The 54,122-nt window shown below is 62.5% G+C and carries 62 protein-coding genes (1 of these 62 cut by a window edge); 20 read left to right on the top strand and 42 right to left on the bottom strand.

Annotated elements, in window-relative coordinates:
• The first annotated feature begins 80 nt into the window (after window positions 1–80).
• Complete coding sequence (locus C5J26_RS25620) at window positions 81–581, top strand: MarR family winged helix-turn-helix transcriptional regulator (protein WP_105404338.1); 501 nt, start codon at window positions 81–83, stop codon at window positions 579–581.
• Window positions 582–669: 88 nt separating this feature from the next.
• On the opposite strand, the gene C5J26_RS25615 is transcribed toward C5J26_RS25620, so the two are convergent.
• Both C5J26_RS25615 and C5J26_RS25610 read right to left on the bottom strand, forming a co-directional pair.
• Window positions 670–1,485, bottom strand: coding sequence for a xanthine dehydrogenase family protein subunit M (locus C5J26_RS25615; protein WP_105404337.1), 816 nt, complete (start codon window positions 1,483–1,485; stop codon window positions 670–672).
• Window positions 1,486–1,502: 17 nt separating this feature from the next.
• Window positions 1,503–1,994 (bottom strand): (2Fe-2S)-binding protein, encoded by a 492-nt coding sequence (locus tag C5J26_RS25610; protein WP_041363791.1) that lies wholly within the window; start codon window positions 1,992–1,994, stop codon window positions 1,503–1,505.
• A 233-nt stretch (window positions 1,995–2,227) separates the two neighbouring features.
• Between C5J26_RS25610 and C5J26_RS32870 the strand changes: the two genes are divergently transcribed.
• Both C5J26_RS32870 and C5J26_RS25605 read left to right on the top strand, forming a co-directional pair.
• Window positions 2,228–2,377, top strand: a complete 150-nt coding sequence (locus tag C5J26_RS32870; RefSeq protein ID WP_172746066.1) for a hypothetical protein — start codon at window positions 2,228–2,230, stop codon at window positions 2,375–2,377.
• 33 nt (window positions 2,378–2,410) lie between these two features.
• A complete protein-coding gene (locus tag C5J26_RS25605; RefSeq protein ID WP_105404336.1) occupies window positions 2,411–2,995 on the top strand; it encodes a UbiX family flavin prenyltransferase in 585 nt (194 codons plus the stop codon).
• 22 nt (window positions 2,996–3,017) lie between these two features.
• Here the strand turns inward: C5J26_RS25605 and C5J26_RS25600 are convergent, their stop codons facing one another.
• Window positions 3,018–3,524, bottom strand: coding sequence for a TIGR02444 family protein (locus C5J26_RS25600; protein WP_105404335.1), 507 nt, complete (start codon window positions 3,522–3,524; stop codon window positions 3,018–3,020).
• A gap of 105 nt (window positions 3,525–3,629) precedes the next feature.
• On the bottom strand, window positions 3,630–5,441 hold the full coding sequence (locus tag C5J26_RS25595) for a methyl-accepting chemotaxis protein (RefSeq protein WP_105404356.1): 1,812 nt from the start codon (window positions 5,439–5,441) through the stop codon (window positions 3,630–3,632).
• A 198-nt stretch (window positions 5,442–5,639) separates the two neighbouring features.
• Between C5J26_RS25595 and C5J26_RS25590 the strand changes: the two genes are divergently transcribed.
• Window positions 5,640–6,020, top strand: coding sequence for a VOC family protein (locus tag C5J26_RS25590; RefSeq protein ID WP_105404334.1), 381 nt, complete (start codon window positions 5,640–5,642; stop codon window positions 6,018–6,020).
• Between the two features lie 21 nt (window positions 6,021–6,041).
• On the opposite strand, the gene C5J26_RS25585 is transcribed toward C5J26_RS25590, so the two are convergent.
• From C5J26_RS25585 to pcaD, 7 genes are all read right to left on the bottom strand, one after another.
• Window positions 6,042–6,464: a type II toxin-antitoxin system VapC family toxin gene (locus tag C5J26_RS25585; RefSeq protein ID WP_105404333.1), complete on the bottom strand. Its 423-nt coding sequence runs from the start codon at window positions 6,462–6,464 to the stop codon at window positions 6,042–6,044.
• Window positions 6,464–6,715: a type II toxin-antitoxin system Phd/YefM family antitoxin gene (locus C5J26_RS25580; protein ID WP_040123919.1), complete on the bottom strand. Its 252-nt coding sequence runs from the start codon at window positions 6,713–6,715 to the stop codon at window positions 6,464–6,466. The genes C5J26_RS25585 and C5J26_RS25580 overlap by 1 nt, the downstream gene beginning before the upstream one ends.
• A 75-nt stretch (window positions 6,716–6,790) precedes the next feature.
• On the bottom strand, window positions 6,791–7,861 hold the full coding sequence (locus C5J26_RS25575) for a 3-carboxy-cis,cis-muconate cycloisomerase (protein ID WP_105404332.1): 1,071 nt from the start codon (window positions 7,859–7,861) through the stop codon (window positions 6,791–6,793).
• A 34-nt stretch (window positions 7,862–7,895) separates the two neighbouring features.
• Window positions 7,896–8,513, bottom strand: coding sequence for a protocatechuate 3,4-dioxygenase subunit alpha (gene pcaG / locus C5J26_RS25570; protein ID WP_105404331.1), 618 nt, complete (start codon window positions 8,511–8,513; stop codon window positions 7,896–7,898).
• 1 nt (window position 8,514) lies between these two features.
• A complete protein-coding gene (gene pcaH / locus C5J26_RS25565; protein WP_046668885.1) occupies window positions 8,515–9,255 on the bottom strand; it encodes a protocatechuate 3,4-dioxygenase subunit beta in 741 nt (246 codons plus the stop codon).
• Window positions 9,252–9,668 (bottom strand): 4-carboxymuconolactone decarboxylase, encoded by a 417-nt coding sequence (gene pcaC, locus C5J26_RS25560; RefSeq protein ID WP_105404330.1) that lies wholly within the window; start codon window positions 9,666–9,668, stop codon window positions 9,252–9,254. Before pcaC ends, pcaH begins: the two co-directional genes overlap by 4 nt.
• 2 nt (window positions 9,669–9,670) lie before the next feature.
• Window positions 9,671–10,465 carry a 3-oxoadipate enol-lactonase gene (gene pcaD / locus C5J26_RS25555; protein WP_105404329.1) on the bottom strand — a complete coding sequence of 265 codons (795 nt, stop codon included), beginning with the start codon at window positions 10,463–10,465 and terminating at the stop codon, window positions 9,671–9,673.
• Window positions 10,466–10,558: 93 nt separating this feature from the next.
• On the opposite strand from pcaD, the gene pcaQ reads away from it, so the two are divergent.
• A complete protein-coding gene (gene pcaQ / locus C5J26_RS25550; RefSeq protein WP_105404355.1) occupies window positions 10,559–11,485 on the top strand; it encodes a pca operon transcription factor PcaQ in 927 nt (308 codons plus the stop codon).
• Here the strand turns inward: pcaQ and C5J26_RS25545 are convergent.
• Together C5J26_RS25545 and C5J26_RS25540 are read right to left on the bottom strand one after the other, a co-directional pair.
• Window positions 11,469–11,891 carry a hypothetical protein gene (locus C5J26_RS25545; RefSeq protein ID WP_245441270.1) on the bottom strand — a complete coding sequence of 141 codons (423 nt, stop codon included), beginning with the start codon at window positions 11,889–11,891 and terminating at the stop codon, window positions 11,469–11,471. The genes pcaQ and C5J26_RS25545 overlap by 17 nt on opposite strands.
• Window positions 11,892–11,988: 97 nt before the next feature.
• On the bottom strand, window positions 11,989–12,321 hold the full coding sequence (locus tag C5J26_RS25540; protein WP_105404327.1) for a hypothetical protein: 333 nt from the start codon (window positions 12,319–12,321) through the stop codon (window positions 11,989–11,991).
• A 153-nt stretch (window positions 12,322–12,474) separates the two neighbouring features.
• Here C5J26_RS25540 and C5J26_RS25535 point away from each other — a divergent pair, with 153 nt between their 5' ends.
• Entirely contained in the window at window positions 12,475–13,731 is a 1,257-nt protein-coding gene (locus C5J26_RS25535) for a glycerate kinase (protein WP_105404326.1), read from the top strand.
• A gap of 46 nt (window positions 13,732–13,777) precedes the next feature.
• Here C5J26_RS25535 and C5J26_RS25530 read toward each other — a convergent pair whose 3' ends face one another.
• Together C5J26_RS25530 and C5J26_RS25525 are read right to left on the bottom strand one after the other, a co-directional pair.
• Window positions 13,778–14,683, bottom strand: a complete 906-nt coding sequence (locus tag C5J26_RS25530) for a S1C family serine protease (protein ID WP_105404325.1) — start codon at window positions 14,681–14,683, stop codon at window positions 13,778–13,780.
• A 189-nt stretch (window positions 14,684–14,872) separates the two neighbouring features.
• Window positions 14,873–15,406, bottom strand: a complete 534-nt coding sequence (locus tag C5J26_RS25525) for a DUF992 domain-containing protein (RefSeq protein ID WP_105404324.1) — start codon at window positions 15,404–15,406, stop codon at window positions 14,873–14,875.
• 270 nt (window positions 15,407–15,676) lie between these two features.
• On the opposite strand from C5J26_RS25525, the gene C5J26_RS25520 reads away from it, so the two are divergent.
• From C5J26_RS25520 to C5J26_RS25510, 3 genes are read left to right on the top strand one after another with little or no spacing between them, the layout of a single operon-like run.
• The gene (locus C5J26_RS25520; protein WP_105404323.1) at window positions 15,677–16,504 is read left to right on the top strand and encodes a DUF1206 domain-containing protein; all 828 of its coding nucleotides are present in this window, start codon (window positions 15,677–15,679) and stop codon (window positions 16,502–16,504) included.
• Between the two features lie 19 nt (window positions 16,505–16,523).
• Entirely contained in the window at window positions 16,524–17,231 is a 708-nt protein-coding gene (locus C5J26_RS25515) for a phosphatase PAP2 family protein (RefSeq protein ID WP_105404322.1), read from the top strand.
• Window positions 17,232–17,268: 37 nt separating this feature from the next.
• Complete coding sequence (locus C5J26_RS25510) at window positions 17,269–17,829, top strand: putative glycolipid-binding domain-containing protein (protein ID WP_105404321.1); 561 nt, start codon at window positions 17,269–17,271, stop codon at window positions 17,827–17,829.
• 13 nt (window positions 17,830–17,842) lie between these two features.
• On the opposite strand, the gene C5J26_RS25505 is transcribed toward C5J26_RS25510, so the two are convergent.
• From C5J26_RS25505 to C5J26_RS25495, 3 genes are all read right to left on the bottom strand, one after another.
• On the bottom strand, window positions 17,843–18,253 hold the full coding sequence (locus C5J26_RS25505; protein WP_105404320.1) for a TIGR02588 family protein: 411 nt from the start codon (window positions 18,251–18,253) through the stop codon (window positions 17,843–17,845).
• 13 nt (window positions 18,254–18,266) lie between these two features.
• Window positions 18,267–19,076: a TIGR02587 family membrane protein gene (locus tag C5J26_RS25500; protein ID WP_371681950.1), complete on the bottom strand. Its 810-nt coding sequence runs from the start codon at window positions 19,074–19,076 to the stop codon at window positions 18,267–18,269.
• A 177-nt stretch (window positions 19,077–19,253) separates the two neighbouring features.
• Complete coding sequence (locus C5J26_RS25495) at window positions 19,254–20,039, bottom strand: DUF1194 domain-containing protein (protein WP_105404318.1); 786 nt, start codon at window positions 20,037–20,039, stop codon at window positions 19,254–19,256.
• Between the two features lie 206 nt (window positions 20,040–20,245).
• Between C5J26_RS25495 and C5J26_RS25490 the strand changes: the two genes are divergently transcribed.
• Window positions 20,246–20,644, top strand: coding sequence for a GFA family protein (locus C5J26_RS25490; protein WP_105404317.1), 399 nt, complete (start codon window positions 20,246–20,248; stop codon window positions 20,642–20,644).
• Between the two features lie 153 nt (window positions 20,645–20,797).
• Window positions 20,798–21,034: a hypothetical protein gene (locus C5J26_RS25485; RefSeq protein ID WP_007771449.1), complete on the top strand. Its 237-nt coding sequence runs from the start codon at window positions 20,798–20,800 to the stop codon at window positions 21,032–21,034.
• Window positions 21,035–21,081: 47 nt separating this feature from the next.
• Here the strand turns inward: C5J26_RS25485 and C5J26_RS25480 are convergent, their stop codons facing one another.
• From C5J26_RS25480 to C5J26_RS25440, 9 genes are all read right to left on the bottom strand, one after another.
• Window positions 21,082–21,240 carry a YqaE/Pmp3 family membrane protein gene (locus C5J26_RS25480; RefSeq protein WP_046605997.1) on the bottom strand — a complete coding sequence of 53 codons (159 nt, stop codon included), beginning with the start codon at window positions 21,238–21,240 and terminating at the stop codon, window positions 21,082–21,084.
• 67 nt (window positions 21,241–21,307) lie between these two features.
• Window positions 21,308–22,510, bottom strand: coding sequence for an acyl-CoA dehydrogenase family protein (locus C5J26_RS25475; RefSeq protein ID WP_105404316.1), 1,203 nt, complete (start codon window positions 22,508–22,510; stop codon window positions 21,308–21,310).
• Window positions 22,511–22,520: 10 nt separating this feature from the next.
• Window positions 22,521–23,678: an acyl-CoA dehydrogenase family protein gene (locus tag C5J26_RS25470; RefSeq protein ID WP_105404315.1), complete on the bottom strand. Its 1,158-nt coding sequence runs from the start codon at window positions 23,676–23,678 to the stop codon at window positions 22,521–22,523.
• A 197-nt stretch (window positions 23,679–23,875) separates the two neighbouring features.
• Window positions 23,876–24,718 carry a p-hydroxycinnamoyl CoA hydratase/lyase gene (locus tag C5J26_RS25465; protein WP_105404314.1) on the bottom strand — a complete coding sequence of 281 codons (843 nt, stop codon included), beginning with the start codon at window positions 24,716–24,718 and terminating at the stop codon, window positions 23,876–23,878.
• A gap of 26 nt (window positions 24,719–24,744) precedes the next feature.
• Window positions 24,745–26,187 carry an NAD-dependent succinate-semialdehyde dehydrogenase gene (locus C5J26_RS25460; RefSeq protein WP_105404313.1) on the bottom strand — a complete coding sequence of 481 codons (1,443 nt, stop codon included), beginning with the start codon at window positions 26,185–26,187 and terminating at the stop codon, window positions 24,745–24,747.
• A gap of 186 nt (window positions 26,188–26,373) precedes the next feature.
• Window positions 26,374–28,512, bottom strand: coding sequence for an acetate--CoA ligase family protein (locus C5J26_RS25455; RefSeq protein WP_206051223.1), 2,139 nt, complete (start codon window positions 28,510–28,512; stop codon window positions 26,374–26,376).
• A 12-nt stretch (window positions 28,513–28,524) separates the two neighbouring features.
• Window positions 28,525–29,388 (bottom strand): p-hydroxycinnamoyl CoA hydratase/lyase, encoded by an 864-nt coding sequence (locus C5J26_RS25450; protein WP_046599283.1) that lies wholly within the window; start codon window positions 29,386–29,388, stop codon window positions 28,525–28,527.
• Window positions 29,389–29,502: 114 nt separating this feature from the next.
• A complete protein-coding gene (locus tag C5J26_RS25445) occupies window positions 29,503–30,231 on the bottom strand; it encodes an SDR family oxidoreductase (RefSeq protein ID WP_105404312.1) in 729 nt (242 codons plus the stop codon).
• Between the two features lie 26 nt (window positions 30,232–30,257).
• Window positions 30,258–31,049 (bottom strand): LuxR C-terminal-related transcriptional regulator, encoded by a 792-nt coding sequence (locus C5J26_RS25440; protein WP_172746064.1) that lies wholly within the window; start codon window positions 31,047–31,049, stop codon window positions 30,258–30,260.
• 124 nt (window positions 31,050–31,173) lie between these two features.
• Here C5J26_RS25440 and C5J26_RS25435 point away from each other — a divergent pair, with 124 nt between their 5' ends.
• A complete protein-coding gene (locus tag C5J26_RS25435) occupies window positions 31,174–31,707 on the top strand; it encodes a VOC family protein (RefSeq protein WP_105404310.1) in 534 nt (177 codons plus the stop codon).
• A 186-nt stretch (window positions 31,708–31,893) separates the two neighbouring features.
• Here the strand turns inward: C5J26_RS25435 and C5J26_RS25430 are convergent, their stop codons facing one another.
• Together C5J26_RS25430 and C5J26_RS25425 are read right to left on the bottom strand one after the other, a co-directional pair.
• Window positions 31,894–33,072 (bottom strand): alpha/beta hydrolase, encoded by a 1,179-nt coding sequence (locus C5J26_RS25430; RefSeq protein ID WP_105404309.1) that lies wholly within the window; start codon window positions 33,070–33,072, stop codon window positions 31,894–31,896.
• A gap of 80 nt (window positions 33,073–33,152) precedes the next feature.
• The gene (locus C5J26_RS25425; protein WP_105404308.1) at window positions 33,153–34,373 is read right to left on the bottom strand and encodes an FAD-dependent monooxygenase; all 1,221 of its coding nucleotides are present in this window, start codon (window positions 34,371–34,373) and stop codon (window positions 33,153–33,155) included.
• A gap of 468 nt (window positions 34,374–34,841) precedes the next feature.
• Between C5J26_RS25425 and C5J26_RS25420 the strand changes: the two genes are divergently transcribed.
• The 5 genes from C5J26_RS25420 to C5J26_RS25400 all read left to right on the top strand — a co-directional run bounded on the left by C5J26_RS25420 (window position 34,842) and on the right by C5J26_RS25400 (window position 39,934).
• Window positions 34,842–35,288 carry a tripartite tricarboxylate transporter TctB family protein gene (locus C5J26_RS25420; protein WP_172724165.1) on the top strand — a complete coding sequence of 149 codons (447 nt, stop codon included), beginning with the start codon at window positions 34,842–34,844 and terminating at the stop codon, window positions 35,286–35,288.
• 3 nt (window positions 35,289–35,291) lie between these two features.
• Complete coding sequence (locus C5J26_RS25415; RefSeq protein WP_105404306.1) at window positions 35,292–36,797, top strand: tripartite tricarboxylate transporter permease; 1,506 nt, start codon at window positions 35,292–35,294, stop codon at window positions 36,795–36,797.
• A gap of 36 nt (window positions 36,798–36,833) precedes the next feature.
• On the top strand, window positions 36,834–37,817 hold the full coding sequence (locus C5J26_RS25410; protein WP_105404305.1) for a tripartite tricarboxylate transporter substrate binding protein: 984 nt from the start codon (window positions 36,834–36,836) through the stop codon (window positions 37,815–37,817).
• Between the two features lie 72 nt (window positions 37,818–37,889).
• Window positions 37,890–38,867 carry a tripartite tricarboxylate transporter substrate binding protein gene (locus C5J26_RS25405; protein ID WP_105404304.1) on the top strand — a complete coding sequence of 326 codons (978 nt, stop codon included), beginning with the start codon at window positions 37,890–37,892 and terminating at the stop codon, window positions 38,865–38,867.
• A gap of 83 nt (window positions 38,868–38,950) precedes the next feature.
• Window positions 38,951–39,934 carry a tripartite tricarboxylate transporter substrate binding protein gene (locus C5J26_RS25400; RefSeq protein WP_105404303.1) on the top strand — a complete coding sequence of 328 codons (984 nt, stop codon included), beginning with the start codon at window positions 38,951–38,953 and terminating at the stop codon, window positions 39,932–39,934.
• Between the two features lie 104 nt (window positions 39,935–40,038).
• Here the strand turns inward: C5J26_RS25400 and C5J26_RS25395 are convergent, their stop codons facing one another.
• From C5J26_RS25395 to C5J26_RS25370, 6 genes are all read right to left on the bottom strand, one after another.
• Window positions 40,039–40,851, bottom strand: a complete 813-nt coding sequence (locus tag C5J26_RS25395; protein WP_105404302.1) for a class II aldolase/adducin family protein — start codon at window positions 40,849–40,851, stop codon at window positions 40,039–40,041.
• Window positions 40,852–40,877: 26 nt separating this feature from the next.
• Window positions 40,878–41,831 carry a 2-hydroxyacid dehydrogenase gene (locus C5J26_RS25390; RefSeq protein WP_206051222.1) on the bottom strand — a complete coding sequence of 318 codons (954 nt, stop codon included), beginning with the start codon at window positions 41,829–41,831 and terminating at the stop codon, window positions 40,878–40,880.
• Window positions 41,832–41,960: 129 nt separating this feature from the next.
• Entirely contained in the window at window positions 41,961–43,559 is a 1,599-nt protein-coding gene (locus C5J26_RS25385) for a thiamine pyrophosphate-dependent enzyme (protein ID WP_105404301.1), read from the bottom strand.
• A gap of 80 nt (window positions 43,560–43,639) precedes the next feature.
• The gene (locus C5J26_RS25380) at window positions 43,640–44,869 is read right to left on the bottom strand and encodes an amidohydrolase family protein (RefSeq protein ID WP_105404300.1); all 1,230 of its coding nucleotides are present in this window, start codon (window positions 44,867–44,869) and stop codon (window positions 43,640–43,642) included.
• A gap of 36 nt (window positions 44,870–44,905) precedes the next feature.
• The gene (locus C5J26_RS25375) at window positions 44,906–45,241 is read right to left on the bottom strand and encodes a hypothetical protein (RefSeq protein WP_037084912.1); all 336 of its coding nucleotides are present in this window, start codon (window positions 45,239–45,241) and stop codon (window positions 44,906–44,908) included.
• Window positions 45,228–45,593 carry a Rieske 2Fe-2S domain-containing protein gene (locus C5J26_RS25370; RefSeq protein ID WP_105404299.1) on the bottom strand — a complete coding sequence of 122 codons (366 nt, stop codon included), beginning with the start codon at window positions 45,591–45,593 and terminating at the stop codon, window positions 45,228–45,230. The genes C5J26_RS25375 and C5J26_RS25370 overlap by 14 nt, the downstream gene beginning before the upstream one ends.
• A 94-nt stretch (window positions 45,594–45,687) precedes the next feature.
• On the opposite strand from C5J26_RS25370, the gene C5J26_RS25365 reads away from it, so the two are divergent.
• On the top strand, window positions 45,688–46,494 hold the full coding sequence (locus C5J26_RS25365) for an IclR family transcriptional regulator (RefSeq protein ID WP_172746062.1): 807 nt from the start codon (window positions 45,688–45,690) through the stop codon (window positions 46,492–46,494).
• An 87-nt stretch (window positions 46,495–46,581) separates the two neighbouring features.
• The gene (locus C5J26_RS25360; protein WP_105404297.1) at window positions 46,582–47,073 is read left to right on the top strand and encodes a MarR family winged helix-turn-helix transcriptional regulator; all 492 of its coding nucleotides are present in this window, start codon (window positions 46,582–46,584) and stop codon (window positions 47,071–47,073) included.
• A 274-nt stretch (window positions 47,074–47,347) separates the two neighbouring features.
• Here C5J26_RS25360 and C5J26_RS25355 read toward each other — a convergent pair whose 3' ends face one another.
• The 6 genes from C5J26_RS25355 to C5J26_RS25330 all read right to left on the bottom strand — a co-directional run bounded on the left by C5J26_RS25355 (window position 47,348) and on the right by C5J26_RS25330 (window position 52,142).
• Window positions 47,348–47,749 (bottom strand): response regulator transcription factor, encoded by a 402-nt coding sequence (locus tag C5J26_RS25355; protein ID WP_037084919.1) that lies wholly within the window; start codon window positions 47,747–47,749, stop codon window positions 47,348–47,350.
• 11 nt (window positions 47,750–47,760) lie between these two features.
• On the bottom strand, window positions 47,761–49,467 hold the full coding sequence (locus tag C5J26_RS25350) for an ATP-binding protein (RefSeq protein WP_245441269.1): 1,707 nt from the start codon (window positions 49,465–49,467) through the stop codon (window positions 47,761–47,763).
• A gap of 179 nt (window positions 49,468–49,646) precedes the next feature.
• Window positions 49,647–50,150, bottom strand: coding sequence for an RES family NAD+ phosphorylase (locus C5J26_RS25345; protein WP_105404295.1), 504 nt, complete (start codon window positions 50,148–50,150; stop codon window positions 49,647–49,649).
• Window positions 50,143–50,511 (bottom strand): antitoxin Xre/MbcA/ParS toxin-binding domain-containing protein, encoded by a 369-nt coding sequence (locus C5J26_RS25340; RefSeq protein WP_046632432.1) that lies wholly within the window; start codon window positions 50,509–50,511, stop codon window positions 50,143–50,145. The genes C5J26_RS25345 and C5J26_RS25340 overlap by 8 nt, the downstream gene beginning before the upstream one ends.
• Before the next feature lie 75 nt (window positions 50,512–50,586).
• On the bottom strand, window positions 50,587–51,231 hold the full coding sequence (locus tag C5J26_RS25335; protein ID WP_105404294.1) for an SMC-Scp complex subunit ScpB: 645 nt from the start codon (window positions 51,229–51,231) through the stop codon (window positions 50,587–50,589).
• Between the two features lie 2 nt (window positions 51,232–51,233).
• Window positions 51,234–52,142 carry a DUF1403 family protein gene (locus tag C5J26_RS25330; RefSeq protein ID WP_245441268.1) on the bottom strand — a complete coding sequence of 303 codons (909 nt, stop codon included), beginning with the start codon at window positions 52,140–52,142 and terminating at the stop codon, window positions 51,234–51,236.
• A gap of 260 nt (window positions 52,143–52,402) precedes the next feature.
• Here C5J26_RS25330 and C5J26_RS25325 point away from each other — a divergent pair, with 260 nt between their 5' ends.
• Window positions 52,403–53,947 (top strand): S10 family peptidase, encoded by a 1,545-nt coding sequence (locus C5J26_RS25325; RefSeq protein WP_105404292.1) that lies wholly within the window; start codon window positions 52,403–52,405, stop codon window positions 53,945–53,947.
• A gap of 15 nt (window positions 53,948–53,962) precedes the next feature.
• Here the strand turns inward: C5J26_RS25325 and C5J26_RS25320 are convergent, their stop codons facing one another.
• Window positions 53,963–54,122, bottom strand: partial view of a hypothetical protein gene (locus C5J26_RS25320; RefSeq protein ID WP_105404291.1) — the 3' portion only. The gene runs 209 nt beyond the window's last position; 160 of the gene's 369 nt are visible here — the last part of the coding sequence; the start codon falls outside the window, past its right edge; the stop codon is at window positions 53,963–53,965.

Genomic DNA, 54,122 nt, shown 5'->3' with positions numbered 1-54,122 from the left:
CAAAGCAAGGTAATTTGATATCAAACTATCTTGCTGCACTCCCCGATTCCGACTAGTTTCCATTTGGGGAGGAATGCAAAATGGCGATGGAAACATCGACGCGGCCGGACACGCATGCGGCATCCGCAGAAAGCGAGATGCTTGTCCCGGCCATGTTTCAGAATCTGATCGGCTATCATCTGCGGGTGGCCCAGGAAACGTCCTTCCAGGCGTTTGCCAGGGCGGCCGGCAAGGCGGATCTGAAGCCCGGGTGGTATTCGTTGCTGACAGTACTTGCCGAACGGGAGAGCATGACGCCGTCAGAGCTCAGCCGCATCTGTGGCCGCGACCGCTCGACACTCACTTCCAGCCTCAAGGCATTGTCCCACCGCGGACTGATCGAACGGCGGCCGAACCCCGACGATCAACGCAGCTACAGCGTCCGGCTCACCGAAAATGGCCGCGGGATGCAAAAGCAGTTGCACGCGATCGCCGTTGTCTACGACCGTCGGCTTGACGAGATCGCCGGCAAGGACAAGGCGGTTCTCATCGCTGTACTCGGCCGGATCGCCGCGACATTCGGCATGCCCCAAGATTGTTGAAGATACCGTATTTCAGTTGCGCGGCCAGTCGCGATGGTTCTGGCCGGCGGGTCGCTCCGCCGGCCTTTCTCTATCAGGGCATCTGTCCTCAGAGGATATGCGTGCCGCCGAGGTTCTGCACCGCGCGGCGGGTCATGACAGCGACGAGATGGGCGCGGTAGTCGGCCGGCGCGTGCATGTCGCCCATCATCCGCGACGGGTCCATGGTGAGGCCTTCCAGCGCTTCGGCCGAAAAGTTCTCGGTCAGCAACTCCTCGGCCTCGGTCCAGCGGAACACCCCCTCGTTGCCGGCGCCGGTGATCGCCACGCGGATATGGCCGTCGCTATCTTTGGCCACGAAGGAAGCAGCCATCGCATAGCGCGAGGCCGGATTGCGGAATTTCGCGTAACCGGCGATATCCGGGATCTTGAACTCGACGCGGACGAGAATTTCGCCTGGCTCCAATGCGGTCGTGTAGAGGCCCTGGAAATAGTCGGTGGCCGGGATTTCGCGGCGGTCGGTATGGACGATGGCATCGAGCGCCAGCACGGCGGCGGGATAGTCGGCGGCGGGGTCGTTATTGGCGGTCGAGCCGCCGATCGTGCCCATATGGCGCACCTGAACGTCGCCGATCGAGCCGGCAAGGCCTGAAAGCGCCGGGATGGCGGTCTTGATTCCCTTGGAAGCGGCGACGACGGCATGTTTGGTCGCCGAGCCGATGATCACCCTCTCGGCGGTGACTTCGATCCCGGAAAGCTCCGGAATGCTGCGCACGTCGATCAGATGCGCGGGCGCGGCAAGCCGGCTCTTCAGCGTCGGGATCAGCGTGTGGCCGCCGGAGAGATAGGAGGGCTCGTCGGAATTGGCGTAGAGTTCGACGGCTTCGGCAAGGGTCTTCGGCTTGTGGTAGGTCGTTGCGTACATGGCGTGAGCCTCCCCGCTTATTCGGCCGCGACGGCGTGCGCCGCGCGATGCTTCTCGGCAGCGTCCAGCACTGCCTTGACGATGTTGTGGTAGCCGGTGCAACGGCAGATATTGCCTTCGAGTTCGTGGCGGACGGTATGCTCGTCGAGCATGCCGTCATGGCGGCGGATCATGTCCACCGAGGCCATGATCATGCCCGGAGTGCAATAACCGCACTGCAGGCCGTGATGTTCGCGGAAAGCCTGCTGCACGTCATGCAGCTTGCCGCCTTCGGCCAACCCCTCGATCGTCGTCACCTTCGAACCGTCGGCGGCGACGGCAAGCACCGTACAGCTCTTCACGGCCACGCCGTCGAGATGGATCGTACAGGCGCCGCATTGGGTGGTGTCGCAGCCGACATGGGTGCCGGTGAGGCCGAGATGTTCGCGGATGAACTGCACGAGCAGCGTCCGGTCTTCGACCTCGCGCGTCTGGGGCGTGCCGTTGACGGTGATGGTGATGCGGGACATGAGCCCCTCCTGTTAAAATCGGGCGGCGAGAGCCGCGATGGCAGTGACAGCGACGATGCCGCCGCGATATGGGGCATACGGCTCAAAGGCCGCGCGGCCGTTGCCGCAGGCGCGACAGACGGTCCGGCAGCTTCGGGAGCCGCAGGGGAAATAGGTGCCGATGGTGCAGCTGACATGACTGGCGCGGCAACAGCCGCCGTCGCAATAGCCTCCGCTACTCCGGCATCGGCCGCATGATCAACCATCACGGCTCGCGTCGCAAGCTTTTCGAAGAACTCGCCGGCGAGTTTTTGCCATGGAATCAGACCGCCGGGCGGCTGCGGCCGAACACATGCGAGCAATCCGACGATCGCCGCATTGCGCCCATCGGAAAGTGGCGCTAAGGCGTCGCGGTAGATTGTTCAGGGAAAAGTCCCATGCGCCGCATCATCATCGCCATCACCGGAGCATCCGGTGTCGTTTATGGCGTTCGCGCCCTGCAGCTTTTGAAGGATATCGAGGATATCGAGACCCATGCGGTGATCTCGCCCTCTGCTTTTCGCACTGCGATCGACGAAATCGACATGACTGCCGACGAGATCAAGAGCCTGGCCGATGTGCTCTATAATCACAAGGATATCGGCGCGGCGCTCTCCTCCGGCTCGTTCCGCACTGCCGGCATGCTTGTCGCACCCTGTTCGGTGAAGACGCTGAGCGGCATCGCCAACTGCTACAATGACGAGCTGATCGTGCGCGCAGCCGACGTCTGCCTGAAGGAACGCCGGCGTGTCGTGCTCCTGTTTCGCGAGACGCCGCTGCATGCCGGCCATATTGCGCTGATGGACCAGGCGACCCGCAACGGCGCGATCGTCATGCCGCCAGTGCCGGCCTTTTATTCGAAGCCCCAGTCCTTGGATGAAATGGTGACCCAGACGGTCGGCCGCGCGCTCGATCTCTTCGACATCCACCTGCCGATGGTCAAGCGCTGGAAGGACGGCCCTGGCTCACCCGGCCAGCACTGATCTCATGCTCCGGATGTCGACCCTAAAGGGCCGCAAGCGCGTTTTCGATCACGGCAAGCGCCGTGGCTGTCCGCTCATCCGGCTCCGCTCCACGAAAAAACCGAACGACATTTCCGAGGTTGCCAGTTGCATCGCCAGTTGAACCATCGGCTCTCATCAGCGCCTGCCCTTCGGCCTCCAGCACCGCCAGCTCGATCTTTTCCGAACTGAGCTCGACAGCCTTCACGCCGTTGCGCAGCGTTTCCGTCTCTGGGGTGGGTGCCGGATTCGGCCCGCTCTTCAATCGTCGGCGCACGGCGCGCAGTGGTTCGATCACCTCATTGCGCCAGTCGGCGACGAGGCCGTCGATGCGGACAATCTCTCTGGGTGAAAGCGCCACCGAATTTTTTGCCAGCCAGGCGGAGAACAACAGCACCGGCACGTCGACGCCGCTTTCGTCCTGAAGCAGCAGGCAGGCTTCGCCGACACCGGGCGCACCATAAAGCCGCAACGCGAAGTCCCAAAGTCCCTGCCCGGTCTCCGCAGCCATGCAGCCCCTCCATCGCCTTTTCACGACTTATCAGTTCGGCTGCAAAACAGGCAAGTCTCGATGGGGATTTTACCTGTCGGCGTGAGGAACCTCACCGGCAGTCCCTCAGGCGGCGCGGCGACGCCGCCCGGCTTGGGGCGAGCCGGCGCCGAGCTGGAACTGGCCGACCATCTGGCGCAGTTTCGAGGCCTCGTCAGCGAGGCCGGAGCTCGCAGCCGTCGTCTCCTCGACCATTGCGGCGTTCTGCTGGGTCACTTGGTCCATCTGGTTGACAGCCGAATTGATCTCCGAAAGGCCGGTCGACTGTTCTCGGGCCGAGCGGGCGATATCGTCCACATGGCTGTTGATGGTGACGATATAGCCCTCGATCGACTTCAGGGATTCGCCGGCATCGCGGACATATTTCACGCCGTGGCCAACTTCGACGGTCGAGTTCTGGATCAGCGCCTTGATTTCCTTGGCAGCGTTCGCCGACCTCTGCGCGAGTTCGCGCACTTCCTGCGCTACGACCGCAAAACCCTTGCCTGCCTCGCCCGCCCGCGCCGCCTCGACGCCGGCGTTCAGCGCAAGCAGATTGGTCTGGAAGGCGATCTCGTCGATGACCCCGATGATGTTGGAGATCTGGTTGGAGCTTTCCTCGATGCGGCGCATTGCCTCGACGGCGTTGGCGACAACTTCTCCGGAACGGGCGGCGGACGAATTGGCCTCCGCTGCGATCTTCCGGGTCTGATCGACCTTCTTGGATGCGGAGCTGACATTCGCGGTAATCTGATCAAGTGCCGCGGCTGTCTCTTCGAGCGAAGCGGCCTGCTGCTCCGAGCGGCGCGACAGGTCGGATGCGGACTGGCTGATTTCCTGGGTTCCGCCATCGATCGCCTCGGCGCTGCCGGCGATCTGTGTCAACGTGCTGGCGAGCTGGGCGATCGAGGTGTTGAAGTCGTGGCGTAGAGCTTCGAAGTCCGCCGAGAAGCTCTCGTCAAGCTGGAAGGAGAGATCGCCTGCGGCGAGCCGGCGCAGGCCGCCGCCAAGGCCGGATGTTGCGACGCGGAGCCGTTGGGACGCGTCGGCTTCGGCTTGTTCCTGCGCAGCGATGCGCTCCCCTTCTGACCGGTTGCGGGCTTCGATCGCCTCGTCTTCCAGCCGCTTGTTGCCGATAGCCGCCTGGCGGAAAATCTCCACTGCCGCCGCCATCCCGCCGATCTCATCCTTGCGGTCCATGCCGAAGATGGTCAGCGTCAGCTCGCCGCCCGCCAGGCGTCGCATGCAGTCTTGCAGGCGCTGCAGTGGGCCGACGACACCTGACAGCACGACCCGGATCGAGAAGCCGACCACGATCAGCGAAATCACGCCGATCACGGTCATCCAGACCGAGAGAGCGGCCTTGTCGTCCAACCCATCCTCGAAACTCTTGTGGGCGACATCGAGCTGCAGCTTGGTCAAAGCGTTCAGCGGTTCGGCAAGCGGCTCGATCGCCGGGTAGAGCCGCTTCGTCACATAGGTATCGAGGGCCGCCTGGTCACGCTTGCCCATGATCGCCAGAAGTTCGTCGACCGCCTTTGTGGTTTCCGTACGAGCACCGAGATAACGCTGGACGAGACTTTTCTCCTGGTCGGTCAGGTGGGTTGCCTGATAGGCCGCCCAGTCGCGGTCGGCGGTGACGAGCGCTGCGCGGACTGTCTGCTCGCCCAGTTCCCAGCTGAACGCACCGCTGCGCGTCTTGTGGGCGGTGTCGACGATGGTGACCGCATAGGCGTCGGAGACCGTCTTGATATGGGCCACGGGCTCGAGCCGATCCTCGACGATTGAGCGCGTGCGTGCCGACAGCGTATCCATTCCGATGAAGGCGACGGTCGTGGTTGCGGCAAGTGCGAGCGCGAGGCCGACGACGCTGGCGACAAGCTTCAATTTAATGGTCATCGGAAGATCCATTGCTGCATTGAGGTATGGCCAATTCCTGTTGGCCCGCTATGATTAAGGATTGCGGAAAATACTGAGGATATGTTTAACGGCACTACCAGAGATGGCATCGGTTGCGTCTTTTCGCTCGGGACCGAGGCCGCGTTTGACGAAATACAGGCCGCAACGGTTCGGGATCTGGCATGAGGGAGATGGATTATGAAACTTGCGCATGTCGCGCTTTGGACAAGTGAACTCGACAGGCTCGTCGCGTTCTTCGAAGACATGTTCGGCGCCACCGCCAGTCCGCTCTATGAGAGCCGTCGGCGCGCCGGCTTCTCCTCGAAATTTCTCACCCTTTCCGAAGGCGCGACGATCGAGATCATGAGCGGCCCGTGGATTGCGCCGGAAGCGTCGCGGGAGCGCGCCGGTTACGCGCATATGGCGATTTCGCTCGGCAGTCGGCAGGCGGTCGACGAGATGGCCGCCAGGGCGGCAGCCATGGGCATCCTCGTCTCCCCGGCCCGCATGACCGGAGACGGGTTTTACGAGGCGGTGATCTCGGATCCCGACGGCAATCCTGTCGAGATCACGGAGTGATGCGGCACAAGCCTGGCCGGTTCAGCCTTGAAAAGTCCAGGGATTGAGGCAGGGCACGCCGAGCGGCTCGAAATCCGAGATGTTGCGGGTGACGACGGTCAGTCCGTGATGCAGCGCTGTCGCGGCTATCATTGCATCCGGTGACGGCCGCTTGTTGGGCGTGGGAAGAGCGCCGGTGCGAAGAGCAATCGCCGTGTCGAAGGGAAGAATGCGGTCGCTGAAATCGACAAGCAGATGTGATTGGAGCCATCGCGCCAGGTTGGCCGCGAAGTCAGGATCCTTTTTACTTTCCTGCTGAATCCCGAACTGTACCTCCATGATGGTGACTGCGGAGATAAATGCGTCGTTCATGGGAAATATTTCCATGAAGTTCTGAAAGTCGGCCGCCTGCTTCTTCAAACGCCGTGCTGCCGAGACGACATTCGTATCCAGCAGGAATGGCATCAGAATTCGATCTCGCGATTCTCGAAACTGAGCCGCGGAGGGTCAAAATCCTGGTCCGAGCCGTTAGGATCATACAGTGCCTCGGCAAGACTCTTCGGCTTCTTCCAGTTGGCCTCGAATTCCTCGTAGCTGACAAGCACATGCGTCGGCTTGCCGTGATCGGTGATGACCAGCGGATTTTCGTTCGCCGCCTGCCGGGCCTTGCTCGGGTTCTGGTTGAAGGAGGCACTGGTCATGTATGAAAGGGTCATCGAGACCTCCGGAGCATGTCTAGTATCTTTCTTCGAAAATATACTAGAATTGCCTGTCCTTCAATGCAGATGCCGTCAGCCCTTGCCCAGCGATCTCACATTGCCGGCAAGTTCCGCCGCGAGCCGCAGTGCAGCGCCGGTCACGATCACCATGGACGGCAGGATCAGCCATTCGAGCGTCCAGGCCGCACCTGAGCGCTCCTGCTCATGCACCATCGATTGCTGCATGCCGGAAAGCTGCACCGCGTTGAAACGTGCGAGCGATACCAGTACCTCTGCGGCCACCGGGTTCTGCTTGTGGGCCATCGCGGAGGAGCCGCCGCCGCCGGCGAGTTCCATTTCGCCGCCCATCAGCGCGAGCAGCGCCATGTCCTGGCCGAGCTTGCCGAGCGAGCCGGAAATCATTGTGAGGATGTTTGCGAACTCCGCCAGCCGGTCACGCTGGCTCTGCCATTGCGGCGCGTCGGTCAGGAACAGTTCCCAGGCCAGCGCCTTGCGCACCTCGGCTGCCTTGTCGCCGAATTTTTCGAGGCTGCCGGCGGCCCCGCCGAACTGCACGGCAAAACCGGTCTCGGAAAACGAGTCCAGCCGCTGGCGATGCCGGGTCAACGGTTCCTTCCAGGCACGGATACGGTCCGAAACGGTGATCGGGATCGCCGCCTGCATGCGGGTATGGCCCATCAGCCTCCGGCTGCCGAATGCCCGGTCGATGTCATCGAAAGCCTTCTCGAGGGCGGCGAGCCGCTCGATGAACAGAGAGCAGGCCTGCTTCAGGCGGATCATGAGCGCCGTGTCGATGACATCCTGGCTGGTCGCGCCGAAATGCACGTGCTTGGCAGCCTCGCCCCCGCCCGCCTGCTGGTTGACGGCATCGCGGAGCTGCTTGACGAGTTCGGCGACAACGACGCCGTCGCGCGCGGTGCCGTTTCGCAAGCCAGCCATATCCGGCTCAAATGCCTGCAAGGCTGCGGCAATGCGCTCCGCAGCTTCGGCCGGGATGAGGCCGCAGGAGGCCTCGGCCTTGGCGAGGCCCGTTTCGAAGGCCAGCATGGTGTCGATCTCGGCTTTGACCGAAAACAGCTGTCCGGTCTCGTCGTCACCGACGAGACCGGACAAAAATGGATGCTCGAAAGCCGAGACGCTCATATCTACTCCCGGGGCGAACCCTGATTCTTCGATCTCAGATATCGAAGAATATGGTTTCGTTTTCGCCCTGAAGATAGATGTTGAAGGTGACGGTATTACCGTCACGCTTGCCGATCAGCGTGGGAACCCGAACCCGGTGCTCGATACGCGACAGGATCGGATCCGCTGCATTGGCCTCTTCCTCGTCGGAGAAGTACATGCGGGTGTTGAGGCCGAGATTGATGCCGCGGGCGACGACCCAGAAGGTGACGTGCGGTGCCATCGGGCGGCCGTCGCGGAACGGCACCTTGCCGGGCTTTATCGTTTCGAAGGCGAACTCGCCGGTCGCCATGTCGCCTGGCTGACGGGCCCAACCGAAGAAGTTCGGATCGGCCTTGCCGCGAGTTTCCGACGGGCTGTTGTAATAGCCGTCCGCATCCGCCTGCCAGATCTCGATCATCGCATCCTTGAGCGGCGTGTTTGCGCCGTCATAGATGAAACCGCGGATGGTGATGCGTTCGCCGCGCGTCTGGTCGTTGACCATCGGGCCGGAGCCGAGATCGGTGTCGTAGACGCCGGTAAGGCCGGAGAAGTTCGGCGTGCAGCCGATATGGACATACGGACCCGCTGTCTGCGAAGCGGATTCCTTGAAGTAGGTGAGCGGCTGGACCATCTCAGTTGCCCTCTTTACGGTTCTCGAAGAATGTCGAGCGACGGCCGCGCAGGACGATATCGAATTTATAGGCCCGCATATCGTGCGGAACGGTGTTCTGCATGTCGAGCGCGGCGATCAGGCCCTTGATCGCGTTCTCGTCCGGAATGGTCTTCACGATGGGACAAATCCAGATCATCGGATCGCCCTCGAAATACATCTGGGTGATCAGGCGCTGGGCGAAGCCATGGCCGAAAACCGAGAAATGGATATGCGCCGGGCGCCAGTCATTGACGCCGTTCGGCCATGGATAGGGGCCGGGCTTGATGGTCTTGAACGCGTAGCCGCCGTCCTCGTCGGTGATCGTGCGGCCGAAACCGCCGAAATTCGGGTCGAGCGGGGCGAGATAGGTTTCCTTCTTGTGGCGGTAGCGGCCGCCGGCATTGGCCTGCCAGAATTCCACCAGCGCGCCCGGAACGCCGCGGCCGCGCTCGTCGATGACGCGACCGTAGACGAGGATGCGTTCGCCGAGCGCCATTTCGCCGGGCTTGGCGTAGTTGACGATCAGGTCGTTGTCGAACTCGCCGAGGATGTTGTGGCCAAAGACCGGGCCGGTGATCTCGCTCTTGGTGCCTTCCAGCGAAATCAGCGCACGCTGCGGCGAGCGCAGCACCGAGGTCTTGTAGCCCGGCGTGAAGGCCGGCGGATGCCATTCCCTGTCACGGGCGAAAAAGGGTGTGGTTTCTGGGGGTGTGTTCTTCATTTTTGCTCTCCCGCGGCCTTGTCCGCGTCCATTTCGGCATAAGTGGCTTTGGCGATCTTGAAGGCATGGTTGGCGGCCGGAACGCCGGCATAGATTGCCACATGCATTAGGGCTTCGCAGATATCGTCCTTTGTCGCACCCGTGTTGGCGGTTGCGCGGATATGCATGGCGACTTCGTCGTGATGGCCGAGCGCGGCCAGAAGCGCGATCGTCACCATCGAGCGCTCACGCTTGCTCCAGTTCGGACGCGACCAGACCGTGCCCCAGGCGCCTTCGGTGATCATTTCCTGGAACGGCCCGTCGAACGGCGTCTGGTTCGCCTGGGCGCGGTCCACATGGGCATCGCCCAGTACCGAACGGCGGGTCTTCATGCCTTGAGCATAACGTTCCGATGGCGCGGAAGGATCGGCCATGTCTATTCCTCGAGCTGTTCGATGAAACCGCGGATCAGCGCGGCATGGGCAGCGGGCGCCTCGACGCAGGGAATATGCGCGGCACCCTCGATGATTTCGTAGCGCGCGCCGGGGATCAGGTCGGCAAACGACTTGACGAGTTCGGGCGGTGTCGAGCCGTCTTCGCGGCCGACGATACAGAGCACCGGCACGGCGATCCTTTTGGCGGCCTCAGTGAAATCCGCATCGCGGATCGCGGCGCAGGTGCCGCTGTAACCGGAGGTCGGTTGACGGACGAGCATGTTGCAATAGGCCTGGTAGGCGGCATTGTCCGGCTTGCGGAACGGCGCGGTGAACCAGCGCTCCATGATCGCGTCGAGAATGCTGCCGATGCCGTTCTGCTCGACGGCGGCAATGCGCGCCGCCCAGCTTTCAGCCGTACCGATCTTGTGGGCGGTGTCGGAGAAGATCAGCGCCTTCACGAGGTCCGGACGGGTGGCATACAGGCCTTGGGCGATCAGCCCGCCAACCGAGAGGCCGCAGATGATGACCTGGCTGAGCTGCAGGTGGTCGAGCAGGCCGGCAAGATCGGCCGCATGGTCGGCGATCGAATAGGGAGGATTGCCAAGGCCGGAGAGCCCGTGGCCGCGCTTGTCATAGGTGAGGACCGTATAATCCTCGGCAAGCTTGGGCAGTTCGTGATGCCAGATGCGGCTGTCGGTTCCAAGCGAATTGATGAACACCACGACCGGCTTTCCGTCGCCCGCGCGCTGGATGTCGTAATGGATCACAATGTCGTTGATGTGTACAAACTGCATCAGTACCTCCTCCCGCTTTGATAGATTGCACTAGTTTCCGGTTAGGTAAAATGATATTTCAGCATGATCTCCTAACCACAGGGTTATTTGATCTTGATCAATTCCCGAGTCAAGTTTCGGCACTTGCATACATTTGTCGAGGTCGCGCGCCAGAAAAGCGTGGTCAAGGCCGCCGAAATTCTGCATGTCAGCCAGCCGGCTGTCACCAAGACCATCCGCGAACTCGAAGAGGCGCTGGGTGTCGCCATGTTCGAGCGCGACGGTCGCGGCATCCGCATCACCCGTTATGGCGAGGTGTTCCTGCGCCATGCGGGTGCGGCACTGACGGCACTCCGCCAAGGCGTGGATTCCGTCTCGCAGGAACTGTTCGATTCGGCGCCGCCGGTCCGGATCGGCGCGCTTCCGACCGTTTCCACCCGCGTGATGCCGCGCGCCATGACGCTCTTCCTCGCCGAAAAGACCGGCAGCCGCGTCAAGATCGTGACGGGAGATAATGCCGTTTTGATGGAGCAGCTCCGGGTTGGCGAGCTCGACCTGGTGGTGGGCCGTCTGGCTTTGCCCGAAAAGATGACCGGCCTGTCCTTCGAACATCTCTATTCGGAACAGGTCGTCTTCACCGTCCGCGCCGGCCACCCGCTGCTCGATGCCAAGCGATCGATATTCGAGGGCTTGGCCGACTATCCGGTGCTGATGCCGACCCGTGGCTCGATCATCCGGCCCTCGGTCGAACAGTTCCTGATCGCCAACGGCGTCGCCAGCCTGCCGACCCAGGTGGAAACCGTCTCGGATGCCTTCGGCCGTGCCTTCGTGCGGTCGAGCGACGCGATCTGGATCATCTCGACGGGTGTGGTCGCCGCAGATATCGAGGATGGGGTTCTGGCGACGCTGCCGATCGATACCAGCGAGACACGCGGCCCGGTCGGCCTCACCATCCGCGCCGACGCCAACCCCTCCACACCGCTGTCGATCCTGATGCAGACCATCCGCCAGGCCGCTGCGGAAATCATGCCGGCACGGTGACGCCCGGCTCTATCTTCGTCACGTCGTCGCCGCAAAACAGGATGACGTAGTGGCCGCGCGCCTGCGCGGCTCTAGCCCAATTGTCGAGATCGGAAAGAAAAGGCGCCTGTTTCCAGGCATCCGGATGGTCCGGATCGACCAGTACGGTCAGCTGCGGCCCCTGCTCGTAGACGAGCATCTTCGATGTCAGCGGCTGCCAGGCCTCTGGAACACCCGGATCCGTCATCCACAGACAGAGGAAATCGCGGCAGAGCTGAGGTCGGTCGGTATAGATTGCGCAGCCCTGCCCTTCCGAACAGTGCCGGCACCAGGCGTCCGGCGGTTTGTCCAGCGCCGCGATTTCGGGAAGCCGGCAACAGAGCGTGCAGGTGCCGCAGGATCGGGCTGTCTTTTCAATTGTCTCCAAGATCTCGCCGCCTCAACCGCAAAATGCCCGGCCAAACGATCGGCCGGGCCTGCGATTATACGCTGCGGTAGTTTCGCGCAAACAGAGAACTACGAATTTAAGTCGCTCGTAACTCCGGAAACGTCCGGCGCAATTCGTCCATCGAGGCTATTACCGCGTCGTCAGCGCGCAGCGTCACCGAGATATTGTCGGCGACATTGAGCGTTTCCTCAAAATGCACCGGCGTTTCAGCACCGCCCTGGCGCACCAGCGTGGCCTCCTTGCGAAAGCCATGTTTCAGCAGCCAGTCGCGCGGGGCGCTGAGGCTCACCGCCACGTGGAACGCGCCGTCATCTTCCTTGCTGGCCTTCAGTTTGTAAGTCACGGGGGACCTGTCACCGCCGATGTCGATCTGGCCTGGGTAACCGGCCTCTTTCAGATGTTGACCCATATTGTCGCTCCTTCATTTTGGTGAGCCCGTGGGACAACCGACACTCGCTTGCTTTGTTCCGTTCGAAAGGCCGGTGGGCGATCAAGCCCGGTTGACGGCTGTTGACTGCCGTGATCGAAAGAGCCCGGGTGGCGGAGACGCGGAGGAAAAGCGATGACGGACCGGGAACTGCTGGAGGCGCTGTTTCATGCGGCCGTGAAGGCTGCCGATCCGCTGACCGGCATCATGAAGCACCTGCCCGCGCCGCCGGCAAACGGACGAACCGTCGTCATCGGAGCCGGCAAGGGTGCGGCCCAGATGGCCGCAGCGCTCGAAAGCGTCTGGACCGGACCGCTGACCGGCGTGGTCGTCACCCGATACGGTTATGGCTGCGAAACGAAATGGATCGAGATCGTCGAGGCGTCGCATCCGGTACCGGATGCCGCCGGCCTTGCCGGCGCAAAACGGTTGGTCGAGACGATCCGTGGCCTCTCCGAAAACGACCTCGTCATCGCGCTGGTCTGCGGCGGCGGCTCCGCCCTGCTACCCGCGCCGCCGGAAGGCTTGACGCTGGAGGACGAGATTGCGTTAAACGAGATGCTGCTTGCCTCGGGCGCGCCGATCTCGGCCATGAATGTTGTTCGCAAACATCTGTCGACCATCAAGGGCGGCAGGCTTGCGGCAGCAACCAAGGCCCGTGTCGTCAGCCTGATCGTCTCGGATATTCCCGGCGACAACCCCGCTTTCGTCGCCTCCGGCCCGACCATCCCGGATGCCGCGACGCGCCAGGATGCGCTCGCCATCGTCGAACAATACAAACTGAAGCTGCCGGCGGCGATGATCGCGCATCTGAACTCGCCGGCCGCCGACGCACCGGAACCGGACGATCCGGTCTTTGCCCGCCACGAGCATTTTGTCATAGCGTCGGCAGGCGTCTCGCTGGAGGCCGCCGCCGAGGTCGTCCGCGCCCATGGCGTGACGCCTTATATCCTCTCTGACTCCGTCGAAGGCGAAGCGCGCGACGTGGCGCTGGTGCATGCAGCCCTTGCGCGCGAGGTGTCGCTCCGCGACCGGCCGTTCGCAAAGCCGGCGGTTCTGCTGTCCGGTGGGGAGACCACGGTGACGCTACGGGCGAAAGGCGGCAAGGGCGGCCGCAACGGCGAATTCGCGCTGGCTCTGGCGCTGGCGATCGACGGCCACGCGATCACCGCCCTGGCCGCCGATACGGATGGCATCGACGGCTCCGAAACCAATGCCGGCGCTTTCGCGGACGGCACGACGGCGAGACGGCTGCGGGCGGCAGGCCTCAACGGGCGGAAACTGCTCGACGGCAATGACAGCTTTTCGGGGTTCGCCGTGATCGGCGACGTATTCGAAACGGGCCCAACCGGCACCAACGTCAATGATTTCCGGGCGATCCTATTGAGGTAGCCTATGGAAGTCGGCCTGCAGCTCTTTCCCCGCCAGATTGCGGCAATCACTGCAGCTGTGGTTTCCTCAAGAAATCATTCCGATCTGCCGACTTCACTCTGAGCCAGGCTTCCCTTCCATCACGCAGGATCCGCATCGGGATTTCGGCACCCGGAGGCCCGCTGTCCCAGATCTTGCGATAGAAGTCCGCGAGCCCGTCGACCTCGCCGTCGCGGATTTCCGAAATCACGTCGCCGCGCTTGAGGCCCGCCTTTGCAGCCGGACCGTTTTCGGTGACGCTCATGACCACCACTTCGCCATTGCTTTCCGCCGACATGGCGCCGAGCCAGGGGCGTGGCGGGCGGTTGAATTCGCCGCGATTGAGGAGATCGTCGAGGATAGGCTTCAGAAGGTTGACCGGCACGACCATGTTGATGTCGGCGATCTCGCCGCCGCGGCTCATCTGCAGGCGCAGCGATCCGACCCCTAGCAGCTTGCCTTCCGTATCGATCAGCGCCGCTCCGCCCCAGGAGGGGTGGGCAGGTGCGATGAAGATCGCCTCATCCAGCAGATATTCCCAATATCCGGCGAATTCCTGCTTGGCGACGATATTGCTACGCACATACTCTCCTTCGCCATCGGCGAAGATGACCGGATCGCCGAGCGTCGCGGTAGCGGAATCGCCGATCTGAAGCGCCGGCAGATCCAGCGGCGCCATGGCCTGCACGAGGCCGAAGCCGCTTTCCTGATCATAGGCCAGCGCATGGGCCGGCACGACGCGGCCGTCCTGGCGTGTCAGCCAGACGTCTTCTGCTTCGGTGATCAGGTAACCGATCGTCAGCACCAATCCGTTTTCGCGGATCACCACGCCGCTACCTTCCCGGCGGGTGCCGAGAGTATTGGCCGTAAAGGCGTTGTCCGGGATGGAAGCACGCACGGCCACGACCGACCGCAAACTTTTCTCGAGATCCATGATGCAAATCCTGATGAGGCAATACGCGGTCCGGAACCCCGCAAGGGTCTGCAAAGGCCAACCATACCGTCCCTTTAAGGTATGAATGTGGACGGCGTGGAGCAAGAGGCCGGAGAGAACTCATGCTTGCAAAAGTGTCTACCTCATGGGGTCCCCTCCCCGTTTCCGGGAAGGGGAAGCGCGGAATGCTCAGCCTGCCGGCGTCAGCGTCACCGACGTGCCGGTTGCAGCGACGTTGAGGCCGAGCTGGCCGGTAACGCTCACCGTCTGCAGGTGGATTGAACCGGCGGTGCCGCCGACGAGGACATTGGCGCCGATGCCGGCACCGACGGTGGCCTCGGCGGTCGCGCCCTGGTAGAGGCCGCCGAGCGAACCGTGGTGATAACCGGCGGTCGGAGCGAAGACGGCCCAGATCAGCCGCGAGCGGGTCGTGAAGCCGAGATCGACGCCCATCTTGCGCACCACGCCGGTATAACGGTCGAGCGGCTCGCTGCCGATCGCCGTCGTAAAGACGCAATCGGCTTCCTTGGCGGAACCAAGCACGTAACCGACGCCGCCGCCGATCGAGCAATCGAGATAACCGATGCGAACACCGCCGCGCTGGTCCTGTTCTTCATAAACCGGGACACGATCCCGGCGGGCAATCACATCGGCGGAAAAGGCGGCTCCGGCGCTGGTTACGACCGGCAAAGCGGCGAGCGCCGCGGCAACAATCTTCTTCATCCCTGTACTCCTTTAATTATTCAGCCGCCCTTGTTGAGACTCATCCGAGCGGGTTTGGTAGCGTTGGGAAACGCATGTGGCGGAAGAATGATCCCACGTCGTTGCACACGAATTATCACCGAATTGTTCCAAGCGTGAGTTGGCTCCATCCCGCCGCCCCCTGCGTCCGCGTTTCGCGGAATTGGCCGGGAAGAGAAACAGGGGCATCGGCGACCTTCCGGAACCGCGGCCATCCAGGCACGTTCCTGTCGATCTTTCGAGGAGACCGGCATGGACAAGGACAGGAAACTGGAATGGCTGGCGAGGTCCGGGTATGCGGCCAGGGGGATCGTATATCTCCTGATCGCCGGCATGGCGTCGCTCTCGACCCTCGGCGGTGGAGAGCCGGATTCCAATTCCGCCCTGCAGATCGTATTGGAACAGCCTTTCGGCCAGATCTGGCTCGGCTTGATCGGCATAGGCCTGATCGGCTTCATCCTCTGGCGAGTGGCGCAATCGATCCTCAACACCGACCGGCATCAGCACAATGCGAAAGGGTATCTGGTCAGGGCGGGTCTTCTCGTCAGCGCCGCGACCTATACCGGTCTCGCCTTTTACGCGGTCGGGCAGGCCCTGCATCTCGGCTTCGGCGCAGGATCGTCCGGAGCCCGCGAAAGCTGGACCGCGTGGCTGATGCAGCAGCCGTTCGGTCGCTATCTTGTCGCAGGCGTCGGCCTTGCGATCATCGGTGCCGGCTGCGCCCAGGTGGCCAAGGGCATCAAACGCGGGTATCTTCGCTTTTTCGAAAGCGGATTCGAGCAGCGAGCCGTCCTCAATGGCATCTGCGCCTACGGCCTTCTGGCGCGCGGCGTCATATTCCTCATTATCGGCGGGTTCTTCATCTATGCGGCCTTCGCTGTCGATCCGAACCAGGCCGGCGGCCTGGCGGATGCGCTCGCATGGGTGCGCCAGCTTCCATTCGGGGCTATTCTCTATGGATTGGCGGCCATCGGGCTTTTCGCGTTCGGCCTCTACGGATTGATCGAGGCCCGGTACAGGATCGTGCAGCCGCCTTCGATGGATCGGCCGCTCCGCGCGATGCGGTCGGCCGTGAACTGAAATTGAGCAAGGAGTTTGGATGGCATTCCATCAGCGCGTGACACGCAGAGTGGTCGAAAGGGTCATGACGTTCGAGCCGATCGGCCTGATGATGATCGCCTTTCTGGCAGGCGGGCTTTTCGTCTTCTTCCGGTTGACCGACGAAGTTCTGGAAGGCGAGACCCATGCCTTCGACGAAAAGATCCTTCTCGCCCTGCGCAATGCCGCAGATCTTGCGACGCCGCTCGGGCCCTATTGGCTCAATCATGCCATGGGAGACATCACGGCGCTCGGCGGGGTTACCGTGCTGACCCTGATGACCGTGATGGGAACGGCCTTCCTCCTGCTGTCGCGGCAAAGGGCGATCGCGCTCTTCATGTTCCTGTCGATCGCCGGCGGCTGGCTTTTGAGTTCGCTGCTGAAGCTCGGCGTGGCACGACCGAGGCCGGATATCGTGCCGCATCTGGTCGAAGTCGGCGATCTCAGTTTTCCAAGCGGCCATGCGATGCTGTCGGCCGTTACCTACCTGACGCTCGGAGCGCTGCTGTCTCGCGCCCAGCCCTACCGCTCGACGCGGATCTTCCTGATCAGTGCGGCGATCTTCCTGACATTCATCATCGGTTTCAGCCGTGTCTATCTCGGCGTCCACTACCCGACCGACGTCCTCGGCGGCTGGTGCGCCGGCGCAACCTGGGCACTGGCGTGCTGGATGATCGCAAGACGCTATATTTCGGCGGCGCCGGAGTAATCCGGCAAGTTGGACACCTTTGGGAGGAGCTTCTGGCATGAGCACATCCGTGCTTTTCTGGCGTCGGACCGATATTGAAGGATTTGAAAGGCTGGAACTTTCGGTCGAACCGGACGTCGTCACCGCGACATCGACGGTCATCTGCCTCGAAGCCGGCGGCTTTCGCCTCGATCATCGCTGGCGGCTCGATCCGGGCTGGCGCGCTCAATCGGTCACGGTCGAACGGTGGAATGCGCAAGGCCACGGTCTGCTGCACCTGGAACGCGTCGGCAAAGGCTGGCGGGTGAACGACATGGCCCGTCCGGATCTCGATGGCGCGGAGGAGCCGGACCTGTCGGTCACTCCATTCTGCAACACGTTTCCGATCCGCAAGACCGCTGAGGAAAAGGGAGCCAGCCTGACTTTGGATACGGCATTCATCGATGGTCCAGCGCTCACGGTGGCGCGGTCGAGCCAGCGCTACGACCGCCAGGGTCCGGGCCGGGTGCGCTACGTCGATCTCGGCCTTTCGGCAGGTTTCGAAGCGGACCTTGTCGTCGACGGCGACGGGCTGGTTTTATCCTACGAACACCTGTTCGAACGGGTGACGCCGGGGTGATTTCGGCAATCCCTCACGGGTCGATATACCCGACCGCCCGGACCCGCACCTCGCGGGTGCCGGGATCCTGAGAAAACAGGATGGCGCCGGAGGATTTGGATTCCGCCGGCACGTAGTCGAAGGTGATGTCTGCGTCCTCGACGATGTTGCCGCCATCCAGAATCTCGCCTCGTACGGTAACGGCAGCAGCCGTCGCCGTCGCCTTGTTGGCGATATCGAAGGCGACACGATAGCCGCCTTCGGACTGGCGCCTCTCGGTGATGGCGATTGAGAATTCCGGTTGCATGTCGTCATGCGTCCATGCCTGGTAGGCGACGCAAGCGATGGTGGCGACAACGACGAGCGCCGAAACCATGCCGGTCGCCCATTCGATCCAGTGCGGCTCCTTGAGTTCGGTGTGGCGTTTGTTGGCGGTGGTCGTCATCGAGGGTCACTCGTTACAGGATGAGGCGGGCGGCGGCAGCCCCGATTGCGCCGGGGAAGCTCAGGACGATGGCCGACATCAGCATCTGCGTCGGCGCCGTATCGTCGAGCCGGCCGAAGGTCCACAGCACGTAGAAGCTGATCAGCATGGCGACCAAGTAGCCTGGCAGAGTGAAGCGGAAGAAGGCGTGCCACCAGGGCGTTTCCTTCGAAATTTCATGGGTGCCCTTGAAGGCGACCGCATAGACGAACCCGTGCATGATGGCGATCGATAGGCCGATGGTGACGAGCGCGTGCCAGGGCGTCATCTTGTAGGCGATCAGGATGATTTCTTCCGTCGGCGCGACGTTGAGGTTGAGAAAGAGGGCGCCGACCGCCATCAGGAACAGTTCGCGGCTGTAGCTGGTGGAAATTTCGTCGGGCACTGCGCCACCGCCTTGCTCCTCGTCCTCCTCCCCATCGTCCTCGTGTTCATCATTCCCCGACTGTCCGCCGAGCTGGGAGCGGCCGAGCAGCGCGCCTATGCTTGCCGGCACGGACTGTATGGCGATCTTGCCGAGCATTTCGGAGGGCGGCATGTGGGGCTTGATATCCCCGAGCATGATGAGAACCGCCGCACCTATGACGATGCCGAGGCCATAGGCGATGGTGGCGTCGCGGCAGGCTTCCGCCAGGGTGGAGGTGCGCTCGAAACCGATCCGGTGGGCGAGCAATATGAGAAGCGGAATATTGACGATCAGCAGCAGCAACAGGCGCCAGCGTTCGATGTAGAAGCCGAGCTGCCAGAGCTCCATTGTCATCAGCATCGGGATACCGAACAGCATGGCGCCGGCCGCGCCACGTCCGAGACCGATCAGAAAACTTCGGCTTCCGCCCGCGTCATTGCCCCGTTCCGCCCTGGCCCCGTTCAATGCCGGCTCCCTCCCGTCTTGCGATAAGCGGAAGGAAACTCTGAAATCGGATGAAATGTTCCACCCGGACGAGAACCCGGGGGCAAGGCATCACCGATCGAACAGATCCTGCCATTGCTTCTCGCCGACCAGACAGTCGCTGGAGGGCTGGTTGCCCGCCACCTTCTGTACGGTTGCCGGCGGCGTGAGCCCGCTGATCTCCAGGACCAGCTTGCGGCGCACGGCGACGGCGAAATCCTCGATCTTGTGAACCGGCAGCACGAAGGAGCCGGGTCCGCCGATGACGCAGTCGCCATAATATTTGTCGAGCCCGCCCGGTGCGCCGGAGGGCCTCAGCATGATCGCCAGCCCGTTGATGATGATGCCGGCTTCCAGGGCCTTGCCACGGACTGGCACGACCGGATTGCCGGAATTGTTCGGCCCGTCGCCGGAAATGTCGATCACCTGACGCGTGCCACGATACGAATTGGCGACGATCATCGTTGCGCCTTGGGTGATTGCGGCGGAAATCGAAGTGCGGCGCTGGGTATTGATGGGCCGGGCCTCGAGCTTGGCGGCAAAATTAATCGCATCCTGCTCGTTTTCGATGATTGTCCAATCGATGATTGAATCCGGCACCACGTCACCGGCCCATTCGAAATAGCTGATGGCGATGCGGCCGTTCAGCCCCGTCTTCACCGCCGCGATGAATTCCTTGTGCTTGAGCGCCTCGAGATATCCCTCGCGCTGGACGCGGACTTCCTCGTAGTCCATGGAGCGGGACGTATCGACCGCGAGGACCAGTTCCACATCGACTTCGCCTCCCTTTTGCTGCGCGACCATGGGGGCGGTGGCAGCGGCGGAAAGGCTCATGAGCATCGCGAGTGTTGTAAGCATTGCCAATCCAATCACTGCGTTATCGATTTCTTAAAACTGTAACACAGAGGCGACCGAGGGCGACTCTCCTCCGCGAGCCTGCCTTCAACTTTCGGTGATGGGACTTTATTCCGTGGGCACCCCGCGTAATCTGCCACGGAGATGCTGCTGCTTCGGCCTTGGTCTGGAGCTGCCCCTATCAACTGGTATCTGGACGGGATCAGGCGATGACGAGGTTAAACGGCAAATGTTATTGCGGCGCAGTCGCCTATGAAGTGGAAGACGCTTTCGTTTATGCCGCCAATTGCCATTGCTCCGATTGCCGCCGCACCACCGGCTCGGCTTTCAAGCCCTTCGCGGGCATCGAGCGGCAGAAGTTTGCCATGGTGAAAGGCGACGACGGTTTGCTGATCTTCGGCGACGTCGATACCCACAACGCCCATTGCAGGGCCTGTGGTTCGCTTCTCTACTCGCTGGTGCGGGAGGCTGCCTGGGTGCATGTGGCAATGGGCACGCTGGTCGACGCCCCGACAATCCGGCCGACGCACCATATCTTCGTCGCGTCCAAGGCGCCGTGGCACGAGATCACCGACGACCTGCCGCAATATCGCGGCCATAGAGAATAGCTATTCCCGACCGGCCAGCGCGGACCCGCTCCAACGGAGCCGCTATTCGGGTAGCGCAAACTCGTGTCAACTTGGGGGACAGGGCTATTTCCGATGGCCGCTGTTGACTTCGCAGCGCGCATATCGACAGAGTGGCGCAAAGAAGGAAACCCCATGTCCAGGTCAGAAAAATTCATCGTGCTGCCGTTCAAGAAAGTCCGGGGCAACGTGACGCCTGGCGAGATGCGCGTAGCCTCGAACGCCGCTTCGGCCGAGAAGATCGCCCGCGCCATGGCCGACCGCTTCGTCGGGGTCGCGGCCTATTCGGTTCAGGTCGACATGGAAAGCGGCGACATGTCCGATCCGCGTATCCTCTGGCAATCGGGCGAAATCGCCGATATCGCTGCCTAGCCCCCGAGCCGGCTGCTTCTTTCACAGGCGACGCGGGTTCGATCCGGTTATTTCTTGAGGATCACCCACAGCGCATGCACGATGCCGGGCAGCCAGCCGCAGAGAGTGAGCAGGATGTTCAGCCAGAAATGCAGGCCGAGCCCCACCTGCAGGAAAACCCCGAGCGGTGGCAGGATGAAGGCGAGCAGAATGCGGATGATATCCAACGGGCGTTCTCCGGGTTGATCGGTTCGGCCGGTAACGCGCTGGATGGGATATGGTTTCAGAAGACGCTCATCTCAGCAGCGTCTTTGCGATGATCTCCAGCTGAATCTCGTTGCTGCCGCCGAAAATGCTCTGGGAGCGGGAATTGAAATAGACGGCGGAGGCAACCTTGCGCTCCTCGTCGATCTCACTTTCCTCCGGCAACTCGTGCAGCGGCCGATGCTCTTCAAAGCGTAACGCATTTGGGCCAAGGATCGAGGCCGCGAGTTCGGCGATCGACTGGCGGATGCGGCTGCGCTCGATCTTCATCGTCGAAGACGGCACCGACCCCGGATTGCCGCCGGCCTGCACCTTGGACATGGCGGAAAGCTCCAGCATGTCGTTGGCGTCCACATCCGTGGCGATCTCGGCAAGGCGTGCCATGAACAGCGGATCGTCGATCATCGTTCGCCCGTCCGGCAGTGGCTCGGAAGCGAGCCGGTGCAGGCGCGTCAGCATGGCCCGCAAGACTCCGCCGGCGAAGGCGCCGCCCCGCTCGAATTCGAGCAGGTATTTTGCGATGTCCCAGCCCTCGCCTTCCTCGCCGATGCGGTCGGAGACCGGCACTTTCACGTCGTCGAAGAAGACCTGGTTGAATTCATGCGTGCCGCAGATCGAGCGGATCGGCCGGATGGTGACACCGGGCGATTTCAGGTCGATCAGGATGAAGGTGATGCCTTCCTGTTTCTTGCCCGTGTCGGCGGTGCGTACCAGCGCGAACATCCGCGTGGCATGATGCGCCAGCGTCGACCAGATCTTTGAGCCGTTGACGATGTAGTGGTCGCCGTCGAGCACCGCCCTGGTCTTCAGCGAGGCAAGGTCGGAGCCGGAGCCGGGTTCGGAATAGCCCTGCGCCCAGAGATCCTCGCCACTCAGGATGCGCGGCAGGTAGAAGTTTTTCTGCTCGTCGTTGCCGTAGCGCATGATGACCGGCGCGATCATCTTGATTGAGGCGCCGCGGAAATGCGGCTCGCCGGCGCGTTCGCATTCCTGGTCGAGAATGTAGCGCTCGGCGAGCGACCAGCCGGTGCCGCCATATTGCTTCGGCCAGGATGGGGCGGCCCAGCCCTTGTCGTTGAGCTTCGCCTGCCATTCGAGGCCGATAGCGGGGTCGGCAAGGAAGCTGGGGTTCAGCCGCTCTGCGCGCTTCAGGCCCTCGTCCAGATGAGTGTCCAAGAAAGTCCGAACCTCGTCGCGGAACCGAACCTCTTCTTCCGTCATCAACAGATCCATGGAACTCTCCTCAGACGGGTTCGCGCAGCAGGCTGCCGGAGAGCATGGCAGGATCGCGGATGATCTCGCCATAGCGCTTCAGGTGGTCCGCAGTGGTGCCAAAGGTGTTCTCGATCGCATAAAGCCGGCGGAACCAGGCGCCGATCGGCATCTCTTCCGAAAAGCCCATCGCGCCATGCAACTGGATCGCCTCCTGTGCGACGGAGCGGGAGACCTTGCCGATCTTGGCACGGGCGCCGGAAACGCTGCGAATACGCATCGGGCGCGGCGCATCGACGGAAAGCGTGGCGAGCAATGCGGAGCCGCGGGCCTCCTGGCATTTCACCGCCATCTCGGCCATGCGGTGCTGAAGTGCCTGGAAGGCGGCGAGCGGCCTGCCGAACTGCACGCGCTCCTTGGTATAGGCAACGGTCGCGTCCAGCAGCGCATCCATGATGCCGACCGCTTCCGTAGCGAGCGCCGCATTGGCGCGGTCGTAAGCCGCTTCGAGTTCGGCGAGCGTATCGGCCTCAGCACTAAATAACGCCGACGCGGGTAGGGAGACGTTGTCGAGAACGAAATCGCTGGCGCGGCTGCCATCGACGAGTTTCACCTCGGTCCGCGTCAGGCCCGCAGCATCCGCAGGTACGGCGAACAATTTTACTGCCCCGTCAAGCTTGGCCGAGACCAGAAAGATATCCGCAAAGGCGCCGCCGTGAACCAGCCGCTTTTCGCCGGAGATAAGATAGCTCTCGCCGCTGCGGGTCGCGGTTGCGGCGATATTGCCGAGGTCGAAACCGGTCTGGCGCTCCGTATGCGCCAGCGCCGGGCGCGATGTGCCGGCAAACAGGCCGCCGAGAATCTCGGCTTTTTGATCTTCGGAACCAAGCTTTTCGACCAGCCCGCCGGCGAGAATGATAGATGCAAGATAAGGCTCCACCACCAAAGCGCGGCCGATCGCTTCCATGATCAGCGAGACTTCCACCGCGCCGCCACCAAGCCCACCATTCTCTTCGGCAAACGGCAGCGCCAACCAGCCGAGATCGGCCATCTCGGACCAGATGCCGGCATCGAAACCGGTCTCCGAGGCGATGATTTTGTTGCGCTTCTCGAAGTCGTAGCGATCCTTCAGGAACCGCTCGGCGCTTTCCTTCAACAGAAGCTGCTCGTCCGAATAGTTCAGGTCCATGATTGGGTCTCGCGTTTTTAGTCTTGGAGGCAGCGGGTGCCACCCCCTCACCCGGCCTCCGCTACGCTCGACCACCCTCTCCCCAAGGGGAGAGGAGGATCGGGGCGTTGCGGCAATCCCTCTTCTCCCCTCGGGGAGAAGGTGCCGGCAGGTGGATGAGGGAGTCTAGCAACGGTCTCCCCGGAAGGAGGTGTAGACTACTCCTCGCGCGTATACGCCCCATGCCCCGGACGGTAGGTCTTCGTGTCAAGAAACTGCGACAGTCCCTTTTCGCGTCCCTTTTCAGGGTCGACGAACGTCGTCTGATCGGCCTTGGCGGTCAGGTATTCCGCCGACTCCTCCCAGGTCATCTCGCGCACATACTTGTAGGCCATGCGGGCCTGGCGGAGCACGGTCGGGTTCTTTTCGAGGAGCACGCGGGCGATCTCGACGGTGCGCTCGCGAAGCTTGTCGGCCGGCACCGCCTCGTTTACCAGGCCGAGCTGTTCGGCCATCTTGCCGCCGAACTTTTCGCCGGTCATGACGTAATACATCGCCTTGCGGTCGTTCATCAGCGTCGAGATCGCCTTGGAGACGACGCCGCCGGGGATGACGCCCCAGTTGATTTCCGACAGGCCGAACACCGCATCTTCGGAGGCGATCGCAAGGTCACAGCAGATCAATGGCGTGAAGGCCCCGCCAAAACACCAGCCGTTGACCATGGCGATAGTGGGCTTGGCGTAGTGCATCAGCAGGCGCCATTGCCATGCACGGGTCGAGCGATAGGCGCGCATGCGCTTGACGTCGGAAACGCCGTCGGTGGCGCGGAAGAAGTCCTTGAGGTCCATGCCGGCGGAGAAGGCTTCGCCCTCGCCGGTCAGGATGATCACGCCGGCGCGGTCGTCGATTTCAAGCGCGTCGAGCACCCGGATCATGTCTTCGGCAAGGCCGACGCTCATGGCGTTGCGCTTGTCCGGGCGGTTCAGTTTCACCCAGGCAATGCCGTCCTCGAATTCAACCTTGACGTTCTCTCCGCCCAGATCGCTTGCTTCTATGGTCATCATATTCTCCTAAAGATCCCGGAGCCTTACGACAGGCTGGTCATTTTGGTGACGAGATAGGCGTCCATGCCCTCGGTGCCGCCTTCGGAGCCATAACCGCTCTGCTTGACGCCGCCGAACGGCGTTTCGGCCATCGAGATGAAGTTGTTGTTGATGCCGACCATGCCGGCCTCGATCGCGTCGCTGACCATCGCGGCGGTCTGGCTCGAGCGGGTGAAGGCATAGGAGGCAAGGCCGTAGGGCAGCCGGTTGGCCTGTTCGATCACCTCGTCGAAGGAGGTGAAGCGGGCGGTGACGGCGACAGGGCCGAAGGGCTCGTCATTCATGATGATCGCGTCCTGCGGCACGTCGGCCAGCACGGTCGGCTGGAAGAAATAGCCGCGATTGCTGCCGCGCTCGCCGCCGGCTTTCACCTTGGCGCCGCGCTGCACGGCATCGGCGACCATGCGCTCCATTGCCGGCACGCGGCGGCTGTTGGCGAGCGGCCCCATCTGGCTCGACGGGTCGAGGCCGTCGCCGACCTTCAGGGCCGAGGCCGCCTTGGCAAAGCCGTCGACGAACTTGTCGTGGACGCTGTCATGGACGTAGAACCGGGTCGGTGAGATGCAGACCTGACCGGCATTGCGGTATTTCGCGTGCACCATGACGCGGATGGCGTGGTCGATATCGGCATCCTCGAAGATCAGCACGGGCGCATGGCCGCCGAGTTCCATCGTGGCACGCTTGACGCCGGCTTTCGCGGCGAGGACTGCGAGATGCTGGCCGACGGCGGTCGAGCCGGTGAAGGTGATCTTGCGGATGCCGTCCGAAGCGATCAGGTGTTCGGAGACCTCCGCCGGCTTGCCGTGCACGACGTTCAGCACGCCGTTCGGCAAGCCGGCATCCTGCAGCGCGCGGGCGATCTCGAGCACGGTCGAGGGTGTTTCTTCCGAGGGCTTGATGACCATGGTGCAGCCGGTGGCGAGCGCGGCCGAAATTTTTCGCGCCGGGATGACGCCCGGAAAATTCCAGGGCGTGAAGCCGGCGACCGGGCCGACTGGCTCTCTCGTGACCATCCAGCGGGCGCCGGGCACGCGCGACGGCACGATGCGGCCATAAGTGCGGCGGCCCTCGTCGGCGGTCCAGTCGAGAATGTCGGCCGAGATATGGACTTCCGGGATCGCCTCGGCGAGCGGCTTGCCCTGGTCGAGCACCATGCGCCGGCCGATTTCATTGGCCCGTTCGCGCAGGATGTCGGCTGCCTTGCGGATGATCTTGGCGCGGTCGAAGGCGGTCGTTGCCTTCCAGGCCTTGAATTCACGGGTGGCGGCTGCCACGGCTCGCTCGAGGTCCGCCGCGGTTGCATGCGGCAGGGCGCCGATCGGCTCGCCGGTTGCCGGATTGATGACGTCTTCCGTCATCCGGCCTTCCGCGCCGAGCCACTCGCCATCCACAAACAGCTTCAATTCACCATAGGATTGGGTCTGCATCACGGTTTCCTCCCTCGTGACTGCCAAAATAAAATAGTGGGCGTAGCACCCCCTCACCCGGCCTCCGCTTCGCTCGGCCACCCTCTCCCCGCTGGGGAGAGGAGGATCTGAGACATTGCGGCAATTCACCTTCTCCCCTCGGGGAGAAGGTGCCGGCAGGCGGATGAGGGGGAAATCCCCCAATCCTCACTGCACGAATAGCGCGTCGAGAGCCAAAGCCCCGTCCCCCTCGCCATAGACAACGAGCGGGTTGATATCGACCTCGACGATCTGAGGCTGTGAGCGCATCAGCGCGCCGAGCTTGACGACCACGTCGGCGATCGCCTCGACATCGCGCGCCGGCTGGCCACGGAAGGCGCCCAGCAGCTTCGAAGCCTTCAGCTTGCGGATTTCGGCGATCGCCCGCTCGCGGCTGATATCGGCCGGCAGCAGGCGGGCATCGGCGAGAGCCTCGATCCAGACGCCGCCGAGGCCGACCAGTACGACCGGACCCCATTGCGGATCGCGCTTGGCGCCGACCACCATTTCGAGGCCTTGGCGCGCCATGCCCTCGATCAGCACGCCGTCGAGCTCAAGGCCCGGCTTGTGCCTGGCAATGCTGGCATACATCTTTTCATGCGCCGCCCGCAGCGCCGGCTCGTCGGCGATATTGACGATGACGCCGCCGACATCGCTCTTGTGGGCGAGTTCGGCCGCCTGCGCCTTCATGACCACCGGATAACCGACATCGGCTGCGATCGTCGCGGCTTCGTCGGCGGATCTGGCCAAAGCGCCCTTCGGGATGTGGATGCCGAGATCGGCAAGGATCCGCTTGCCTTCATACTCGACCACGAGGCCGGACGGTGGCAGTTTGGCGATCCGTTCGCCTTCCGGCGCGCGGTCCTTGGTGGCGGCGAGCGCGGCCGCATAGTTCATCACCACTGCCATGGCGCGCATGGCGCGTTCCGGCGAGCGGAAGAACGGAATGCCGCTGTCGCGCACGGCCTTCATGAAGGTCGGGTCGAGCGGGTAGTCGTCGCCGACAATGTTGAGGATGACGGGCTTCGTCGCGGTCGCGGCGACCGGGATGATGGCATCCGACTTCTTGATCTGCATCGGCGGCGAGCCGCCTGCATGCGACAGGAAGACGATGCCCACATTCGGATCCTTCAGCATGGATGCCGTGGACGTGCCGAAAATACCTGGATTGGAGAAGCCGGTCGTGCCGATGTCGAACGGGTTGTCGACATGGACGTAAGGCGGCACTTGCGTTGCAAGCTCGGCATGCACCTCGTCCGACAGCGTCGCGATCGGCAGGCCGACGCGTTCGCAAAAATCGAAGCAGAGGCCGCGGATGGCGCCGGAATTGGTGACGATGCCCGCCTCGCCCGGCGGCGGCGACGGATAGCGCGCCAGGATCGCGGTGACGTCGAACAGCTCGTCGGTCGTCTCGACCAGCGCGACGGCCTCGTTGCGCACGGCCGTCTGCATCAGCGCATGGTCGCCGGCAAGCGCGCCGGTATGCGATTGCGCCGCCTGCTTGCCGCGCTCGCTGGAGCCCGGATGCAGCATGACGATCGGCTTGCCGAGCTCGCGGGCGCGCCGCGCCACGGCGAGGAACTTTTGGGGGTTCTTGACCTGTTCGACATAGACCGCGACGACGGCGTTGTCCTTGTCCTCGATCAGCCAGCCGACCAGGTCCTCGGCGGCGATCACGGCCTCGTTGCCGGTGGCGATGACGTAGGAGACCGCGATTTCCCGCGAATGCATGGCGAAGCGGATATTGGCCGCCGTCGCGCCGCTCTGGGCGACGATGGCGACGCGCGAGCGCTCGCCGACGCCGCGCAGGTCGACCGGCTCGAAAGTCAGCGGAATGCCGTCGACATAATTGGTATAGCCCATGCAGTTCGGTCCGAGCATCGCCATGCCCGCCTTGCGGCAGATTTCGGCAAGCTCGTCCTGCTGTCGGCGGCCCTCCTCGCCGGCTTCGGCGAAACCGGAAGAATAGACGATGACGCCCGCCACATCCCGCTCGACGCAGGCAAGAACCGAGTCCTTGATCGCCACCTGCGGCACGATGAGGATCACCACATCGACGCCCTTTGGCAGGTCGGCGATGGCCTTCACGCAGGCGCGGCCATTGATCTCATCGCGCGAACGGCTGACGAGATGCAGATCGCCTGCATATTTGAAGAGTTCGAGATTGGCGAGCACGCCGCCGCCGATCGAAGCGGGATCCGGCGACGCGCCCACGATCGCGATCGATCGTGGGCGCAGCAGACGGTCGAGATCGAACGGCTTGGCCGGATCGAGCGTCTTGGGAGCTGTGGTCATCGTATCAGCCATGGGAGCCACTTCTTAGTCGCGACGGTAGGCACCGAGGCCCGGGCGGAAGGATTTCTCGTCCAGGAACTGACTCATGCCGGTATTGCGGCCGTTTTCCGGGTCGCGGAGTTCCGTCTGGTCGGACTTCGCCATCAGGTATTCGCCGGCCTGTTCCCAGGTGAGATCGCGGGTAAAACGGCATGCGGTCTTGGCCTGGCGCAGCACGAAGGGGTTTTTGCCGATCAGCGTCATGGCGAGCTTGCGGGTCTCGGCCTTCAGCTCGTCCGGCGAAACGGCCTTGTTGACCAGCTTCATGTCGGCAGCCTGCTGGCCGGTGAAGGTTTCCCCGGTCATGATGTAATACATCGCGTCGCGGAAGCTCATCGTCTCCAGCACCGATTTGGTGACGATGCCGGCCGGGATGATGCCCCAGTTGATTTCAGAAAGGCCGAAAATGGCGTCTTCCGAGGCGATGGCCAGGTCGCAGCCGACCAGGAACTGGAAGGCGCCGCCGAAACACCAGCCGTTGACCATGGAGATGGTCGGCTTCGGGAAATACATCATCCGGCGCCACTGCCATGCGGCGTTCGCCCGGAACAGGCGTTCGCGTTGGATCGGCGGCACCTTGTCGGTAGCGCGGAAATATTCCTTGAGGTCCATGCCGGCCGAGAAGGATTCGCCGGCGCCGGTAACAACCATCACCTTGCAGCGGTCGTCTTCTTCCAGCGCGTCCATGATCGCGTTCATTTCCCAGACGATGCCCGGGTTGATGGCGTTGCGCTGCTTCGGACGGTTGAGCGTCACCCAGGCGATGCCCTCGTCGAAATCCACGGTAACATATTCGCCCCACTTGCCATTGTTCTGGCCGGCGGCAGCGGATTCGGTCTGGTTTTCCATAGCAAATTCTCCCTACTGGGGAAATGGATATCAGGGACCCGAATATGCGTCAAGCGGCTTTCAATCTCAGGCCTGGCGAAAAGAAAGCCGTTTGACGTCGTGCTGAACCGATGCTTAACCGCGGCCGAGGAACGGCATTTCGACCGGCAGGATGATGCTCTCGTAAAGGTTTACGTCGTCCGGCAGCGTCGCCATCAGCACCACGATCCGCGCCACATCCAGAGGCATCATGGTTGCGGGCCGGACTTGGTCGGTGATGCCGGGAACAAGCGAGCTGACCGTCGAGCCAGGATGCACCATGGAGACCGCAATGCCGTGCTCGCGGCCATCGACGGCGAGCGAACGGGTGAGGCCCTCGAGCGCGAACTTGCTCGCCGTATAGGCGGCGGTATGGCCGCGCGGTACCTTGGACGACAGGCTGCCCATGTTGATGATCCGGCCGCGTTTCTGTTCCTGCATGATGACGAAGGCGGCGCGGCTGCAATAGAAGACCGAGTGCAGGTTGGCACCGATCACCTCGTGCCAGCGCTCGTTGGTGAGCTTCTCGACCGGCGTATGGTCGGCGATGCCGGCATTGTTGATCAGGATGTCGAGCCGGCCGTATTTTTCCTTCACCGTGGCGAACAGCTTTTCGACCTGCGCGTCGTCGGTGACGTCGGTCGGCACGACGAACGCACGGCCGCCTTCTGCCTCGATCTCGGCCGCCAGTTTTTCAAGCTTGTCGGCGCTGCGGGCGGCAAGCACGGTGACGGCACCCTCCGTGGCAATCGCCTTGGCGATGCCCCAGCCGATGCCCGAGCTGGCGCCAGTGACAATGGCAATACGGTTTTTGATCGAAATCATCTGAAATCCCTCCTCGAAATGATGCGTTAGACGCGCGAAATTCCTTCATAAAGCGCTTCGAGCCCGCGCCGGTCGCTGACCCCCAGCTTGCGATAGGCGCGCTGACGGTAGGTGACGATGCTCGAAAGCGCGAGCCCGACCTTCTCGGAAATTTCCCGATGGGTGCGGCCGAGCAGCAGACCGGCGGAAACCTCCGCCTCGCGGCCCGAAAGTGCGAACCCCGCCTGCAGCAGCCGCCCGGCGATCTCCTGCTGCGGCGGATGCAAGGGCGCCGTCTGCGGCCGGCCCTGCAGTCGCACATGCTTGATGACCATGGCCATCAGGAGCGGCGCGGAGGCTTCCAGCCGTTCGACGGCGGAGAGCGGGAACGGGCCGCTTTCGCGGGTGCGATAGAGGCTGGCGAAGATCCGCGGCTCCTCCGAGTGATAGATGGTCAGGCGTTCGAGCACATGGGCGCGCTCGTAACAGTCGCGGCGGTATTCGGGGTCACGGATGCCATTCCAGGCCTGGCGGATGACCTGCACCTTGGCAAGTCCGGGGCCTGCGTTCAGCATCTGACGGGTCACCCGGTCGCGCAGCCAATAACGGCGGGCATAGTCGAGCGAGGCGCGCTCGGCAAAGCCCGGAATGGTCGAGTGATAACCGCAGGCGAAGAGATAGGTGAGCGACCCATCCTCCTCGGCCTGGAAGGCGGAACAGAAATCGGTGCCGGCGATACCGCGCAGCGTCTCCAGCAATTTTTCGGGGAAGCCGGGCTCACCGACTTCGTCCATGAGGGCGGCCATGACGGTCACGTTGTCTCCATCAAGCGCAGGCATTGACGCCTCCAGGGTTGAGAACAAATCTGTGGTGAGCATGTCCACCTGCAAGGTGGACATGGGAGGGTCGGCAAAGGCCTACCATCACGGCCAATGCAACAAGCCTGGATATGGAGGAACCACCATGGTTGACGCACCAAAGCTTCGCAAACTCTATCACTTTTCCTACCCTTGCCGCGATGGCGAGGAGACCCGCAAGTTCTACGAGGACCTGCTTGGCCTGCCGCTGGTCAACTGCATGACCGCCGACAAGGTGCCGTCGACGGGCGAAGAAAAGCCCTACGCGCATTTCTTCTTCGAAATGGGCGACGGCTCCTACATGGCCTTCTTCGACCTCGGCGAAAACATCATGCCGCTTCCCTCGCCGAACACGCCCGACTGGGTCCAGCACTTCGCGATGGAAGTCGATTCCGTCGAGGAGGTCCTGACGTTCAAGAAGCGGCTGCAGGATGCCGGCGTGAAGACCACCGACGTCATCGACCACGAGTTCATCAACTCGATCTACTTCTTCGACCCGAATGGCCTGCGCCTGGAAATCACCGCCCGCACGGAAGAGCCTGGCTATCTGGAACAGGCCGCTTCGGAAGCTCATGACGCGATGAAGGGATGGGTTCAGAAGAAGGCCGGCATGATCGCCAGGAAATCGGCTGCGGCTTGAGATAGCGAATTGGGGGCCGGACGAATGGCCGGTCCCTGATACCGCCATGAAGGCGGAAGACGAAATTGGAGCACCACTGGTCCCGAATGGACGGTGGTGCTTTTTGCTAAAGCTCACGTTCAGCCTCCCGACTGCAAACCTCCCGACGATCAGGAGCCCCGCCCCTGACGAGCTCCAGCTTGTCTTTCAAGCCAACAACCCTTGCCGCTTGCTCCAGTCGATCACCCGGTCGATGCAGGCTTTTAAGAGTTCCGGCTGGCCGAGGTAATAGTGGGTCGCGTGCGGGATCTTCATATATTCCTTGTTCTCGGTGGCGAGCGCCGCCCGGATCGTCGGATTGTGGGTCGCCGGTACCGCCTCGTCGGCATTGTTCTCGATCTGCAGCACCGGTGAGCGCTTGATCAGCGCCGCGTTCATCGGCCCCTTGGCATTCGACAGGTCGTAGCTCCACTGGGAAAGCCACGAACGCAGCGTCGTGAAGCGGGCAAGACCGACCGGGCCGACATTGACGGTGCGCGGATCGCCCATATAGCTCTTGCCGATCGGCCGGTCGTTCGGGTCGATGGTGCCGTCGAACCAGCGCACGTCGCACATGGTGCGGTGGACGATGAAGGCGCGCTCCTGCTCGAACGAGCCGCGGCGCTTCAGCTCCGCCAGCATGTCGAGCGCCCAATGGGTGATCTTGCGGTTGCGGGCGACCTGGGCGGCCCGGAACCGCTGGATGAATTCCGCCGAATAGGGTGGCTGGTGCGGGCAGTCCGGCGAATAGATGTCGAATTCCGGGTCGCGCAGATCCGGGTCGAGTTCGTCGAGAACCGACGGGTCGAGCCATTCGGTCAGCGTTTCGGCACGCGACAGGTGGGCGGCGATGAAGATCACGCCGTCGGCGGGCTTCAACCCCGCTTCGAGGAGGTTGACCTCGTCGCCGGCCGGCGTGTGGGTGATCGTCGGGTTCTCGGCCTGTGCCTGGTAGAACAGCGACAGCGAGCCGCCGCCCGACCAGCCGACCAGCACCACCTTCTCGTAACCGAGCTCGCCACGGGCATAATCAAGCCACTTGCCGAGGTCGATCGCCACCTTTTCCATGATGAGAGCGGTGTCGTTTTTCGGATAACGGCTGGCGGCGCAAAGCACGTGCAGGCCGGCATCGGCAAGCGCCGTCGGCATCGGCAGGAGCTGCAGGGTCGAGGTTGGATGCATGAAGACATAGACCGTCTTCGACGGCGCGCCGGTGCCACGCAGGAGTTGACCTTCGAGATTGACCCTGCCGGAATTGCCGGCAAAGCCGTAGGTCTCGGTATATTTCGCCGTCTCCGGAAAGGAGACGATCAGCGGGATTCGCTGCCATTCCGCCTTGGTGGTCATGATGTCCTACCCGTTATGCTTCGCCCGCTCGGCCGGCAAACCAGCGAACGGGCTTTCGAGATTGAATTGTGATCGCGGCCTCAGGCAGCCGCTTCCGGCGACCTGGTTCCCGCCACGACCGGCACCGAGGTGGCGTCGTAGGTAAACAGCCATTCGTAGCGCTGCTTGACCTTGTCTTCCTGCCATTCGGCATTGACGTAGTCCTCGGCGAGCTTCGGATCCTTCAACGCGGCATTATGGAAACGGCTGAGATTGCCTTCGGCGCCGCGGACGATCTTGCCGGTGCGCTCAACGCGGGCCGCCTCGTAACCGGCGAAGGCCGCTTCGTAGTTGCCATTGTTCTCGGCAAGCGCACGGGCGAGCACGAAACCGTCCTCGATCGCCATCACCGCGCCCTGGGCGAGGAACGGCAATGTCGGATGGCACGCGTCTCCGAGCAGCGTCACACGGCCGCGGGTCCAGTCGTCCATCGGCGGCCGCAGCATCAGCGCCCATTTGTAGGGCACGTCGATTGCCTTGATCATCGTGTGGATGTCTTCGTGCCAGCCTTCATAGTCGGCAAGGCACTCTTCCACGGTGCCCGCGACCGACCAGGATTCGACCTGCCAGTCGGCGCGCTCGACGACCGAGACGTAATTCATCAGCTTGCCGCCGCGCAGAAGGTACTGGATGACGTGGCCGCCGGGGCCGATCCAGTTGGTGCCGACCGGCCGCAGCATGCGTTCCGGCAGGCGTTCGACCGGGATGACGCCGCGCCAGGCGACGATGCCGGTGAATTTCGGGTCGTCTCGACCGAACAGCGTCTCGCGGATCTTCGAGTGCACCCCATCGGCGCCGACGACGATATCCGAAGTGACGGTGGTGCCGTCGGCGAAGGTGATGGTCGCGCCCTTGTCGTCCTGGGTTATCCCGACGCATTTCTTGGACAGCTTGATCGCATCGGGCTTGATTCGGCGCACGCCGGCTGCCAGCGTCTGGTGCAGGTCGTTGCGGTGGATGGTGATATAGGGGAAGCCGTAGCGCTCGATGGAAAGCGGGCCGAGGTCAAACAGTTTCCAGGTCTGCCCGGTATTCCAGAGGCGAATCTCCTTGCCCTGCGCCTGAGAGGCGATCGACATGATGTCTTCTTCGAGCCCGAGCGAAAACAGAACCCGCGTGCCGTTGGCGCTGACCTGAACGCCGGCGCCGACCTCTTTCAGCTCGACCGCCTGTTCGTACACGTCGACGTCAAACCCCTGGCGGAGCAGCGACAATGCCGCCGTCAGTCCGCCAATCCCTCCTCCCACGACAGAAATCTTCATTTTTTTATCCTTTGCAATCCTGACGGCAATCTCTCCCGACGCGCATGCGCCTGTCAACTATTTTTGATAAAGTATAATTGACTTTGTTCAAAACCAATTTCATATCTGCCCGCCGGAGCTTTCGGACAAGCCCTTGGGAGCGGCGGCTGCAATTGAGAGTTTCAATCCACAGATCAAAAACAGGAAAGGATGTCACGAAATTACACCTGGGATATCTGGCTTCCTGATATAAATGCGATAGGATCGAAAACGGTGGGCGGCTGTGGTATCTGATCGACAGGGGAGACTACGGAATTCGATTGACTGACAAGAGAAATACTCTTGTATATAGTCAAATCTAGTTGCCTATAGACGAATTCAGGGCTGCGAATTCGAGGCGCGGCCCGAGGAACATGCATAATGACGGTTTGGCCGGCGCCCAAGGGGAGCCAGACCGGTTCTCATAGTCGGGTTTTCAGGGAGGAAACCATGGTCATCAAAAGTCCGCAGGATTTCGGCGCGGGCATCTTGTTCATCCTTTTCGGCGCGGTCGGCCTCTATGTCGGGTCGGACCTTACCTTCGGTTCCGCCCGCAACATGGGCCCTGGCTATTTCCCGATGATCATTTGCGGCCTGATCGCACTGATCGGGCTGATCGTCACGGTAAAGTCGCTGGCGATCGAAGGCCCGGCCATCGAACGCATCCAGCTCCGCCCGATCGTCTTCATCCTGCTGGCGATTGCCGCCTTCGGCATCCTGATCGCTGAAATCGGCGCGGTGATCTCCTCGATCCTGTTGATCATGTTCGCTGCCTATGCACGGCGCGACGTCAAACCTGTCGAGACCGTCGTCTTCGCGGTCACCACGGCGGCGTTCGTCGTTATCATCTTCGTATACGCGCTTGGGCAGCCAATGCCCGTCTGGTGGGGCAGGTAATCCATGGAAGTCTTTGAACACCTCGCAACCGGCTTCATGGCTGCAGGCTCGCTCGAGAACCTGATGTTCTGTCTGATCGGCGTCGTGCTCGGCACGCTGATCGGCGTTCTTCCCGGCATCGGACCCATTCCCGCGCTGGCGATCCTGCTGCCGATCACGTTCGGGCTCGATCCGCTTTCGTCGCTGATCATGCTGGCCGGCATCTATTACGGGGCACAATATGGCGGCTCCACCACCTCAATCCTGGTCAACATGCCGGGTGAAGCCTCCTCGGTCGTGACCTGTATCGAGGGACATCAGATGGCCCGCAAGGGCCGCGCTGGTGCGGCACTCGCGATCGCCGCTCTCGGCTCGTTCTTCGCCGGCACGATCGGCACCGTCTTCATCGCGGCCTTCGGTCCACCGCTCGCCTCGATCGCCCAGCAGTTCAATTCGCCGGATTATTTCGCGTTGATGCTGCTCGGTCTCACCATGGCGATCGTTCTGGCGCACGGTTCGGTCCTGAAGGCCGTTGCCATGGTCTTGATAGGCCTGCTGCTCGGCCTCGTTGGCACCGACATCAACACGGGTCTTACCCGCTATACCTTCGGCCTTTCAGGCCTGTGGGAGGGCATCGACTTCCTGCCGCTGGTTCTCGGCCTCTTCGGCATCGTGGAAATCATCCGCAACCTCGAGAACCCGCCGCCGCCGCGCGAAGCGATCAGCACCCGCATGCGCGACATGTGGCCGACCAAGAAGGAATTCAAGGAAGCCTATCCGGCAGCCCTCCGCGGCACGGGCCTCGGCTCGCTCCTCGGCATCCTGCCGGGCGGCGGAGCGGTTCTTGCCTCCTTCGCCAGCTATACGCTCGAAAAGAAGATCTCGAAGAACCCGCGCAAGTTCGGCACCGGGGCGGTCGAAGGCGTCGCGGGTCCGGAAGCGGCCAACAACGCTGCTGCCCAGACCTCGTTCATCCCGCTCCTGACGCTCGGCATTCCGTCGAACCCAATCATGGCGATCATGATGGGCGCGATGATCATCCAGGGCATCCAGCCGGGTGCGGCGGTCATGACCACCCGTCCGGACCTCTTCTGGGGCATGGTCGCCTCGATGTGGATCGGCAACCTGATGCTCGTTGTCATCAACCTGCCGATGATCGGCATCTGGGTGAAGCTGCTGTCGGTTCCCTACCGCCTGCTCTACCCGGCGATCCTGCTGTTTTGCGCGATCGGTGTCTACTCGACGAGCACCGAGCCGTTCATGATGGTTCTGATGATCGTCTTCACGGTCTTCGGCTACATCCTCTTCAAGCTCGGCTGCGAGCCTGCACCCATGGTGCTCGGCTTCATCCTCGGTCCACTGATGGAGGAAAACCTGCGCCGTTCGCTGGTCATCTCGCGCGGCGATCCGACGATCTTCATCGACCGTCCGATCTCGGCCACGCTTCTGGTGGCGACGGTCCTGATGCTTTGCCTGATCATCTTCCCGCAGTTCCGAAAGACACGCGAGGAGGCGTTCCAGGAGGAATAACGGACGTTCTGCAACGGTTTTTTGGAGGAGGAGCCAATGACTGAACAACATTTGAAACTGACAAGACGCACCCTGATTGCGGCGGCCACGATGGCCGCCGTTCTCCCCGGTGTCTCGTTCGCACAATCGGGCTATCCCAACGGTACGATCACCTTCGTATGCGCCTTTCCGGCCGGCAGCGGCGCCGATATTCTGGTCCGCTTCTTCTCCGAAAAGGTGGCGGCCGTTTCAAAGCAGACGGTGATCGTCGAGAACAAGCCGGGCGCCAACGGCAATATCGCCGCCGAATATGTCAGCCGCGCCAAGCCGGACGGCTACACGGTCTATGTCCATTCCGGCACCTCGACCGCGGCCAACATGTCGCTGTTCAAGAAACCCGCGATCGACGTCACCAAGGCGTTGCGCGGCGTCCAGTTCATCAACAAGCAGCCCTTCATGATCGCGGTCGCCGCAGATAGCCCGATCAAGGACATGAAGCAGCTCACCGAGCATCTGAAGGCCAAGGCCGGCGACGCCACCTATGGCTCGACCGCGACGTCGGGCAAGGTTCTCGCCGAAGTCTACCTGCAGCTGGCAGGGGTCTCGGCAACCGAAGTCGCCTACAAGACCGGCCCGGATTCCCTGAACGACATCACCAGCGGTCAGCTGGATTTCGCGGCACTCGACCCGGTCTTCGCGCTCAGCCAGCAGCGCGAGGGGCGCCTGCGGTTGCTCGCGGTCGGCTCGCCGCAGCGCATGAAGTCGACGCCTGAGATTCCGGCCATCAAGGAATATGGCCTCAATGTCGACCAGCTTGGATGGTGGGGTGTGTTCGTGCCGACCAAGACGCCGGACGATGTCGTTCTGAAGCTGAACGCACTGTTCCGGGACGTGCTTGACCAGCCGGAAACGGAAGCCTTCCTGAACAAGTTCGGCGGGGACGTCTTCAAAGGAACGCCGAAGGAGGTCGACGAGCTTCTTGCAAAGACCGTCGAGGAGTGGCGTGCCTATGTGGCGTTGGCGAAGATCCCGCAAAACTGAGGCTTGTTCAACGGGCTTCACGGAAGCTTGCTACGGGAATGACTGGGGCGTTCAAGGGAGGAACTTGTACCGATGACCACTGAAATCTCACGCAGAAACCTGATGATGGCGACTGCCGCGGCCGCCACGCTCGCACCCTTTGATGCGTTCGCGCAGGGTGCTTATCCGAATGGCCAGATCACGTTCGTCTGCGCCTTCCCGGCCGGCTCGGGCGCCGACGTCCTGGTCCGCTTCTTTGCCGACAAGTTCGCCAAGGTCGCCGGCCAGACGGTGATCGTCGAAAACAAGCCGGGGGCCGCCGGCAACATCGCCGCCATGTACACCGCCCGCGCCAAGCCGGACGGATATTCGATCTACGTCCATTCCGGCACCTCGACGGCGGCCAACATGTCGCTGTTCAAGGCGCCGCCGATCGACGTCGTCAAGGAGCTGCAGACCACCTCCTTCATCAACAAGCAGGCCTTCATGTTCGTCGTGGCTTACGACAGCCCGATCAAGGACATGAAGGAGCTGACCAAGGTGCTGAAGGAAAAGGGCAACAACGCCAGCTACGCAACGGCTGCGACATCCGGCAAGGTTCTCGGCGAAATCTACAAGCAGGTCGCTGGCGTCGATCCGGTCGAAGTCTCGTTCAAGGACGCCAAGGATTCGCTCAACGACATGCTGAGCGGCTCTCTCGACTACGGCGTCCACGATCCGGTTTTCTCCCTGTCGCAGGCCAACGAGAAGCGTGTCCGGATCCTTGCGACCGGTTCGCCGATCCGGCTGAAGTCGCTGCCCAACATCCCGACCGCCAAGGAACAGGGCTACGACATCGACCAGCTCGGCTGGTGGGGCTCCTTCGTTCCGAAGGCGACGCCGAAGCCGGTGGTCGACAAGATCAACGCGCTGTTCAACGAAGTCCTGGCCCAGCCCGATACCGTCGCCTTCCTCGCGAAATTCGGCGGTGACGTCTATGTCGGCACTCCGGACGAGGGTCAGGCACTGCTCGCCAAGACCGTCGAGGAGTGGAAGACGTATGTGGCCATGGCCAAGATTCCGCAAAATTAATCAACCGATTCGAAAGACCCTCTCGCCATAGTGCGGCAGGTTCTTTCGCAGGGACCCTTACGAACCGCCATAGGAGATGAAAAGTGACAAAATGGCTTAAGAAGATCGCGCAAGCCACCGCCGCCATGGCGATGCTGGCGGTCGCGCAGATTGCAAACGTTACGCCCGCCCAGGCCGCTTATCCGGAGCAGACGATCACCTTCGTCTGCGCCTTCCCGGCTGGCTCCGGCGCCGACGTTCTCGTCCGCTATTTCGCGGACAAGGTGTCCAAGGTCGCCGGCGCCACGATCATCGTCGAAAACAAGCCGGGCGCGCTCAGCAACATCGCCGCTGAATACACGTCGCGCTCCAAGCCGGACGGCTACACGATCTTCGTCCATTCCGGCAACTCGATCGCCGGCAACATGTGGATCATGAAGAAGCCGCCCATCGACGTCGGCAAGGACCTGATGACGATTGCCACCATCAACAAGCAGGCCTTCATGATCGCCGTCGCCAAGGACGCGCCCTACAAGGACCTGAAGGAACTGACGGCCGCCATGAAGGAAAAGGGCGACGGTGGCTCCTATGCCGTCAACGCCACTTCGGGCAAGGTCATGGCCGAAGTCTACAAGCAGAAAGCCGGCCTTGAGACCGTTTCGGTCCAGTACAAGACCGCCGCCGACTCGCTCAACGACATGACCAGCGGCGCAATGGACTTCGGCTCCTACGATCCGGTCTTTGCCCTCGCCCAGCAGCGCGAAGGCCGCTTCCGTCTTCTCGGCGTCGGCTCGCCGGAACGCATGAAGGGCGCTCCGAACATTCCGACCCTGAAGGAACAGGGCTTTGACGTCGACCAGCTCGGCTGGTGGGGTGCCATGGTTGCCAAGGGCACGCCGGAAGACATCACCACCAAGATCAACGGCTGGTTCAATACCGTCCTGCAGGCGCCGGAAACCCAGAAGTTCCTGGCCGACCAGGGTGGCGACCCCTACATCTCCACCCCGGCCGAAGCCCAGGCTCTGATGATCAAGACGATCGCGGAGTGGAAGGACTACGTGGCCATTGCCCAGATCCCGCAGCAGTAAGACCTGCTGAAGCAAATAAAAAGCCGGCGGAAACGCCGGCTTTTTTCGTTGCGGAGAATGAGAGGAAAGACCGCCAGTTCCCCGCACGCCGTCATTTCAGGATGTCAGTCCCGATAGCTCGGATCGATCCGATCCAGCTTGCGCAGCATGGCCGGCCATTCTTTCAGTCCCGGCTTGGCCGGAGACATCTCGTACATATGGGCGGTCAGCTCGGCGATCTTCTCTGCCGGAACGGTGAGACCCTGCGGCTGGGCGGCCATGGCGGCGAGCTGGGCGCGGGCGGCCTTTTCCAGCCAGAAGGTCCACACGAATGCCTCGCCCACACTTTCGCCCGATGTCAGCGTGCCATGGTTCTTGAGGATCATGTTCTTGTGCGGGCCGAGATCGTGGATCAGCCTTTCCTGCTCTTCCATATTGAGGGCCAGGCCTTCGTAGCCGTGATAGCCGATGCGGTTGTAGAAGAACATCGAATGCTGGGAGAGCGGCAGCAGGCCGCAATCGAGCATGGAAAGCGCCATGCCTGCCTCGGTATGCAGGTGCATGACGCAGTTCAGCTCGTGGCGTGCCTTGTGCACGGCGTGGTGGATGACGAAACCGGCACCGTTCACCGGGTAGTCCGACTTGCCGATGATCTTCGCCTCGTGGTCGATCTTGACGAGGTTGCTCGCCTTGATCTCGTCGAAGGCGAGCCCGAACGGGTTGATCAGGAAGTGATTGTCCGTGCCAGGGACGCGAGCCGAGATATGCGTGTAGATGAGATCGTCCCAGCCGTAGAGTGCTGCGAGACGATAGGCGGCAGCGAGATCGACGCGGACGGCCCATTCCTCGTCGGTGACCGAAGCGCGGTCGAACTCGGTAATGACTTCGCCGGATTGGTCCTGTCCTGCCAGTCCGATGACGTGACGTTGAAATGCCATTTGAATTCCTCCCTAGAGTTCAAAAGCTACAGTTCAAAAGCCCAGATCGCGATCGGGACCACCGGCGTCGGCAGCGGCGCTCCCTTGAAAAACGCTTGGACATTCTCGACCAGCAAAAGGGCCATGGCGAGGCGGGTTTCCGTGGTGGCACTGCCCTGGTGCGGCGTCATGATCACATTCGGCATCCACAGCAGCTTTTCCGAAACCCTCGGCTCGTTGGCAAATACGTCCAGTGCCGCAAAACCCAACTTGCCGGTCCTGAGCGCCTCCACCAGCGCCGCCTCGTCGACGATCGAACCGCGCGAGACGTTGACCAGCGTGCCCTGAGGTCCGAGCGCCTCCAGCACGTCGCGGTTGACGATTTTCCTGGTGTCCTCGCCGCCGCGGCTGGCGACGACGAGGAAATCGCTCTCCTTCGCCATCGCGACGAGATCCGGCATGTAGGCATAAGCGACAGGTTTCCGCCGCGGCCCATGATACGAAACCCGCATCCGGAAAGCGGCGGCCCGTTCCGCAATCGCCGCGCCGATATTGCCGAGCCCGACAATGCCGATTGCCTTGTTCTTGAGCGAGCGGCCGAGCGGGACTTTTGCCGCGATCGTCGTCCATCGGCCGTCGCGGACATATTGGGTCTGGGGCACGATATCGCGGGCGGAGGCCAGCATCAGCGCCATGGCGAGATCGGCGACATCCTCCGTCAGCAGGCCCGGCGTATTGCAGATGCCGATGCCACGCGACTTGACGGTCGGCATGTGGATCGAGTCGATGCCGATGCCGTAACAGGCGACCAGCTTCAGGTCGGGGAATTTTGCCAGTATTTCCGCGTTGGCGCCGACGCCTGGATCGGTGACCAGCACCTGCACGCCCGGCATTTCGCCGCCTGCAGCGACCTCCGCGGCAGACATTTGCCGCCCGTCCATGCCTTCGAGCGTCGAGACCACCGAAGCCGGAAGGACCGCCGTCAGCACAACGACACGCATGGTTTTCTGGTCTGATGTCACGGAAACGATGCCCTCCCCGGATCGAAATCTTGGAGCCGACTTTATACGGCTCCCTGCCATGACGATAGGTCTTTTCGTCCATGTCGAACGGAGTTCGTCATCGACGGATTACCCGTGGATGAACGTCCAGGGGCTGACTTCGCTTTCGAGCGACAGCGGCACTTCGATCAGCCACGGGCCGCCGCGGGTGATGGCGGTCTCGATTGCGGAGCGGAGATCCTCCGGCGCACTCACCCGGGCGAAATCCACATGGAAGGCGGCGGCGAGCTTGCCGAAATCCGGATTCTTGAGCTCCGAACCGATCAGCCGTCCGCCGAAAGCTTCGCTCTGGTCGCGCTTCACGTTGCCGAAGGCGGAATTGTTGAAGACGACGGTGATGACGTCGATGCCGTACTGGGCGGCGGTCGCCAGTTCCTGGGCTGCGAACATGAAGCCGCCATCGCCGGCGATCGACACCACCGGCACGTCCGGCCGGGCAACCTTGACGCCAAGCGCGGTCGGAAAGCCGAAGCCGAGCGTGCCCTGGAAGCCGGTCGAGATGAAGGTGCGTGGTTCGTAGACCGGATAGCAGTACCAGGAGGCGAAACCGGACTGGCAGACCTCCTCGATGAGGATGCCGTCATCCGGAAGGGCAGCGCGGATCGCCTGCAGATAATCGTAATGCGGCGAGATTTCCTGGATGGCTTGCGCCGTTTGCGCGCGCGCCTTTCGGATCGCTTCCCGCCAGTCGTCGGAAGGCGTCCGCGGCTTGAGTTCGGCAAGCAGCGCCGTGAGGGAGGTCTTCGCGCGGCCGAGCACGCCGAGGGCCTCCGGTGTACGGATCAGTTCCTCCGCGTCGATTTCCAGCCGCACCACCGGCACTTCGGCTCTCGGCTTCCAACGCCAGCTCGGCACCTCGAGCCGGGTGCCGATGCCGATGACGCAATCGACCACCGGCCACAGCTTTCGCGCCTCGGCGATGGTGAGGCCGAGTTCGTGGCGGTTGGAGACCACGCCGCGCCCGGAACGAAAGCCGACCACCGGCGCATGCAGCATTTCCGCAAGCCGCAGCACCTCGTCACGGGCCTCGAAGGCGCCGGGCCCGACGAAGATCATCGGCCGTTCCGCCCGGCCGATCGCCGCCGCCGCCTCGCCGACCGCTACATCGGCTATCGGATCCGGATGATTTTCGAGCGGCCGGGCAATCTCGAATTCGCCCTCCGCCACGAACTGTTCCCAGGGCATTTCAACCGTTGCCGGGCCGGGCTTCAGGGAGCGCATCTCGCGAAACGCATGGGCGATTGCGACGGAAACGTCCGCTGCCTTGTCGGCGCGTTCGGCAGACTTGGCGATGCCGGCGAGAACGGCGCGCTGGTCGCGCATCTCGTGCAGGTGGCCGCGGCCCTTGCCGAGAAACGCGGTCGGTACCTGCCCGGTCAGGCACAGAACCGGCTCGTTGCAGCCCCACGCGGTCAGCAGCGCAGCGCCCGTGTTGAGCACGCCCGGGCCGGGCACGACGGAATAGACACCGGGATTGCCCGAGGCTCGGGCGTAACCGAAGGCCATATAGGCGCATGTCTGCTCGTGCCGCGGCGTGATCACCCGCATGCCGTCGCGCTGGAAGGCGTCGAACAGGCCGTAGAGCTGGGCGCCTGGTATGCCGAAGACGGTATCCACATCGTGGGCGCGCAGTGAAGCGACGATGGAATCGCCTCCGGTGATGGTCATGTTGGAATGTCCTTGTTAGACGAAGTGGAAGACCATGAAAAACTGCCGCGGTGCTGAGGGGCTCCACACACCCTCCCCGCCTACAAAGTCTTACGCGGCGTCGGGTCCAGATTGAACAACTTCGCCGCGTTCAGCCCGAGAATATTCCGCTTCGCCTGTTCGCTCAGGAACGGCAGGTCGTAGATCTCCTGCGGCAGGTCGAAATCGAAATGCGGCCAGTCGGATGCAAACAGGAGCTGGCTCTCGGCGTTGATCATCTCCAGCGTCAGCTGCAGCGCCTTCATGTTCACCGTTTCCATCGGCTGGGTCGTGTACCAGCAGTTTTCCCGCATGTAATCGCTCGGCAGCTTTTTCAGCTGCGGCGCTTCCGACGGCCGCATCAGATACTGGTCGTCGAGCCGCTGCATCAGGAAGGGGATCCAGGCGAGCCCGCTTTCCACCCAGATGCTTTTCAGTTTGGGAAAACGCTCCGGAATGCCGTTCAGGATCCAGTTGGTCATGTGCACCATATTGCACCAGACGAAGCCAAGCGCATGCATGCCGAGGAACCGGTTGATGGTCGACAGCGACTGGTCCTGCCAGTGATAGGCGGCATGGAAGGCGATCGGCAGGTTGCGCTCCTCGAGCATCGCATAGACGCGCATATAGTCGTTGTGGTGCACCGGCTTATGGCGGGTGGACGGCACGCAGAAGCCGATGACACCCGGCTGGCCGGCGAATTCCTCGATGGTGCGTTCCGCTTCCTTGGGCACGTTGAACGGCAGGTAGGCAAGCGTCTTCAGCCGGTCGTCCTTGGAGAGCACCTTGTCGATCAGCCAGCGGTTATAGGCGCGGCCGAGATAGACTTCCATTTCCGGCTGCGGATGCAGCCCGAGCGTCAGCATCGGCGTCGGGAACAGCACCATATAGTCGACGCCGAGCGCGCTCATCGCCCGGCGCGAGAGGGTGACATCGCGATGCACCCCGTCATCGACCTTTTCGCGGATGCCCGCCTGGTGCGGAATGCGGCCGCCGACATCCTGGTATTTGAGGCCCATGTCGCCGTTCAAACCGTAGGAGGCGGTGCCCATCTTCTCGTCGTGGAAGAGCATCGCCTGGTGGCGGATGACCGGGTCCTCGATATATTGCACCAGTTCGTGCCAGGAAATCGTCTCGGTGTGGTGGGCGTCCACGTCGCAGATCAGCCAGTCCTCGAAACCGCGCTTCCTGGCCGCCTTGTTGGCATGCGCGAGGATGTCGCGCGTATCGGTGAAGACATCGATCTGCTGCACCGGCAATTCGCGGGCGCGATCCTTGTTGGAAATATCCATGTTCGCTCTCCTCAGGCGAAAGAGTGGATTTATGCCTCAGAGTTCGTCCGGCCGGCGCCGGTACCAGAGCGCCAGTTCCATCGGCCCGAGATGCAGGGCGCGCAGGATTTCGGAAACGGCGGAGAGCGCCTCGGTGGCGGTCACCGTTTCGTCGCGGGTGCCGGTCAGCGGCCGGAAGGTACGTTCCTCGCCGTCGCTCTTGGCGACGTAAAGCCGGATCGCCGCCGTCATCATCCGGGCGACTGCTTCATCCGAGACGCGCGATGCCTCGCCGTTTTCCAGCAGTTCGGCGGTCGCCTTCTCGATCTCGGCGGTGGCGTCCTCGATCCAGCCATAGGGGTCGTTGCGTAATGTGGGCTCAGAGGACGACATAGACCTGCCCCTCCCGGATCGCCAGTTCGGCTCGGTGAAGGCGGTATTTGGCCGGCCCGGCGTTGCGACCGGTCTCCAGGTTGAATTCCCAGCCATGCCACGGACAGGCGACGTGCATGTTCTCTTCATTGTATTGAAGCGTCCGCACCTCCTGTCTTTCATCGACGGGCTCGATGACTTGAGGATAGATGCGTCCCTGACAGATCGGGCCCTGACGATGCGGGCACATGTTGTGCCAGGCATGTAGCGCACCTTTTACCCGAAAAATGCCGATTTCCCGCTCCCCGCAGGCGACGACCTTGCGGCCGCCATCGGTGATCTCATCCTCCGAACAAACCAGATATTCCGCCAAGGTCTCCTCCTTATCCTTCGCGTCGATTTCAATATTCTTGAAATAATTCAGTTATATTGTATAAAGATGAATGAGGACGTCAAGCGGAGAGGTCATGGACGCGGCGGTAATACAGAAGGCGGCAGGCAAGGGGCCGGAAACAAAGGGCGCCGGTATCCAGTCGCTTGAAAAGGGCCTGAAGGTGCTGACCGCGATCCAGCATGCCGGCCGCGCGCTGCGGCTGAACGAAATCGCAGCGGCTGCCGGGATGACGCCCAGCATGGCGCATGGTTATCTTGTCAGCCTGGTGCGCACCGGTTTTGCCGCTCAGGACCGGCTGTCCGGCCTTTACGATCTCGGCGATTCGGCGCTGCAGCTCGGGCTTGCCTCGCTTTCGCGCACCGACTTCCTCAGCCTTGCGCGTGCGTCAATCTCGCAGCTTGCCGCCGAACTCGGCGAGACGGTGACCCTGGCGGTGTGGAACGGCGATGCGCCTGTCGTGGTCGACAAGATCGAGGGCCGCTCCGACAGCGTCTACGAGATCAAGGTCGGATCGCTTGTACGCCTCTGGCCGACGGCGACCGGCCGGGTCTTCATGGCAAACCTGCCGAACGCCGAGTGGGAACACCACCTGCGCGCCATGATGCAACAGGATGGCGAAGCGGAGGCCTCGGCCGCGCGTTTCATAACCGAACTCACGGATGTCCGCCGTCAAGGTTATGCCGCAACGCTGCCGTCCACCGTTCCGGATTTCTCAGCCGTTGCCGCTCCCGTCTTCGATCACCGCGCACACCTGAAGGCGGTCATCACCGTGCTCGGCCGCCAGGATGGTTTCGATATCGCGCCTTCCGGCCCGCCGCTGACCGCCACGTTGCGTGCCGCAAGGTCGCTGTCGCTCCGGCTCGGCGCCTCAGTAAGTTGAGGGGTTTCGTCCAACCCGGCTTGTGCGGCTGCATTTTCTCCGCTACCCCGCTCATATAACCGTTTTGAAGAAGGTCGCCGCATCGTGATGGCTGAAGACATGAAGCCCGAAGAAGCAAGCACCAGCGACTGGGTGATGCAGCAGCCCCGGGCAATCTACTTCCTGAACCAGGCAAATCATGCCGTGCGCAGCCGGCTCGAGGCGGCGCTGTCGGCGCTGCAGATGACCGGCATCCAATATACGGTGCTGAGCGTGATCGGCAGCCGCGACGGCCTTTCCTCGGCCGAACTGTCGCGTCGCTTCTTCGTGACGCCGCAGACGATGAACGAGCTGATCGGCGGGCTGCAGCGCCGCAATCTCATCACCCGCAAGGAAGATCCGGCCAACCGCCGCATCCTGCGCATGAGCCTGACGACCGAAGGCAAGCGGATGATCAAGGCCTGCGATGCAGCCGCCGACGCCGTCGAGCGCGAAGTGTTTTCGTTCCTGCCGCAAGAGAGCTACCAGCAACTCCGCGACCTCTGTCGCCTCGTCGCCCGCAATCTTCGCGAACGCGACGAACCCTCCAAGGGTGAGTGACAAAACCTCGCCTCCGGCGAAACTTCTTCGTCACCACCGCGCCAGCCTTTGGCGTCGATGGTTTACAAAACGTTGATTTGACGGCGCCATAGGGGTCGGTTCTTAGGTTCCCACAGCCGCCATGATGACGGTTAGAGGCTCGCACCCAGCTCGAACTCGGGCCGCGAGCCTCGTCCGGAAAATCGTCGCAACCCGAAATCACGGCGGGACCTACAGCGGTGCATCGATAAGCACGACGCCCACTGTAGATTGCTCACGCCGCCTTGCCTTGAAATCAGAGCGCCCGGCCGACGGCCCGGTCGTTTTCGAGGCGGGCGATGCAGCCGGCGAGCTTTGCCAGCAGAAGATCGAAATCGATCGGTTTGGTCAGATAGTCCGCCGCCCCTGCCCGCAGGCCCGTCAACACATTGTCCTTGTCGGTCAAGGCCGACAGAAGGATGAAGGGGATGTTGAAAAGCTCGGCATGGTTCATCTGGATTTCTGCCAGGAGCTGATGACCGTCCATGACGGGCATCGAAATGTCGCAGATGACGATGTCCGGCCAATACGCCAGGATGGCTTCGAGACCCTCCTGCCCGTTGGCCGCCTCCAGAGTTGCAAATCCGGCGTCCGCCAGTTCCTCGACGATGAGCTGGCGGATATCCGCTTCGTCGTCGATGCATAGTACGGTAATCATCCTGCTATTCCCTAAGCTGCACGTTTGATGAGATTTGCGAGCGGTCCCTTGTTCGGGAGCGCCACCGTGAATGTTGTGCCCCGGCCGAGTACGCTCTCGACGGAGATCGAACCGCCATGCAGATCGACGATCTGCTTGACGAGATTGAGGCCGATGCCCGTGCCGGCGATGCCGGTCGCGCTGCGGGCCCGGTAATAGGGCTCGAACAGCTTCGGCAGGTCCTCGGCATCCATGCCGATGCCGGCATCCTGGATCGACACATAGGACATGCCGTTCTTGGTCGAGGTCCGGATATGAATGTCCGGCGCGTGGGGGGCATATTTGACGGCATTCGAAAGCAGGTTGGTGAAGACCTGTTCGATCGTGGTGCGGTCGGCAAGGATCGCCTGCGGCAGATGCGAAAGGTCCCGGTGAATCGTGTGGGATTTGCGAACATCCATCTGTCGGGCACAGCAGGCTTCGATGATTTCCGCCAGCGAGAGGCGCTCCGGCTTCAGCGTCGTCTTGCCGGTCTCCAGCCGGCCCGCCGACAGGATGCTCTCCATCAGGTCCACCATACGCAGCACGGCGGAGCGGATCTGGGCCGACTTTTCTTCCACATATTCGGGCTTCTGATTGGTTTTGGTGCGCGACAGGCGCTGTGCCGCGGCATCGATAATGGCAAGCGGCGTGCGGAACTCATGGGACGCCATGGTGACGAACTGACGCTGCAGGGCATTCACATGCCGCTCCTGCGCCAGGAGCCTGTCGAGTTCCTCCCGCTGGCGCTCGATCTCCGCCGTCCGGAGCCTGACGCTCTCTTCGAGCTGGTCGCGGTGGCGCATCAATGCCAGACGGCTCTCGGACAGGTCGAGGGTTGTCTTGCGCAGGCCGAGGCCTAAAAAGATCACCACCCCCATCGCCACGATGATGCCGGCAATGCCGACCGGAGCGATCTGCTCGATGAGCATCAGGCCCGGCCGGATCGGCTGCCATGCCATATATCCAAGCGTCGGTCCGGAAGTGGCCATGACCGGGATGGCGGCAGTCGTTTCGGCCGCGTCGGTGGTAAAATGCAGTGTTTCAAGGCGCGCGTAACGAGCGATTTTTTCGACCGCGCTGGCATCCAGGAATCTGACTGCAACCGCGATGAACTCCTTGCCGGCCTCGAGCAAGACCTCGTCGCTGCTCGGGACGATCGGTCTCGCGCTGACGACGGCCGGGCGGCCGGCAATCGAGAGGATCTTCTCCGCGAAAATCTCGGCAAGCACCGGGGGATTGGAATCGCCCGGTGTGATCCGTTTGTGGAGCACCGCACGGACACTTTCCCGCACGGCAGCCGCAGCCTTTTCATCGTCGAGGAAGGTCAGGGCCGCAATATCCTCGCCGTCCCGCATGGCGAAGACCAGCTCGTCCCGCTCGTTGAACACATAGGTGCGGTCATGGCTGAAATATTTGTGCATCCATGCGCCGATATTCTCGGCAATCCATGGGTGATCGTCCTTGGCAACAAGCAGGACCGCGTCGTTCCACACCGTGACGCTTTCCAGTTCATGCTGTACGGCTTTCACCTGCTCGTCGAGGCCCTGCTCGACGTAACCCTTCTGGCGGATCAAGGCGAGGTCATCCACCTTGGCCGAGGCAAGCCACATGAAGCCGGCGAGAAGCAGCGCTGTCAGGGCTGTCAGCAATGTCAGCACGATTGTGACGTGCGATGTGATACGGATGTTCTGCTGCATGGGCACCGCTTTCTCTCGGCCCATCATGCATCCAAAACATTACATTCCGCTAAATTTTAAATGCCAAGGTTGAACGGAGCATTTTCCATACAGCTGTGGGTGTGACATTGAGCGGTTGTGGTTTTGCTACTGCGTCGGATCGATTCCATTCGTGGAGGGAAACGACGCCGCGTTCCCGGCTATAACCAGGAAGCCGGACTTTTCGGCAGCCGACCGTCGGGGTCCGTGATCGTGAGCTTCGGCTGTTCCTTGCCGTTCCAGTGCCAGAGGGCGACACAGGTTCCGCCCGGCGACATGAAGGATGGATAGACGACGCCGTCGTGGCCCTCCTGCAGCAGCCTCTCTCTGAGGAGATGCGTTGGCGGCAACCGCCCGGCGTCGAGATCATCGCGCCATTCGCAGCGGTGGATTGCCTCGCCGATGCCAAGACCCGTCAGAACCTCTAGGCTGGTCAGATCCGCGAGCCGCGCGCCGTCCAGTCGAAGCTGGGCGATCAGGGCCGGATGCTGGACGAAACCCTGGTTGTACTCCGCCCAGGCGGTGGAAAGTTCGCGTGCGGCATAGATGGTCGCTGCGCCGACCGGGTTCCAGCGACCGCCGAAACGGGCAGCGCCGTCACCGGAAAGCGGCGCATGCGCCCAGCGCGGCACATAGGCACGCCAGAGGATTGTCGGTTCAGGCATAGACGCCGGAGCGCACCGCCTCCAGATAGGCGAGCACCTTGTCGGCCTTGCCCTCGCCGACGAGGTCGTAAGCCGTCTTGCCGGCCCAACCGGGGATCGGCTGGTGCTTGAACCAGATCGCGGCGCGGTTCTCGTCGCCGGCCATCTCGCTCGCCATCGCCAGAATGCGCACGACCGGGGAGAGCGCCATGTCGACCTTGCGGGCGCCGCTTTTGGCCGTCAGCGTGTTGCGGGCGACGCCGATCAGTTTCGCCAATTCCGCATGCGTCAGGCCGAGAAGATCCGACACCCGCCGCGCCGACAGAAGCGCGGACTGAGGTTCACGGAAAGCGGCGGCGCCGATTTCAAAAGCATGAGCCATGAGAAAGTCCTGATCCGGTTTTGATCATCTTCTGCTCAATATGAGCTCAATTTCCGCGCATTTCAAGCACTGCTGCTAGTCGTCGTCGTCTTCCAGTTCCGGCTCGACGAAATCGTTGACCGGCAGCGTGCGGCTCAGCAGCCCGGCGTCCTCCAGCATTTCCGTATCCGGCAGGTCGCGCAGCGTGTCGAAACCGAAGGCGGTGAGGAAGGCCGGCGTGGTGATATAGGTATAGGGCGCACCGGGCGTCGGACTGCGCGGGCCGGAGGCGAGGAAGCCGAGCTGCCGCAGCGTTGCGATCGTATCGCGGCTTACCTCGCGCCCGAAAATCTTCGAGATTTCGGCGCGCGTCACCGGTTGGAAATAACCGACCGTCATCAGCACCAAGGCCTGATGATCGGTCAGATCTGCCGGAGGGGCATTGGCGGCTCCGGAGGCGTGGATGACATCGGCAAATTCCGGCCGGGTGCGATGCTGCCAGCCGCCGGCGACCGCGACGAGTTCATAAGGCCGGCCGCTGAGTGACTCGCGGATCTCCTCGATGATCGCTTCGATATCGCATTCCTCGCCGACGACGCGCTCCAGCGCTTTCCGTGTGACGGGCTCGGAAGAGGCAAAGATCACCGCCTCCACCCGCGCCGCCCATTGGCGATGCCGCTCCTTCTGCGTCAGGTGGAGAAGCTCCTTGTCGATGACGATTTGCCGCGCCCGCTTCGCCATGCTCAAAGCCCGTAGATGCGGAAGGTGGGGCGACCGGAAAGCTCGCGCACCGCTTCCAGCTGCTGCAGCCGCTCGAACAGCCGGCGCGACGCGAAACGGGAAAGGTTCGGTGTCTGCAGGGAGCCGGAAACGGCGTCATCGCAGAGCAACAGGCGCAGCCCGTCCTCCGCCCCTTTTGCACGCAGCTTTGGCGTGACGAGGGCAAGCCGCTCGGCGCGCCGGGCAATCTCTGCCGCCAGCCGGCCGGCTTCGGTCGCGGCATGCACCAGGGCCAGGCAGATCGCCCGGTCGAACCCTTCTTCGCCGGGCCGGATGCGGCCGCGCCCGCCCTCGGCGCGGAACACCGAAGAAACGCGCTGGCTCATCAACAGCGGCACGGGCACGGGCCAGCGCAGCTTCTGCGCCAGAAGGAGATCGGCCAGCCACCAGCCGAGCGCTTCGGCGTCGGGACGGATGGCGTGCGTCTCGCGGATGATCGCCGCAGCCGCGAACGGCGCAGCTGATCCGGTGAGGCCGAGGTCGTCAAAAACCTGCGCGAGCGTTGCCAGCGGCTCGTCCCATTTGATGCCAAGCATGCCGGCTGTCGCCTGCAGCACCTCTGCATCGAGCGCGGCCGAACGCGAGCCAAGCCGCTTCCAGGCCGAAAGGATCTGCCCGGCCGGACCGGGATCGTCTCCCGGCTTGCGCAACAGCCAGGCATCGCGCAGCCCCGCCTCGTCTTCCGAACGCCCTGCAAGCCGAACGGCCGCTGCCGCGCATTTCAGCGCCAGCCGCTGCCGCCAGGCGCCGGCCCAGTCCGGTTCGGCCCGGACGATCTGGTCGAGCGGATAAAGTGCCCCACCCGCCATGAATGCCGCATCCGCGGTGTCTGCGGCAAAGGTCTGGGGACTTGCCCAGCGAGCTGCCGGCATGGGCTGAAACGACGTCTTCGGTGATACGGCCTTGGGAATCATGGGCGCGAGCGTAAATTTTATGTGCGCTTGTGACCACCGTTCGCGTGGAAATCCGCACCGCCGGCCGCGGATTTGCACCGTTATCTGCAGGGCGCCGCTAAGAAAAATTGAAAATTGGCGAGCCGAAGGCCCCTGCCCCGTCGATCAATAGGAGTTGAGTTTTGCGGATCGGCGCGCCGCCCTACATAGGGTGCGGCTGGCCAAGGAGGATTTCAGTTTTGACGTTTCATCGGTTGATTGCATCTCTCGCCATAGTCCTCGCCCTTTCAGCGCCGGTGCTTTCGGGACCGGCCTGGGCGCAACAGCCGCGCGGCGGTGACGAGAACCGCGAGCGCGGTCGCCAGGCGGAGCAAGGTGCCGGTGGCGGCATATTCAGCCTGATCCCGGCCGATTCCACCACCGAACATATCTTCAAGGCGCCTTCCGGCGATCTCCCCTATACCGCGACGGCCGGCACGCTCGATCTCTTCGGGCAGGACGGCAACCGCTCGGCGAAGATCTTCTACACCGCCTATGTCGCCAAAAACCGGGAACCCGGCCGGCCGCTCACCTTCGCCTTCAACGGCGGACCGGGCGCTGCCTCCGCCTATCTGCATCTCGGCCTGGTCGGCCCGAAGATCCTGGAATTCGGCACGACCGGCGACAACGGCACGACGCCCCGGCTGAAGGACAATCCCGAAAGCTGGCTCGCTTTCACCGATCTCGTGCTGATCGATCCGATCGGTACCGGCTGGAGCCGCGCCGCCAGCAATGATGCGGCCGGCGGTTATTACGGCGTGCGGCAGGATGCCGACAGCCTGTCCAAGGCGATCGCGCTCTATGTCCAGAAGAACAACCGGCTCGATGCGCCGAAATACCTGCTCGGCGAGAGTTATGGCGGTTTTCGCGCCGCCAAGGTCGCCGCGTCTTTGAAGAACAGTCAGGGGATGCTGGCTTCGGGCATCATCATGCTGTCGCCACTGGTCGAAGGCCGGTTCCTCGCCAATTCCGACGATCCCTTGAGTGCCGCGCTGCAGCTTCCTTCGCTCGCCGCAGCCGAGCTGGAGCGCCGCAACCAGTTCACGCCGGAAAAGCTTGCCGATGCCGAGCGTTTCGCGAGCGGCGACTATCTCGTCGGACTGGCCGGCCCCTCCCCCACCGGCCAGGCAGCCGAAGCGTTCTACGGTCGGGTGTCCGAACTCACCGGCATTCCAAGGGACGTCGTCGCCCGAACTCGCGGTTTCGTCGGCGATGTCTATGCCAAGCAGATGGGAGGACCGGGAAAGATCGTCAGCCCCTACGACGCCTCCTATGGGGTGCCGGATGCCTATCCGGAAGAATCCTCGACCCGCAACGACGATCCGATCCTCGAAGGTTACACGCGCGCCTATGGCGCCACCTTTGCCGCCTATGCCCGCAACGAACTCGGCTTTGCGACCGAAATGACCTATTCGCTGTTGAACGAGGAGGTGAACCGCCGCTGGGAGTGGAACGGCAGCCATGGCGCAGATTCGCGCTCGCTCGCCAGCGCCAGCACCGATATCCGCGACCTGCTTTCGGTCATCCCGTCCTTCAAGCTGATGATCGCCCATGGCTACAGCGACGCGCTGACACCTTACGGCGCCAGCCGCTACGTCATCGACCACCTGCCGCCCGAACTTGCTGCCGGCCGCGCCGAACTCAAGGTCTATCGCGGCGGGCACATGTTCTACACCAAGTCGGATTCGCGCAGGAGTTTTGCAGGCGACGTCAGGGCGTTTTACGAGGCCAGGGCAACGGATTGAGGATTGCCCGATCCATCATTTCAGCTTCACGATCATGGTGATCTGAGCCGTCACCGTGATCTGCGCATTGTCGCGCTGAAGGCGCTGCGAATTGAGGTTGTTGCTGAGATTGCTCATCTTGCAGTCGCTGGCGATCGTCGAGAGCACGAGTTCGCATTGTTTCGCGGCGAGGCTA

The organism is Neorhizobium sp. T7_12 (assembly GCF_002968535.1).
GTDB lineage: Bacteria > Pseudomonadota > Alphaproteobacteria > Rhizobiales > Rhizobiaceae > Neorhizobium > Neorhizobium tomejilense.
This window is presented reverse-complemented; position numbering and strand designations above follow the sequence as displayed.

Coding starts and splice junctions, on each gene's coding strand:
- C5J26_RS25505 (WP_105404320.1), bottom strand. CDS start 18,253: ATGACGACCACCGCCAACAAACGCCACACCGAACTCAAGGAGCCGCAC.
- C5J26_RS25540 (WP_105404327.1), bottom strand. CDS start 12,321: ATGGGTCAACATCTGAAAGAGGCCGGTTACCCAGGCCAGATCGACATC.
- C5J26_RS25620 (WP_105404338.1), top strand. CDS start 81: ATGGCGATGGAAACATCGACGCGGCCGGACACGCATGCGGCATCCGCA.
- C5J26_RS25380 (WP_105404300.1), bottom strand. CDS start 44,869: ATGGATATTTCCAACAAGGATCGCGCCCGCGAATTGCCGGTGCAGCAG.
- C5J26_RS25450 (WP_046599283.1), bottom strand. CDS start 29,388: ATGGAAAACCAGACCGAATCCGCTGCCGCCGGCCAGAACAATGGCAAG.
- C5J26_RS25375 (WP_037084912.1), bottom strand. CDS start 45,241: ATGTCGTCCTCTGAGCCCACATTACGCAACGACCCCTATGGCTGGATC.
- C5J26_RS25360 (WP_105404297.1), top strand. CDS start 46,582: ATGGCTGAAGACATGAAGCCCGAAGAAGCAAGCACCAGCGACTGGGTG.
- C5J26_RS25415 (WP_105404306.1), top strand. CDS start 35,292: ATGGAAGTCTTTGAACACCTCGCAACCGGCTTCATGGCTGCAGGCTCG.
- C5J26_RS25385 (WP_105404301.1), bottom strand. CDS start 43,559: ATGACCATCACCGGAGGCGATTCCATCGTCGCTTCACTGCGCGCCCAC.
- C5J26_RS25590 (WP_105404334.1), top strand. CDS start 5,640: ATGAAACTTGCGCATGTCGCGCTTTGGACAAGTGAACTCGACAGGCTC.
- C5J26_RS25580 (WP_040123919.1), bottom strand. CDS start 6,715: ATGACCCTTTCATACATGACCAGTGCCTCCTTCAACCAGAACCCGAGC.
- pcaG (WP_105404331.1), bottom strand. CDS start 8,513: ATGGTCCAGCCGCTCACCTACTTCAAGGAATCCGCTTCGCAGACAGCG.
- C5J26_RS32870 (WP_172746066.1), top strand. CDS start 2,228: ATGATCAACCATCACGGCTCGCGTCGCAAGCTTTTCGAAGAACTCGCC.
- C5J26_RS25435 (WP_105404310.1), top strand. CDS start 31,174: ATGGTTGACGCACCAAAGCTTCGCAAACTCTATCACTTTTCCTACCCT.
- C5J26_RS25490 (WP_105404317.1), top strand. CDS start 20,246: ATGACGAGGTTAAACGGCAAATGTTATTGCGGCGCAGTCGCCTATGAA.
- pcaH (WP_046668885.1), bottom strand. CDS start 9,255: ATGAAGAACACACCCCCAGAAACCACACCCTTTTTCGCCCGTGACAGG.
- C5J26_RS25615 (WP_105404337.1), bottom strand. CDS start 1,485: ATGTACGCAACGACCTACCACAAGCCGAAGACCCTTGCCGAAGCCGTC.
- C5J26_RS25470 (WP_105404315.1), bottom strand. CDS start 23,678: ATGGACCTGAACTATTCGGACGAGCAGCTTCTGTTGAAGGAAAGCGCC.
- C5J26_RS25585 (WP_105404333.1), bottom strand. CDS start 6,464: ATGCCATTCCTGCTGGATACGAATGTCGTCTCGGCAGCACGGCGTTTG.
- C5J26_RS25475 (WP_105404316.1), bottom strand. CDS start 22,510: ATGGATCTGTTGATGACGGAAGAAGAGGTTCGGTTCCGCGACGAGGTT.
- pcaC (WP_105404330.1), bottom strand. CDS start 9,668: ATGGCCGATCCTTCCGCGCCATCGGAACGTTATGCTCAAGGCATGAAG.
- C5J26_RS25525 (WP_105404324.1), bottom strand. CDS start 15,406: ATGAAGAAGATTGTTGCCGCGGCGCTCGCCGCTTTGCCGGTCGTAACC.
- C5J26_RS25350 (WP_245441269.1), bottom strand. CDS start 49,467: ATGCAGCAGAACATCCGTATCACATCGCACGTCACAATCGTGCTGACA.
- C5J26_RS25610 (WP_041363791.1), bottom strand. CDS start 1,994: ATGTCCCGCATCACCATCACCGTCAACGGCACGCCCCAGACGCGCGAG.
- C5J26_RS25355 (WP_037084919.1), bottom strand. CDS start 47,749: ATGATTACCGTACTATGCATCGACGACGAAGCGGATATCCGCCAGCTC.
- C5J26_RS25465 (WP_105404314.1), bottom strand. CDS start 24,718: ATGACCATAGAAGCAAGCGATCTGGGCGGAGAGAACGTCAAGGTTGAA.
- C5J26_RS25535 (WP_105404326.1), top strand. CDS start 12,475: ATGACGGACCGGGAACTGCTGGAGGCGCTGTTTCATGCGGCCGTGAAG.
- C5J26_RS25460 (WP_105404313.1), bottom strand. CDS start 26,187: ATGCAGACCCAATCCTATGGTGAATTGAAGCTGTTTGTGGATGGCGAG.
- C5J26_RS25420 (WP_172724165.1), top strand. CDS start 34,842: ATGGTCATCAAAAGTCCGCAGGATTTCGGCGCGGGCATCTTGTTCATC.
- C5J26_RS25520 (WP_105404323.1), top strand. CDS start 15,677: ATGGACAAGGACAGGAAACTGGAATGGCTGGCGAGGTCCGGGTATGCG.
- C5J26_RS25595 (WP_105404356.1), bottom strand. CDS start 5,441: ATGACCATTAAATTGAAGCTTGTCGCCAGCGTCGTCGGCCTCGCGCTC.
- C5J26_RS25365 (WP_172746062.1), top strand. CDS start 45,688: ATGGACGCGGCGGTAATACAGAAGGCGGCAGGCAAGGGGCCGGAAACA.
- C5J26_RS25395 (WP_105404302.1), bottom strand. CDS start 40,851: ATGGCATTTCAACGTCACGTCATCGGACTGGCAGGACAGGACCAATCC.
- C5J26_RS25485 (WP_007771449.1), top strand. CDS start 20,798: ATGTCCAGGTCAGAAAAATTCATCGTGCTGCCGTTCAAGAAAGTCCGG.
- C5J26_RS25575 (WP_105404332.1), bottom strand. CDS start 7,861: ATGAGCGTCTCGGCTTTCGAGCATCCATTTTTGTCCGGTCTCGTCGGT.
- C5J26_RS25345 (WP_105404295.1), bottom strand. CDS start 50,150: ATGCCTGAACCGACAATCCTCTGGCGTGCCTATGTGCCGCGCTGGGCG.
- C5J26_RS25335 (WP_105404294.1), bottom strand. CDS start 51,231: ATGGCGAAGCGGGCGCGGCAAATCGTCATCGACAAGGAGCTTCTCCAC.
- C5J26_RS25425 (WP_105404308.1), bottom strand. CDS start 34,373: ATGAAGATTTCTGTCGTGGGAGGAGGGATTGGCGGACTGACGGCGGCA.
- C5J26_RS25455 (WP_206051223.1), bottom strand. CDS start 28,512: ATGGCTGATACGATGACCACAGCTCCCAAGACGCTCGATCCGGCCAAG.
- C5J26_RS25390 (WP_206051222.1), bottom strand. CDS start 41,831: ATGCGTGTCGTTGTGCTGACGGCGGTCCTTCCGGCTTCGGTGGTCTCG.
- C5J26_RS25430 (WP_105404309.1), bottom strand. CDS start 33,072: ATGACCACCAAGGCGGAATGGCAGCGAATCCCGCTGATCGTCTCCTTT.
- C5J26_RS25600 (WP_105404335.1), bottom strand. CDS start 3,524: ATGGCTGCGGAGACCGGGCAGGGACTTTGGGACTTCGCGTTGCGGCTT.
- pcaD (WP_105404329.1), bottom strand. CDS start 10,465: ATGCAGTTTGTACACATCAACGACATTGTGATCCATTACGACATCCAG.
- C5J26_RS25410 (WP_105404305.1), top strand. CDS start 36,834: ATGACTGAACAACATTTGAAACTGACAAGACGCACCCTGATTGCGGCG.
- C5J26_RS25500 (WP_371681950.1), bottom strand. CDS start 19,076: ATGCTGTTCGGTATCCCGATGCTGATGACAATGGAGCTCTGGCAGCTC.
- C5J26_RS25405 (WP_105404304.1), top strand. CDS start 37,890: ATGACCACTGAAATCTCACGCAGAAACCTGATGATGGCGACTGCCGCG.
- C5J26_RS25440 (WP_172746064.1), bottom strand. CDS start 31,049: ATGCCTGCGCTTGATGGAGACAACGTGACCGTCATGGCCGCCCTCATG.
- C5J26_RS25495 (WP_105404318.1), bottom strand. CDS start 20,039: ATGCTTACAACACTCGCGATGCTCATGAGCCTTTCCGCCGCTGCCACC.
- C5J26_RS25510 (WP_105404321.1), top strand. CDS start 17,269: ATGAGCACATCCGTGCTTTTCTGGCGTCGGACCGATATTGAAGGATTT.
- C5J26_RS25445 (WP_105404312.1), bottom strand. CDS start 30,231: ATGATTTCGATCAAAAACCGTATTGCCATTGTCACTGGCGCCAGCTCG.
- C5J26_RS25605 (WP_105404336.1), top strand. CDS start 2,411: ATGCGCCGCATCATCATCGCCATCACCGGAGCATCCGGTGTCGTTTAT.
- C5J26_RS25515 (WP_105404322.1), top strand. CDS start 16,524: ATGGCATTCCATCAGCGCGTGACACGCAGAGTGGTCGAAAGGGTCATG.
- C5J26_RS25530 (WP_105404325.1), bottom strand. CDS start 14,683: ATGGATCTCGAGAAAAGTTTGCGGTCGGTCGTGGCCGTGCGTGCTTCC.
- C5J26_RS25340 (WP_046632432.1), bottom strand. CDS start 50,511: ATGGCTCATGCTTTTGAAATCGGCGCCGCCGCTTTCCGTGAACCTCAG.
- C5J26_RS25330 (WP_245441268.1), bottom strand. CDS start 52,142: ATGCCGGCAGCTCGCTGGGCAAGTCCCCAGACCTTTGCCGCAGACACC.